This is a genomic window from Dactylosporangium sp. NPDC005572, assembly GCF_040605515.1.
Classification (GTDB): Bacteria; Actinomycetota; Actinomycetes; order Mycobacteriales; family Micromonosporaceae; genus Dactylosporangium.
This window is the reverse complement of sequence record NZ_JBEXCY010000035.1, coordinates 1-57,010: the sequence shown is the minus strand read 5'-3', so window position 1 is coordinate 57,010 and position 57,010 is coordinate 1. Positions and strand designations below refer to the sequence as shown.

General features: G+C 70.5%; 53 protein-coding genes (1 of these 53 cut by a window edge). 16 read left to right on the top strand and 37 right to left on the bottom strand.

Features of this window, described 5'->3' with window-relative positions; all coding sequences use genetic code 11:
- On the top strand, positions 1-320 hold the 3' portion of the coding sequence (locus ABZS66_RS19730; protein ID WP_354759540.1) for an enoyl-CoA hydratase-related protein. Its footprint begins 442 nt before the window's first position; only the last 320 of its 762 coding nucleotides appear in the window; its start codon lies off the left edge, out of view; the stop codon is at positions 318-320.
- A 25-nt stretch (positions 321-345) separates the two neighbouring features.
- Here ABZS66_RS19730 and acnA read toward each other — a convergent pair whose 3' ends face one another.
- The 10 genes from acnA to ABZS66_RS19680 are packed head-to-tail and all read right to left on the bottom strand — an operon-like array spanning position 346 to position 12,020.
- Positions 346-2,952, bottom strand: a complete 2,607-nt coding sequence (gene acnA, locus ABZS66_RS19725; RefSeq protein WP_354759538.1) for an aconitate hydratase AcnA — start codon at positions 2,950-2,952, stop codon at positions 346-348.
- Positions 2,942-3,274, bottom strand: coding sequence for a putative quinol monooxygenase (locus ABZS66_RS19720; protein ID WP_354759536.1), 333 nt, complete (start codon positions 3,272-3,274; stop codon positions 2,942-2,944). The genes acnA and ABZS66_RS19720 overlap by 11 nt, the downstream gene beginning before the upstream one ends.
- The gene (locus tag ABZS66_RS19715; RefSeq protein WP_354759534.1) at positions 3,274-4,296 is read right to left on the bottom strand and encodes an Ldh family oxidoreductase; all 1,023 of its coding nucleotides are present in this window, start codon (positions 4,294-4,296) and stop codon (positions 3,274-3,276) included. Before ABZS66_RS19715 ends, ABZS66_RS19720 begins: the two co-directional genes overlap by 1 nt.
- Complete coding sequence (gene otnC / locus ABZS66_RS19710; RefSeq protein ID WP_354759532.1) at positions 4,293-4,910, bottom strand: 3-oxo-tetronate 4-phosphate decarboxylase; 618 nt, start codon at positions 4,908-4,910, stop codon at positions 4,293-4,295. The genes ABZS66_RS19715 and otnC overlap by 4 nt, the downstream gene beginning before the upstream one ends.
- Positions 4,907-6,166 carry a 3-oxo-tetronate kinase gene (gene otnK / locus ABZS66_RS19705; RefSeq protein ID WP_354759530.1) on the bottom strand — a complete coding sequence of 420 codons (1,260 nt, stop codon included), beginning with the start codon at positions 6,164-6,166 and terminating at the stop codon, positions 4,907-4,909. The genes otnC and otnK overlap by 4 nt, the downstream gene beginning before the upstream one ends.
- Positions 6,163-6,828, bottom strand: a complete 666-nt coding sequence (locus tag ABZS66_RS19700) for a hypothetical protein (RefSeq protein ID WP_354759528.1) — start codon at positions 6,826-6,828, stop codon at positions 6,163-6,165. The genes otnK and ABZS66_RS19700 overlap by 4 nt, the downstream gene beginning before the upstream one ends.
- 4 nt (positions 6,829-6,832) lie before the next feature.
- Entirely contained in the window at positions 6,833-7,909 is a 1,077-nt protein-coding gene (locus tag ABZS66_RS19695; protein WP_354759527.1) for an isocitrate/isopropylmalate family dehydrogenase, read from the bottom strand.
- Between the two features lie 30 nt (positions 7,910-7,939).
- Positions 7,940-9,064: an ABC transporter ATP-binding protein gene (locus ABZS66_RS19690; RefSeq protein ID WP_354759526.1), complete on the bottom strand. Its 1,125-nt coding sequence runs from the start codon at positions 9,062-9,064 to the stop codon at positions 7,940-7,942.
- Positions 9,057-10,826 carry an iron ABC transporter permease gene (locus ABZS66_RS19685; protein ID WP_354759524.1) on the bottom strand — a complete coding sequence of 590 codons (1,770 nt, stop codon included), beginning with the start codon at positions 10,824-10,826 and terminating at the stop codon, positions 9,057-9,059. The genes ABZS66_RS19690 and ABZS66_RS19685 overlap by 8 nt, the downstream gene beginning before the upstream one ends.
- A gap of 30 nt (positions 10,827-10,856) precedes the next feature.
- Entirely contained in the window at positions 10,857-12,020 is a 1,164-nt protein-coding gene (locus ABZS66_RS19680) for an extracellular solute-binding protein (protein WP_354759522.1), read from the bottom strand.
- 165 nt (positions 12,021-12,185) lie between these two features.
- Here ABZS66_RS19680 and ABZS66_RS19675 point away from each other — a divergent pair, with 165 nt between their 5' ends.
- Genes ABZS66_RS19675 through rraA form a run of 3 tightly spaced genes read left to right on the top strand, consistent with a single transcriptional unit; the run spans position 12,186 to position 14,556 of the window.
- The gene (locus tag ABZS66_RS19675) at positions 12,186-12,878 is read left to right on the top strand and encodes a GntR family transcriptional regulator (RefSeq protein WP_354759520.1); all 693 of its coding nucleotides are present in this window, start codon (positions 12,186-12,188) and stop codon (positions 12,876-12,878) included.
- A gap of 50 nt (positions 12,879-12,928) precedes the next feature.
- Positions 12,929-14,050 (top strand): MFS transporter, encoded by a 1,122-nt coding sequence (locus tag ABZS66_RS19670; protein ID WP_354759518.1) that lies wholly within the window; start codon positions 12,929-12,931, stop codon positions 14,048-14,050.
- A gap of 23 nt (positions 14,051-14,073) precedes the next feature.
- Positions 14,074-14,556, top strand: coding sequence for a ribonuclease E activity regulator RraA (gene rraA / locus ABZS66_RS19665; RefSeq protein WP_354759516.1), 483 nt, complete (start codon positions 14,074-14,076; stop codon positions 14,554-14,556).
- A gap of 8 nt (positions 14,557-14,564) precedes the next feature.
- Here the strand turns inward: rraA and ABZS66_RS19660 are convergent, their stop codons facing one another.
- The gene (locus tag ABZS66_RS19660; RefSeq protein ID WP_354759514.1) at positions 14,565-19,994 is read right to left on the bottom strand and encodes an AAA family ATPase; all 5,430 of its coding nucleotides are present in this window, start codon (positions 19,992-19,994) and stop codon (positions 14,565-14,567) included.
- A gap of 375 nt (positions 19,995-20,369) precedes the next feature.
- Here ABZS66_RS19660 and ABZS66_RS19655 point away from each other — a divergent pair, with 375 nt between their 5' ends.
- The 10 genes from ABZS66_RS19655 (at position 20,370) to ABZS66_RS19610 (ending at position 32,009) form a co-directional block, all read left to right on the top strand.
- Positions 20,370-21,560 (top strand): extracellular solute-binding protein, encoded by a 1,191-nt coding sequence (locus ABZS66_RS19655; protein WP_354759512.1) that lies wholly within the window; start codon positions 20,370-20,372, stop codon positions 21,558-21,560.
- A gap of 69 nt (positions 21,561-21,629) precedes the next feature.
- Complete coding sequence (locus ABZS66_RS19650; protein ID WP_354759510.1) at positions 21,630-22,559, top strand: sugar ABC transporter permease; 930 nt, start codon at positions 21,630-21,632, stop codon at positions 22,557-22,559.
- A gap of 5 nt (positions 22,560-22,564) precedes the next feature.
- On the top strand, positions 22,565-23,455 hold the full coding sequence (locus tag ABZS66_RS19645) for a carbohydrate ABC transporter permease (RefSeq protein WP_354759508.1): 891 nt from the start codon (positions 22,565-22,567) through the stop codon (positions 23,453-23,455).
- Positions 23,456-23,491: 36 nt separating this feature from the next.
- Positions 23,492-25,006, top strand: a complete 1,515-nt coding sequence (locus ABZS66_RS19640) for a beta-galactosidase (RefSeq protein ID WP_354759506.1) — start codon at positions 23,492-23,494, stop codon at positions 25,004-25,006.
- Positions 25,003-26,178 carry a galactonate dehydratase gene (dgoD, locus tag ABZS66_RS19635; protein ID WP_354759504.1) on the top strand — a complete coding sequence of 392 codons (1,176 nt, stop codon included), beginning with the start codon at positions 25,003-25,005 and terminating at the stop codon, positions 26,176-26,178. The genes ABZS66_RS19640 and dgoD overlap by 4 nt, the downstream gene beginning before the upstream one ends.
- Positions 26,175-26,933: an SDR family oxidoreductase gene (locus ABZS66_RS19630; protein ID WP_354759502.1), complete on the top strand. Its 759-nt coding sequence runs from the start codon at positions 26,175-26,177 to the stop codon at positions 26,931-26,933. The genes dgoD and ABZS66_RS19630 overlap by 4 nt, the downstream gene beginning before the upstream one ends.
- A gap of 78 nt (positions 26,934-27,011) precedes the next feature.
- A complete protein-coding gene (locus tag ABZS66_RS19625; RefSeq protein ID WP_354759500.1) occupies positions 27,012-28,010 on the top strand; it encodes a LacI family DNA-binding transcriptional regulator in 999 nt (332 codons plus the stop codon).
- 60 nt (positions 28,011-28,070) lie between these two features.
- Positions 28,071-28,817 (top strand): IclR family transcriptional regulator, encoded by a 747-nt coding sequence (locus ABZS66_RS19620; RefSeq protein ID WP_354759498.1) that lies wholly within the window; start codon positions 28,071-28,073, stop codon positions 28,815-28,817.
- A 100-nt stretch (positions 28,818-28,917) separates the two neighbouring features.
- Positions 28,918-30,393 carry a glycerol kinase GlpK gene (gene glpK / locus ABZS66_RS19615; protein WP_354759496.1) on the top strand — a complete coding sequence of 492 codons (1,476 nt, stop codon included), beginning with the start codon at positions 28,918-28,920 and terminating at the stop codon, positions 30,391-30,393.
- 65 nt (positions 30,394-30,458) lie between these two features.
- On the top strand, positions 30,459-32,009 hold the full coding sequence (locus tag ABZS66_RS19610; RefSeq protein WP_354759494.1) for a glycerol-3-phosphate dehydrogenase/oxidase: 1,551 nt from the start codon (positions 30,459-30,461) through the stop codon (positions 32,007-32,009).
- A gap of 75 nt (positions 32,010-32,084) precedes the next feature.
- Here the strand turns inward: ABZS66_RS19610 and ABZS66_RS19605 are convergent, their stop codons facing one another.
- From ABZS66_RS19605 to ABZS66_RS19545, 13 genes are all read right to left on the bottom strand, one after another.
- On the bottom strand, positions 32,085-32,837 hold the full coding sequence (locus tag ABZS66_RS19605) for a glutamine amidotransferase (protein WP_354759492.1): 753 nt from the start codon (positions 32,835-32,837) through the stop codon (positions 32,085-32,087).
- Positions 32,834-33,223 (bottom strand): carboxymuconolactone decarboxylase family protein, encoded by a 390-nt coding sequence (locus tag ABZS66_RS19600; protein WP_354759490.1) that lies wholly within the window; start codon positions 33,221-33,223, stop codon positions 32,834-32,836. Before ABZS66_RS19600 ends, ABZS66_RS19605 begins: the two co-directional genes overlap by 4 nt.
- The gene (locus ABZS66_RS19595; RefSeq protein WP_354759488.1) at positions 33,220-33,810 is read right to left on the bottom strand and encodes an amino acid synthesis family protein; all 591 of its coding nucleotides are present in this window, start codon (positions 33,808-33,810) and stop codon (positions 33,220-33,222) included. The genes ABZS66_RS19600 and ABZS66_RS19595 overlap by 4 nt, the downstream gene beginning before the upstream one ends.
- On the bottom strand, positions 33,807-34,412 hold the full coding sequence (locus ABZS66_RS19590) for an amino acid synthesis family protein (RefSeq protein ID WP_354759486.1): 606 nt from the start codon (positions 34,410-34,412) through the stop codon (positions 33,807-33,809). Before ABZS66_RS19590 ends, ABZS66_RS19595 begins: the two co-directional genes overlap by 4 nt.
- Positions 34,413-34,428: 16 nt before the next feature.
- Positions 34,429-36,039, bottom strand: coding sequence for an amidohydrolase (locus ABZS66_RS19585; RefSeq protein WP_354759484.1), 1,611 nt, complete (start codon positions 36,037-36,039; stop codon positions 34,429-34,431).
- Positions 36,040-36,056: 17 nt separating this feature from the next.
- Entirely contained in the window at positions 36,057-37,034 is a 978-nt protein-coding gene (locus ABZS66_RS19580) for an aldo/keto reductase (RefSeq protein ID WP_354759482.1), read from the bottom strand.
- A 12-nt stretch (positions 37,035-37,046) separates the two neighbouring features.
- Positions 37,047-38,471, bottom strand: a complete 1,425-nt coding sequence (locus tag ABZS66_RS19575; RefSeq protein WP_354759480.1) for an aldehyde dehydrogenase family protein — start codon at positions 38,469-38,471, stop codon at positions 37,047-37,049.
- The gene (locus tag ABZS66_RS19570; protein WP_354759478.1) at positions 38,471-39,082 is read right to left on the bottom strand and encodes an isochorismatase family cysteine hydrolase; all 612 of its coding nucleotides are present in this window, start codon (positions 39,080-39,082) and stop codon (positions 38,471-38,473) included. The genes ABZS66_RS19575 and ABZS66_RS19570 overlap by 1 nt, the downstream gene beginning before the upstream one ends.
- 25 nt (positions 39,083-39,107) lie before the next feature.
- Positions 39,108-40,586, bottom strand: coding sequence for an ABC transporter substrate-binding protein (locus ABZS66_RS19565; RefSeq protein WP_354759476.1), 1,479 nt, complete (start codon positions 40,584-40,586; stop codon positions 39,108-39,110).
- A 112-nt stretch (positions 40,587-40,698) separates the two neighbouring features.
- Positions 40,699-41,451: an ATP-binding cassette domain-containing protein gene (locus ABZS66_RS19560; RefSeq protein WP_354759474.1), complete on the bottom strand. Its 753-nt coding sequence runs from the start codon at positions 41,449-41,451 to the stop codon at positions 40,699-40,701.
- Positions 41,448-42,350, bottom strand: coding sequence for an ABC transporter ATP-binding protein (locus ABZS66_RS19555; protein WP_354759472.1), 903 nt, complete (start codon positions 42,348-42,350; stop codon positions 41,448-41,450). Before ABZS66_RS19555 ends, ABZS66_RS19560 begins: the two co-directional genes overlap by 4 nt.
- The gene (locus ABZS66_RS19550) at positions 42,347-43,234 is read right to left on the bottom strand and encodes an ABC transporter permease (RefSeq protein WP_354759470.1); all 888 of its coding nucleotides are present in this window, start codon (positions 43,232-43,234) and stop codon (positions 42,347-42,349) included. Before ABZS66_RS19550 ends, ABZS66_RS19555 begins: the two co-directional genes overlap by 4 nt.
- Entirely contained in the window at positions 43,231-44,178 is a 948-nt protein-coding gene (locus ABZS66_RS19545; protein WP_354759468.1) for an ABC transporter permease, read from the bottom strand. The genes ABZS66_RS19550 and ABZS66_RS19545 overlap by 4 nt, the downstream gene beginning before the upstream one ends.
- Before the next feature lie 226 nt (positions 44,179-44,404).
- On the opposite strand from ABZS66_RS19545, the gene ABZS66_RS19540 reads away from it, so the two are divergent.
- Positions 44,405-44,947, top strand: a complete 543-nt coding sequence (locus ABZS66_RS19540) for a PadR family transcriptional regulator (protein ID WP_354759466.1) — start codon at positions 44,405-44,407, stop codon at positions 44,945-44,947.
- On the opposite strand, the gene ABZS66_RS19535 is transcribed toward ABZS66_RS19540, so the two are convergent.
- From ABZS66_RS19535 to ABZS66_RS19500, 8 genes are all read right to left on the bottom strand, one after another.
- The gene (locus tag ABZS66_RS19535; protein ID WP_238009353.1) at positions 44,944-45,951 is read right to left on the bottom strand and encodes a LacI family DNA-binding transcriptional regulator; all 1,008 of its coding nucleotides are present in this window, start codon (positions 45,949-45,951) and stop codon (positions 44,944-44,946) included. The two genes, ABZS66_RS19540 and ABZS66_RS19535, sit on opposite strands and share 4 nt — an antisense overlap.
- Before the next feature lie 73 nt (positions 45,952-46,024).
- Positions 46,025-46,369 (bottom strand): hypothetical protein, encoded by a 345-nt coding sequence (locus ABZS66_RS19530; RefSeq protein ID WP_354759464.1) that lies wholly within the window; start codon positions 46,367-46,369, stop codon positions 46,025-46,027.
- Positions 46,370-46,383: 14 nt separating this feature from the next.
- Positions 46,384-47,109 carry an isochorismatase family protein gene (locus tag ABZS66_RS19525; protein WP_354759462.1) on the bottom strand — a complete coding sequence of 242 codons (726 nt, stop codon included), beginning with the start codon at positions 47,107-47,109 and terminating at the stop codon, positions 46,384-46,386.
- Position 47,110: 1 nt separating this feature from the next.
- Positions 47,111-48,094 (bottom strand): ABC transporter substrate-binding protein, encoded by a 984-nt coding sequence (locus tag ABZS66_RS19520; protein WP_354759460.1) that lies wholly within the window; start codon positions 48,092-48,094, stop codon positions 47,111-47,113.
- Positions 48,095-48,131: 37 nt separating this feature from the next.
- A complete protein-coding gene (locus ABZS66_RS19515) occupies positions 48,132-48,896 on the bottom strand; it encodes an ABC transporter permease subunit (RefSeq protein ID WP_354759458.1) in 765 nt (254 codons plus the stop codon).
- Positions 48,893-49,678, bottom strand: a complete 786-nt coding sequence (locus ABZS66_RS19510) for an ABC transporter permease (RefSeq protein ID WP_354759456.1) — start codon at positions 49,676-49,678, stop codon at positions 48,893-48,895. Before ABZS66_RS19510 ends, ABZS66_RS19515 begins: the two co-directional genes overlap by 4 nt.
- On the bottom strand, positions 49,675-50,499 hold the full coding sequence (locus ABZS66_RS19505; RefSeq protein WP_354759454.1) for an ABC transporter ATP-binding protein: 825 nt from the start codon (positions 50,497-50,499) through the stop codon (positions 49,675-49,677). The genes ABZS66_RS19510 and ABZS66_RS19505 overlap by 4 nt, the downstream gene beginning before the upstream one ends.
- Before the next feature lie 13 nt (positions 50,500-50,512).
- Complete coding sequence (locus ABZS66_RS19500; RefSeq protein WP_354759452.1) at positions 50,513-51,640, bottom strand: NAD(P)/FAD-dependent oxidoreductase; 1,128 nt, start codon at positions 51,638-51,640, stop codon at positions 50,513-50,515.
- 210 nt (positions 51,641-51,850) lie between these two features.
- Between ABZS66_RS19500 and ABZS66_RS19495 the strand changes: the two genes are divergently transcribed.
- On the top strand, positions 51,851-52,750 hold the full coding sequence (locus ABZS66_RS19495) for a ribokinase (protein WP_354759450.1): 900 nt from the start codon (positions 51,851-51,853) through the stop codon (positions 52,748-52,750).
- 195 nt (positions 52,751-52,945) lie between these two features.
- On the opposite strand, the gene ABZS66_RS19490 is transcribed toward ABZS66_RS19495, so the two are convergent.
- The 5 genes from ABZS66_RS19490 to ABZS66_RS19470 form a co-directional block, all read right to left on the bottom strand.
- A complete protein-coding gene (locus ABZS66_RS19490) occupies positions 52,946-53,665 on the bottom strand; it encodes a helical backbone metal receptor (protein ID WP_354759570.1) in 720 nt (239 codons plus the stop codon).
- Positions 53,666-53,721: 56 nt separating this feature from the next.
- Positions 53,722-54,231 carry a MarR family transcriptional regulator gene (locus ABZS66_RS19485; RefSeq protein ID WP_354759448.1) on the bottom strand — a complete coding sequence of 170 codons (510 nt, stop codon included), beginning with the start codon at positions 54,229-54,231 and terminating at the stop codon, positions 53,722-53,724.
- Positions 54,232-54,382: 151 nt separating this feature from the next.
- A complete protein-coding gene (locus tag ABZS66_RS19480) occupies positions 54,383-55,597 on the bottom strand; it encodes an RNA-guided endonuclease TnpB family protein (protein WP_354759446.1) in 1,215 nt (404 codons plus the stop codon).
- Positions 55,594-56,163, bottom strand: coding sequence for an IS607 family transposase (locus tag ABZS66_RS19475; RefSeq protein WP_354759444.1), 570 nt, complete (start codon positions 56,161-56,163; stop codon positions 55,594-55,596). Before ABZS66_RS19475 ends, ABZS66_RS19480 begins: the two co-directional genes overlap by 4 nt.
- Before the next feature lie 137 nt (positions 56,164-56,300).
- Positions 56,301-57,010 (bottom strand): methylmalonyl-CoA mutase family protein (locus ABZS66_RS19470; RefSeq protein ID WP_354759442.1); only part of this gene is annotated, 710 nt, incomplete at its 5' end.

The following is a 57,010-nucleotide window of genomic DNA, read 5'->3' as shown; positions in this document are numbered from 1 at the left end:
GCGCGGTTGGCGTGCAACAGGCGATACTGGGCGTGCTGCTCGGGGAGGCCTGGGATGCTCCCGCTGCCCTCCGAGCCGGATTGGTGCTCGACGTCGTGTCGCCCGACCGGCTCGTTCCGACCACACTCCAGCGCCTGCAGGGCCTGGTCGACCTCGACCCGGAGTACGTCCGACGGCTCGTCAGCATCGTCCGCGACGCCTCCGATCTGTCCCGGCATGCCGACGCCCTGGAGCTCGAGGCCGCCAACCAGGAGTGGTCCGTGGGCCAACCAGCCTTCCTCGATGGGCTCGCTCGGGTGAAAGCCTCCATCCGCCGATGAGCCCCGGCCCGGCAGGGCTGCGTTGCTACCGGTTGCGCAGGGTCCGGCGCAGGACGTAGGGCAGGATCCCGCCGTGGCGGTAGTACTCGACCTCGCGTGGGGTGTCGAGGCGTACCCGGGCGGGGAACGTCGTATGCCCGGCGTGCACGGTGACGGTGTCGGGGACCGCGTCGACCAGTCCGGCGATGGTGAAGGTTTCGTGGCCGGTCAGGTCGAGGATGTCGGCGTTGTCGCCGTCGAGGAACTGCAGCGGCAGGATGCCCATGCCGATCAGGTTGGAGCGGTGGATGCGTTCGAAGGACTCGGCGAGGACGGCGCGGACGCCGAGCAGGGCCGGGCCTTTGGCGGCCCAGTCGCGGGACGAGCCGGTGCCGTACTCCTTGCCGGCCAGCACGAGCAGCGGTACGCCGGCGGCCCGGTGGGCCGCGGCTGCGTCGTAGATCGTGGCGAGGGATCCGTCGTGGACGGTGTAGCCGCCCTCGGTGTCCGGCACGAGCTGGTTGCGGAGGCGGACGTTGGCGAAGGTCCCGCGCGTCATCACCTCGTGGCTGCCGCGGCGGGACGCATACGTATTGAGGTCGAAGGGCTCGACACCGAGTCCGCGCAGGTACTGCCCGGCCGGGGTGTGCGGCGGGATGGCGCCGGCGGGTGAGATGTGGTCGGTGGTGACCGAGTCGCCGAGCTTGACGAGGACGCGGGCGCCGACGATGTCCACCACGGGACGCGGTTCGGGCGTCATGGCGTCCAGGTAGGGCGGTCGACGCAGGTAGGTCGATGCGTCGTCCCAGGCGAACGTCGCGCCCTGCGGGGCGGGGAGTTGCTGCCACCGGTCGTCGCCGGTGAAGACGTCCGCGTAAGCGCGAGCGAACATCGTCGGGTCCAGCACCGCGTCGATGATGTCCTGGACTTCGCGGGGGCTTGGCCAGACGTCGCGCAGGTGCACCGGTTCTCCGGTGTGGTCGATGCCGAGTGGTTCGGTGGTCAGGTCGATGTCCATGGTGCCGGCCAGCGCGTAGGCGACGACGAGTGGCGGTGAGGCGAGGTAGTTCATCCGTACGTCGGGGTTGATGCGGCTGTCGAAGTTGCGGTTGCCCGACAGCACCGCGGCGACGGCCAGGTCGTGATCGTGGACGGCCCGCGTGAGCGCGGGGATGAGTGGTCCGGAGGCGCCGATGCAGGTCATGCAGCCGTATCCGGCGAGGTGGAAGCCGAGCGCCTCCAGGTGCGGGGTGAGGCCGGCCTTGTCGAAGTAGTCGGTGACCACGCGGGAGCCCGGCGACAGGCTGGTCTTGACCCAGGGCTTCGTGCGCAGCCCGCGGGTGGCGGCGTTGCGGGCGAGCAGCGCCGCGGCGACCATCACCGAGGGGTTGGAGGTGTTGGTGCAGGAGGTGATGGCCGCGATGGCCACACTGCCGTGGTCGATCCGATGGGTGCCGCCGTCGAGCTCGACCGTTGTGGGGGTGCTGGGCCGGCCGACGGTGTCGCGGAATGCGGCCTTGGCGCGGTCGAGGGGCACGCGGTCCTGCGGCCGGCGGGGGCCGGCCAACGACGCGACGACGGTGCCCAGGTCGAGGTCGAGCGTCTCGGTGTACCGCGGGACGGCGCCGGGCTCGTGCCACAACCCCTGCTCCTTCGCGTACGCCTCGACCAGCGCCACGTTCGTGTCCGGGCGGCCGGTGAAGCGCAGGTAGCGCAGGGTCTCGGCGTCGATCGGGAAGTACGCGCAGGTGGAGCCGAACTCGGGGCTCATGTTGGCGATGGTGGCCCGGTCGGGCAGCGTGATCTCGGCGATCCCGGGGCCGGAGAACTCGACGAACTTGCCGACGACGCCGTGCCTGCGCATGAGCTCGGTGATGGTCAGCACCAGGTCGGTGGCGGTCACCCCGTGCGGCAGCGTGCCGTGCAACCGGACGCCGACGACCCGGGGAATGCGCATGGACAGGGGCTGGCCGAGCATGGCGGCCTCGGCCTCGATGCCGCCGATGCCCCAGCCGAGCACGCCGAGGCCGTTGACCATGGTGGTGTGCGAGTCGGTCCCCAGGCACACGTCCGGGTAGGCCCGGCCGCCGTCGGCCACGACGACGCGAGCGAGGTGTTCGACGTTGACCTGGTGCATGATGCCGGTGCCGGGGGGAACGACGGCGAAGCCGCGCAGCGCGGCCCGGCCCCACTTGAGGAACCGGTAGCGTTCGGCGTTGCGCGCGTACTCGAGTTCCGTGTTGCGGGCGAGGGCGTCCGGGCGCCCGAACACGTCGGCGATGATGGAGTGGTCGACAACGAGCTCGGCGGGGATGGTCGGGTTGACGCCGGCGGGGTCACCGCCGAGCGCGGCGACCGCGTCGCGCATCGCGGCCAGGTCGGCCACGGCGGGCACACCGTTGGTGTCGTGCAGGAAGATCCGGGCCGGGTGCAGGTCGATGGCGTGCTCGAACGATGCCGGCTCGCCCCAGTCGAGCAGCGCCCGGATCTGGCCTGCGGTGACGAACGCACCGTCCTCGTGGCGCAGCAGGTTCTCCAGCACGATCCGCAGGCTGTAGGGCAGGTCGGGCGGGGCGACGCCGGCCAGCCGGTGGATGGCGTACCGGCTGTCGCCCACGGTCAGCGTGCCGGCCGTGCCGAAGCTATCTCCCATGACCGTCGCCTTCCGGGATGTCCCGAGGAAACACGGGGACGCAGAACGTGTTGACGTGGCCGCCCGAGCGCACCAGCCGGGCCGCGGCCTCCCGCCAGACGGCGTAGTGCGGCGCAGCGCGATGCTGCTGGTAGAAGGCGTCCTGGTCGGTGTAGATCTCGTACAGCACGAAGCGGTACGGGTCGTCGACCGAGCGGTGCACGTCGAAGCGCAGGCAACCGGGCTCGTCGCGGACGGACGCGCGGGCGTTCACACCGATCGCGTCCACGAATTCGTCGACGTGCTCCGGGTGGACGTCGAGCGTGACGATCACGGTGAACATCAGGCGGCCTCGAACGGGATGCCGCAGGACGCGCCGAGCTCCCGCAGGTCGTGGAGGGTCTTGTCGGGCAATGACAGGCTGCCGGCGGCGGCGCGGTCCTCGATCTCTCCGGGGTAGAAGATCTCGTCGGTGCCCGGCGCGAGCGGTACGGCCTTGGTCGTGGCGATCAGGTCGTCGACGCGCAGGGCGTAGTCCCCGGCCTCCATGAGGGCGTCGATCCGGATGGCCAGGGCGAGGTGGCCGCAGCCGCTGCGCTGGTCGGGGATGTACGGGCCGGCGACGCCGGCGGCGTAGGAGCTGCCGGTGAGGACGCCGGAGAGCAGGTCCATCATGAACGCTATGCCGTACCCCTTGTGGCCGGCCATCGGCAGCAGGATGCCGTCGATCGCCGCGCGCGGGTCGGTCGTCGGCACACCCTTGGCGTTGGTCGCCCAGTCGCCGGGGATGGCCTCGTCGCGCTGCAGCGCGGCGTAGATCTTGCCGCGGGCCACATGCGTGTTGGCGATGTCGAGGACGACCGGGCCGTGGCTGCCGCCCGGCGCGGCGATGGACCAGGGGTTGGCGCCGACGGTCTTGACGCGCCCGCCCCAGGGCGCCATGGCCGGGCTGCCGTTCGTCGTCAGGATGCCGATGCAGCCGGCGGCGGCCATGCGTCGGGTCCAGTATGCGGCGGTACCGAAGTGGTTGCTGTTGCGGACCGCGACGACACCGACGCCGTGCCGTTCCGCGCGCCGTACGGCGTCCCGGCATGCCGCGTCGGCGATCACCTGCCCGATCCCGTCGCGTCCGTCCAGGACGGCCATCGCGTCGCCGTCGACGACGGTGACGGGCGCGGTGACGGGCGTCATGGCGCCGGACCGGATTCTGGCGACGTACCAGCCCAGGCGGAGCATGCCGTGCGACGGGTGGCCCCACCGGTCGGCGGTGACCAGGCTGTCGGCGACGAGCCGGGCGTCAGGCTCAGGCACGTCGACGGACTGCAGCACGCGGGCACCGAAGGTGGTGAGGTGTTCGGGGTTCATCGGATGGCCCTTTCGGTCAGGTCGGTGACCTGTTGCGGGGTGAGCGGCCTGGTGTGGTGTCCGCGCAGGAGCAGGTACAGGCGGGCGGTCTCCTCCAGTTCCTCGATGGCGTCGGCGGCGGCGGCGAGGTCGGCGCCGGCCACGATCGGGCCGTGGTTGGCCAGCAGGAACGCGTGGTGGGTGGCGGCGACCTTCTCGGCCGCCGGACCGAGGGTGGCGTCGCCGGGCGCGTGGTACGGCAGCAGCGGGAGACCGCCGACGCGCATCACGTAGTAGGCGGTCAGCGGCGGCAGCACATCGTCGGGGTCCAGGCCGGCCAGGCAGGACACCGCGACCGCGTGGGTGCTGTGGAGGTGCACGACGGCACCGGCCGACGGCCGGGCGCGGTAGACGGCGGCGTGCAGGAACGCCTCCTTCGAGGGTGCCGGTCCTCGCACGTGCCGGCCGGTGACGTCGACGGTGGACAGCGCGCCGGGGGTCAGCGTGCCCAGGCTCGCGCCGGTCGGGGTGACGAGGATGTCGTCGCCGTCGCGGACGCTGATGTTTCCGGTGCGGCCGAACGTCAGCCGCCGGGTGAACAGCGAGCGGCCGAGGTCGACGATCTGCTGCCTCACGCGGTGGTTCCTTTCATGGCGCGTACGAGCAGGTCCGGTGCGCCGAAGTTCCCGGACTTCAGCAGGAGGGCGAGGGCCGGCCTGCCGGTCGTGCGGCACCACGGCACGCCCCGGTCCTCCTCCGAGGCGACCAGGACCGAGGTGACGCCGAGCGCCGATACGACGGCGCCGGAGGTCTCGCCGCCGGCCACCGCGATGCGCCGGACGCCGGCGGTGACCGCCGCTCGGGCGACGGCGCCGAGCGTCGCTTCGAGGATGCCGGCCGTGTCCGGGCCCATCGCCGCGATGCCGGCCTGCCGCTGCGCGGCGGGGGCGGACGAGTAGACGAGGACCGGGCCGTGGTGCAGGTTGTCCCCGAGCCAGCTGGTCGCGCTGGCGAGCAGCCGCTCCGGGTCCGGTGTCGCGGCCGGGTCGAGCCGGTGGGAGGCGAACACGGCGCGGGCGGCGTCGACCTGAGCGAGGGTGGCCGCGGAGCAGCTGCCGGCGAGCACGATGCCGGGCCCCTCGGGCAGCTCGACCCGCTCCGCCCCCTCGGCCACGGCCGTCCCGGGGGCGGTGACCGCGCCCAGGGCGCGCCCGAGTCCCGCCCCGCCGGTCAGCATCGCGCGGCCCTGACCGGCGGCGGCGACGGTGTCCAGGTCGCTGTCGCAGGTGGCGTCGACGACCACATGCCGTACGCCCCGGCCGGCCAGTGCGCTCAACCGGTCCCGGACCGGTTCCACGCCGGCGCGCACCACGTCGAGCGGTAGCAGCCCGACGGGGTGCGGGGTCTGACGGCTCATCAGGGTGACCAGGTTGGACTCGGTCATCGGGTTGAGGGGGTGGTGACGCATGGGCGAGTCGGACAGCAGTGTGTCGCCGACGAACAGGTGTCCTTGGTACGTGGTGCGTCCGTGTTCGGGAGACGCGGGACCGATCACTGCGAGGCGTCCGCCGTCCGCGTCGAGCAGCGCATCGGTGACCGGACCGATGTTGCCCTCGTCGGTGGAGTCGAACGTCGAGCAGTACTTGAAGTACAGGTGCCGGACGCCGCGGACGGCGAGCCAGTCACGGACGGCCAGTGACTCGCGCACCGCATCCGCGGCCGGGACCGTGCGGGTCTTGAGCGCCACCACGACGGCGTCGCACGGCGGCAGCGTCTCCTGTGGGCCGGGCGGGCCGAACCGCAGGACCGTGCGGAGCCCGACGCGGCGCAGGGCCGCCGCCACGTCGGTGGCCCCGGTGTAGTCGTCGGCGATGCACCCCAGCGCGGTCATCGCGACCGCCCGCCGGCGAGTGCGTCGCGGAGCACGTCGGCGGCCAGGTGGGGTGGGCTCAGCACAGGTACCGGCACCGCGGCGCTGACCGCGGCACAGGCCGGGCTGACCGAGTACTGGCCGAGCACGATCAGGTCGGCCCCGGGCGCCACGCGACGGGCCGCGGCGACGAGAAGGTCCCGCAGCCGGGCGGTATCGTCGGCACGGCCGGCCGCGGCGGCCCCGTCCACGACGACGCCGTCGACGTGGACGGCCGGGTTCTCGAGGAAGTCACGCAGCCGGGTCACGGTGTCGGCCACCCCGGTTGCCAGCGGTCCCAGGACGGCGACGCGGGGTGGCCGGTCGGCGCGGATCCGGGCGAACATCGCCTCGTCGGAGGCGTACACCGGCACCGCCCAGTCGGCGTCCCGGGTCACGGGCCCGTACATGGAGCAGGTCAGCTGCACGGCGTCGGCCCCGCCGCCGACGGCGTACCGGATCAGCTCGGCCATCCGCTGCCGCAGTCCCGGGGTGAGCCCGCCGGCGGCGTCGGCCTCGGTGATGAGCCGGTCGTCGAGCAGGTTCCACAGCTTCGCGTCCGGGAACCGTTCGGAGAACGCGGCGTGCGCCGGCGACATGGACGCGGGTGTGGCGTGGATGAGGGCGACAGTGGGAGCGCTCATCGGGTCAGCCCGCCCGGAGCGCGTCGGCGACCGCCGCGGTGAGCTCGGTGGTGGTCGCCGTCCCGCCCATGTCCCGGGTGCGGACGCCGCCGCGCACGGCCGCCTCGATGCCCCGCTCGAGCCGGGCGGCGGCGTCGCCGGCCGCCGGGTCGTCGTGCTTCGCCGCCAGCCAGCTCAGCAGCATGCCGCTGGAGAGCATCATCGCGATCGGGTTGGCCAGGTTGCGGCCGGCGATGTCGGGGGCGGACCCGTGGGCGGCCTGCGCCATCGCGCGGGTGTCGGAGGCGTTGATGGACGGTGCGATGCCGAGCGATCCCGCGACCTCGCCGGCGAGGTCGGACAGGATGTCGCCGAACATGTTCTCGGTGACGATGACGTCGAACCGGTCGGCGCGGCGTACCAGGTGGACGGTCATGGCGTCGATGTGGAAGTCGTCGACGGTCACGTCCGGGTACGCCGTGCCGACCTCGCGGCACACGTCGCGGAACAGTCCGGTGGTCATCTTGAGCACGTTGGCCTTGTGCACGATGGTGAGTCGCTTGCCGCGGCGGCGGGCCAGTTCGAACGCCTCACGGGCGATGCGCTCGACCGCCGGGCGAGTGATGATGCCCAGTGCGACGGCGACGTCCGGGGACGGCATGAACTCGCCGGTGCCGGCGTAGGTGCTGCGGTCGGCGTAGAAGCCTTGCGTGTTCTCCCGGACGATGACCAGGTCGGTGCCCGGGACGATGGCGTTGCCGGCCTCGAACGCCTTCGCCGGGCGGATGTTGGCGAACAGGTCGAAATGCTTGCGGATGGTGCCGCTCGGGTTGAGCTTCGAGCGGTGCGGCTGCGGGTATGCGGCGCTGTCGTGCGGACCCAGCAGCCACCCGTCGAGTTCGGCGAGCGCGGCGAGCGTCTGTGGTGGTACGGCGTCGCCGTGTTCCTCGATCGCCGCGGCGCCGAGTGGCAGCTCGACCCACGAGATCGGGTCTGCGCCGGCGGCCGCGCACGCGGCGTCGACGACCTCGACGGCGGCGGGCACGATCTCCGGTCCGATCCCGTCGCCGTGCAGGACGCCGAGGGTGTAGCTGGTGGCCATGAGGGTCCTTCCGAGGCTGGTGTCGCGGTTTCAGGCGGTGAGGGTGAGCAGTTCGTCGGCCTCCGGGGAGGGCACCGCCGCCGTGGGGTAGAGCAGGGCGGCCTCGGGACGGAAGGTGAGCCTCGCGGTGCCGGTCAGGCCGCCGTGTGGGCTTTCGACCTGGACGACCTGGGCGCCGAGCTTGACCTGGTAGTCGTACCGGGAGCCGACGTACGAGCTGGTCAGCACCTCGGTCGAGAGCACGTTGCGGGCGCCGGCCTCGGCGGCGGGCAGCACTTCCAGCCGTTCGGGCCGGATCGCCACGGTGACCTGCTGACCGGCGGTGACGTGCTGGTCGGTGGTCACCTCGATGACGTCGCCGCTGCACTCCAGCCGGACCCGGCTGCGGCCGTCACGGTGCTGCTCGACGTGGCCGGCCAGGAAGTTGCAGCGGCCCACGAACGCCGCCACCTTCGCGGTCGCGGGGGTTTCGTAGATGTCCCGCGGCGTGCCGACCTGCAGCATCGCGCCTGCTGACATCACCGCGATCCGGTCGCTGAGGGCCAGGGCTTCGTCCTGGTCGTGGGTGACGTAGACGGTGGTGATGCCGAGGTCTTCCTGCAGCCGCTTGAGCCACGCCCGCGCCTGCTCCCGCAGTTTGGCGTCCAGGTTGGACAGTGGCTCGTCGAGCAGGAGCACCGAGGGCGAGTAGACCAGCGCCCGGGCCAGCGCGACCCGCTGCTGCTGGCCGCCGGAGAGCTGGTGCGGGTAGCGGCCGCGCAGGTGGGCGAGCCCGACCTTCTCCAGGGCCTCGCTGATCCGGACCGCCCGGTCCTGCTTGCCGGCTCTGCGCAGCTTGAGCGGGAGCGCCAGGTTGGCCTCGACGGACATGTGCGGCCACAGCGCGTACGACTGGAAGACCATGCCGAGGTTGCGTTCCTCGGTGGGGAGGAACACCTTCCCGTCGATGTCGACGAACGTGGTGGGGCCCACGGTGATCCGGCCGCCGGTCGGTCGTTCCAGGCCGGCGATGCAGTTCAGCGTGGTGGACTTGCCGCACCCGCTCGGGCCGAGCAGCGTGAAGAACTCGCCGTCCTTGACGGTGAAGCTGACCTGCTCCAGCACGGTCGTGGGTCCGAACCGTTTGACCAGGTTGGTGACGGTGACCTCAGGCATCGTTGTGCCCCTTCGTGAGTAGCCCGGCGATGCCGACGAACGCGGCCGTGATGGCGATCTGGAGGGTGGCCAGCGCGGCCACGGAGCCGGTGTTGCCCTGCACCCAGAGCTCGAGCATGGTGGTGCCGATGACGTTGGAGTCGGCCGACTTCAGGAAGATCGCCGGCGAGTACTCCTTGAGCATGGTCACGAACGTGAGCACCATCGCGCCGACGAACGCCGGGGTGAGCAGCCTGCCGAGGATCCGGGTGAAGGTCAGCAGCCAGTCGGCGCCGGAGACCCGAGCGGCCTGGTCGAGCTCCTGGCCGATCTGCATGATCGATGGTGCGATCGAGCCGAATCCGCTCGGCAGCGCCCGTAGCCCGAAGCCGATGATGATCGCGATCAGCGTCCCCTGGATGACCCCGCCGAGCCCGAACGGGGCGTAGGCGAACGCCCAGAACAGCCCGACGCCGACGATGATGCCCGGCATCGCCTGCGGGGCGAGCGACAGGTACTCCACCGTGCGGGCGAACCGGAAGCTGGAGCGCCGGGCCACCACCACGGCCAGCACCGCGACCGCGCTGACCACGACGGCTCCGACACCGGCCACGATGAGGCTGTTGTAGATGGACTGGATGTAGGCGTCGTACTGGAAGATGCGTTCGTAGTTGGTGGTGGTCAACGTCTTGAACGGGGACTGCAGTGGGGTGAACACGAGCGTGAACGAGCGGAACACCAGCCCGCCGATCGGCAGCAGCGCGCCGAGCACCACGTAGCAGCCGATGGCGGCGACGCTGACCCACTTGAGCCAGCCGATGTCCAACGGGCGGGGTCGGGTGGCCTTGCCGCGCACCGACACGAACCGGCGGGCGTGCCTGAGCAGTTTGGCCTGGACGGCGACCAGGCTCACCGTCACCACCAGGATGATCGTCGAGGCGGCGCCGAGGATGCCGTAGCTGGGATTGATGGACTGCAGGCCGTTGCGGTAGAGGAAGGTGGAGAACACGTCGATACCGACCGGCTGGCCGTACAGCAGCGGCACGCTCAGCGTCTCCACCGACATGCTGAACACCAGGATCGAGCTGTACACGATCGGCGGCCGCAGCAGCGGGACGACCACCGAGAGCAGGATACGCAGCGGGCCGGCCCCGCACACCTGCGCGGCGCTCTCCAGCGACGCGTCACTCTGGCGCAGCGCATTGGCGCAGAACACGTACGCGATCGGCGCCAATGCGACCGCCTCGGTGACCGCCATGCCGGGAATCGAGTAGAGGTTCCACGGCACGGAACCGACCAGCTGGCGAACCTGGACGCTGACGAACCCGGCCGGCCCGTACATCGTGATCCAGCCGAAGCCCAGGATCAGCGACGAGATGAAGAACGGCCACTGCATCGCCGCGGCGAACACCCGCCGGCCGGGCAGCTTCGTGCGCACCACGACCACGGCCATCGGCACGGCGATCAGCAGCGTCAGCACCGTGGTGCCGACCGCGAACAGCGCGGTGTTGAGCACCACCCGGCCGAAACCGGCCTCGGTGAACAGGTGCACGTAGTTGTCCGCGGTGAAGATACCGCCGGCCTCGTACAGGGGCCGATCCAGCACGGACTGATACAGGGTGGGTACGACGGGCGCCAGCACGAGGATCGCGAGGAAACCGAGCGTGGCGTACTGTATCCAGACCTCCCGGCCGACGCCGAGGGGGCGCCGGTACCGGGGCCGGCGCGCCGACGGATCCGGCGCGGGGGTGGGCGGCGGGGTCGCGGTGGCGAGCGATGTCATGTCGTTCCGTTCTTTGTCTGCGTCACCGGGTCAGCGGGCCAGCAGGCCGTTCCAGCGGTCGACGAACGCCTTCTCGTCGCCATCGGACACCAGCGCGTACTTGACCAGGACCACGTTCTTCTCGCCGACCTTCTCGACGATCTCCTGGTAGGTGTGCAGGCCCTTGGCGCGCTGGACGCTGTCGCGGTAGGAGGTCAGGCCGCCCTCGGCGACCGCCCGCTGACCCTCCGCGGACAGCACGAAGTCCACGAACAGCTTGGCGGTGTTCGAGTGCGGCGCCTTCGGCGCGATGCCGATGCCGCGCGGCAGTACCACCGTGCCATCGTCGAGGAACGTCACCTGGAACAGTCCGCCGCTCTTGTCGACCACCGGGTACGCCGGAGCGCCGCTGATGAAGAAGCCGGCCAGGTACTCCCCGGCGAGGATCTTCTCGGTCTGCGTACCGGACGAGGTCTCCGGCCGGGCCAGGGGCAGCAGCGTCTCCAAGCTGTTCCACGCGGCCGGGTTCGCCTGGGTGTAGGTGTAGGAGACGGTGAACCCGAAGGCGCCCTTCACGTCACGGGTCGTGATCTTGTTGTTGAACTTGCCCGGGTCCGCGGCGACGATGTCGGCCAGGCTCTTGAGCCCGGTCGGCGCCTTCGGCATGAGCGAGGTGTTGTAGGCGATCGTCATCGGGTCGGTCGACATCGCGTAGACGTTGGGCATCAGCGTCGCGAACGGCGGCAGCTTCGGCAGCTCCGGCGACTGGTATGCCAGCAGCCGGTCCGCGCCTGCGACGTACTCCGCCCACGCCTGCGCGGCGTTGGACACCAGCAGGTCCGCGGGCGAACTGCCGGTGGCCTGCTCGGCGAGCACCCGCTGGAAGACCTCGTCGCTGTCCAGGTTGTTGGCGTTGATCTTCTTGACCCATGGGTACTTCTTCTGGAAGTCGCGGAAGATCGGCGCCCAGTTCTCCTGGTCGGTGTTCGAGTAGATGGTCAGCTCGCCGCCCTCGTTCTTGGCGGCGGCGATGATGTCGGCGTATGCCGGCGGGTAGTAGTCGGGGGCCGTGCCCTCGGCGATCTGGTTCGGCGGAGGGGCATCGTCGGTGCCGCCGCACGCGCCGAGCCCTCCGGCGGCGACGGCGGCGAACGCGGCGAGCATCTGCCGCCGACTCGGTGTCCAGGTGCGGAGCGCGGGGGTGTCGTTGCTCATCAATTTACCGCTCCTTGACGTGGGGGAAACGTCTGCGATGGAGACCCAAGACTGTAGGTTATAAGCTATGTCCGTCAAGAGGGGCGGCGGCCTCGGCTCGTAAAAACCGCGGGAGAGCCCAGGCGCAAGGGTCATGTAGGCTATAGCCGGACCAGGGGAGGTTAGATGGTTGGGCCGGCCGAGCCATTCACCACGAAGAGCGACTTCGCGTACCTGACGCTGCGGAACATGATCCTGTCCGGCGAGCTGGAGCCGGGTGCGACGCTGAACCAGGCGACGCTCGCCCCGGCCATCGGCGTGAGCACCACGCCGCTGCGTGAGGCGCTGCGGCGGCTCAAGTCGGAGGGCCTCGTCGAGCTGGACGCCCACCGCGACGCCCGGGTCGCGCCGTTGACCGCCGAAGAGGCCCGCGACATGCTGGAGATCCGCCGCTCGCTGGACCCGCTCGCCGCTGCCCTGGCGGCGGAGCGTCGCACCCGCGACGACCTCCGGGAGATGCGTGCCGCCGCCGAGGGGGTGCAGCCGTTGCGCAGCGACCCGGAAGTGTTCGACCTGGTCGCCCACCGGCGCTTCCACACCGCGATCTACCTCGCCTCGCACAACGAACTGCTGATCAGCACGCTGGACGGGCTGTGGGACAAGGCCGACCGGTATCGCAGGCTCGGTCTGGTCGTCGAACGGAGCCAGGCCGAACGCGACCAGAAGGCAGCCGAGCATGCCGCGCTGCTCGAGTGCGTCGTCGCCGGCGACTCGGACGGCGCGGCAGAGATCATGCGGGTGCACATCGACACCAGCCTCGGCGCCAAGGCCGCGTCGCAGCTCGGCGCGCGCCCGGCAGCGGCGACGTCGCGGCCCTGACCTCGGGCATGCCAGCGCACCCTGGGCGGGGCCGGACCCAGATCGCAGCGTTGCTGACACATACGGTGCTGGTGCAGGCGGTCACGTTCGTGCTGCGACCCACCACCACCTACCGCGCCATCGAGCTGCACGTGCCCGCGCTATGGCTCGGGCTGCTCTCGGCGAGCTTCGCCGCCGCTCCCCTGCTGCTCGCCGTCCCCACCGGTCGAGCGGTCGACCGGCTCGGTGAGCGCCGGGTGCTCGTGGCAGGCTCGGCGCTGCTCTGCGCCAGCGCGGCCACGTTCCTGCTGCTCGGGCAGACCGTCACCGGCCTGGTCGCCGCCAGCGTCATCCTCGGCACCGGCCACCTCTGCGCCATCGTCGGCCAGCAGGCGCTGGTCGCCAACAGCAGCGCCGCACACCGCTACGACACGGCCTTCGGCCACTACACCTTCGCGGCATCGCTGGGGCAGGCGATCGGGCCGGCGCTGATCCTGGCCTTCGGCGGCGACCGGGCGGTCCCGCACACCGGTGCCATCTTCACCGGCACCGCCCTGCTCGCCACCGTCCCGCTCGCCGTCGCGTTCATGCTGCGACCGCCGGAGCGGTCCGCAGCGTCCCCGGGCGCCGAGCGAACCGGTGTCCGGGACCTGCTGCGCCGTCCCGGCCTGCTCCGCGTCCTGACGATCAGCTGCGTGGTCCTCGCGGCGGTCGACATCACCCTCACCTACCTGCCCGCACTCGGCGTCGAACGGGGCATCCCGTCCGGCGCCATCGGCATCCTGCTCACCTTGCGCGCGGCGGCCTCCATGATCTCGCGGCTCTTCCTGGGCCGCCTCGCGGGCGCGCTGGGCCGGCGCCGGCTGCTCCTCGGCAGCATCGGGCTGGCCGCTGTGAGCCTGGCCGTCGCGGCGGCACCCATGCCGCTGTGGACACTGGCGATCCTGGTCGCCGCCGCCGGACTCGGACTGGGGGTCGGCCAACCGCTCACCATGTCGTGGCTCGCCGAGTCGAGCCCACCCGGCCTGCGCGGACGCGCGATGTCACTCCGCCTGATCGGCAACCGCTTCGGTCAGGTCCTGCTTCCCGGCGCCGCCGGGTTGCTCGCCGCCGGCACCGGCGCCGGCGGCGTCCTCGCCCTCACCGCCGCCGGCCTCGCCGCGGTGGGTGTGGCCGCCCGACGCCTGCACTGACCCGACGACCAGCGGAGAACACCATGCCCGACAGCGTTCCCCAGTTCACCACCGCCGACCTGTACGACGAGTACGGCGAGCAGCTCGGCTCCTGCGACCTCCAGCTCCAGCAGTACGGCGGCGTCGCGCGGTTCCACGGCCGCGCCGTCACGGTCCGATGCTTCGAGGACAACGCCCTGCTGAAGTCCGTGGTGTCCGAGCCGGGCGCCGGTCGGGTACTCGTCGTCGACGGCGGTGGTTCCGTCCACCGCGCCCTCATGGGGGACATGATCGCCGCCATCGCCCGTGACAACGGTTGGAGCGGCGTCATCATCAACGGAGCGGTCCGCGACGTGGCCGTACTCCGCACCCTCGACATCGGCATCAAGGCGCTCGGCTCGAATCCCCGCAAGAGCACCAAGACCGGAAGCGGTGAACGCGACGTGGCCGTCACCTTCGGGGGTTGCGCATTCGCCCCCGACAGCCAGGTCTACAGCGACGACGACGGCATCGTCGTGCTGCAGTAGCGGCGCCGCTACTGCAGTTCCGGCCCGCTGTCCGCGGCGGTGAGCGGAAGCTCCACCCGCAGGCTGGTCCCGGCGCCGCGCGGGCTGTCGAGAACGATCCGGCCGTCGAGGGCCTCGACGCGATCCTTGAGGCCGACGAGGCCGGTGCCGCGGGTGAAGTCGGCGCCGCCGACGCCGTCGTCGCGGACCGCGACGTGCAGGACGGCATCGCTCGGGTCCGTTTCGACGACGACGATGACGGATGAGGCGTGTGCGTGTTTGGCCGCGTTGGTCAGTGCTTCGGCGACGACGTAGTAGGCGCTGACCTCGATGTGTTCGGGCAGCTGTGCCCCGGCGCGCATATCGAGGTCGACCGGGACGGGCGAGCGGCGGGCGAGGGCGCGCAGCGCTGGGCCGAGGCCGCCCTCGGTCAGGATGGAGGGGTGGATGCCGCGTGCGATCTCGCGGAGCTCGTCCAGCGCGCCGGTGACGCTGGCGACCGCGAGGTCCAGCTCTGCGCCGAACTCGGGTGGCATGGTCTCCTGCGCCGAGCGCAGTTGGAGTGCCAGGGCGACCAGCCGCTGCTGGGCGCCGTCGTGCAGGTCCCGTTCGAAACGGCGTCGCGTCTGGTCGGCGGCCGCGACGATCCGTGCGCGCGACGCGGTGAGCTCGGCGCGGTTCTCGGTGTTGGCGACGGCGGTGGCGACGAGTTCGGTGAAGTCGGCCAGCCGCTGTTCGGCGTCCTGTGGCAGCCGTTCGTGCCGCGAGCCGACGCCGATGGCGCCCCAGACCCGGCCCTCGACCACGATCGGGCTGGCGACCGCTGAGCGGAGTCCGGTGCGGGTGTCGCTGCGCAGGTCGCGGCGCGCCGCGCGGCCGGTGGCCTGGACCGAGGCCATGGCCGAATGGGGGTCGGGTCTGCTGCGCGATCCCGGCTGGGAGCGCGCGAGCCCGTGGCCGCCCAGGACCGTCGTGTCCCCGTTCGGCTCGAAGCGTGCGATCGTGGTGCCGTCGGCGCCGAACAGCGCGCCGACCTCGTCGGCCACCGCGGCGAACACGGAGTCGGGCCGCATCCCGCGGGCGACCAGGGTCGCCACCCGCCGCAGGGCTGCCTGCTCGCCGGCGATTCGCCGGAACTCGGCGTACAGCTGGGCGTTGTCGAGGGAGACGGCGAGCTGGCCGGCGATGAGCTTGACCCCGTCGAGCCGCTCGGCGGTGAATGCGCCGCGGATGAGGCGGTTCTCCAGCAGGAGCACCGCCTGCAGCGTTCCGCGGCTGAGGATGGGCACGGCCAGCAGCGAGCAGCAGGTCACGGCGGAGAAGTACGGGTCGCGGGCGAAGCGGTCGTCGCGGGCGGCGTCGTCGACGACGAGCGGCGCGTGCATCCGCCGGGCGTATCGCAGCACGGACATCGGGACCGCGGATTCGTGGCCGGTGCCGAGGTCGGTGCTGACCGGGATGACGCGGCCGTCGCCGCCTGCTGCGGGGAGCAGCCAGGCTTGCCGGTCGTCGCTCCACAGCAGCAGATGTACGTCGGTGGCGCCGGTCATCGCGCCGAGCACGTGGGCGACCCGCGCGTGGAGCCCTTCGATGCTGGTCTCCGAGCTCAGTGCCTGTGACGCGGACAGGATGCCGAGCAGGTCGATCGTCCCGGTCGTGACAGTGGACCGGCTGTGGGAGCGGTCGCGGCTCTGGTCGGCGGGCGGTCGCAGGGTCGGGTAGGCCCAGTCGAGCTGGTCGACCTTCGCGGTCGCGCCCCATGCGAGGTACTCGCGGCGGGCCTCGGCCAGCAGCTCGTAGCCGATCTGGTCGACGCCGTGGGCGAGGCAGAAGCGGGCCGCGCGTTCGGTGATCAGGGCCCGGTGCCAGGGACGTTGGCGCTGGGCCACCGCGCGCCGCGCGGTGTCGAAGCCGAGGACGGCGGCGCGGAAGTCGCCGACCGCCCACGCGCGCTCCGCCTCCAGGAGCCGCAGCAGGTGCTGGAAGTTCTCCGGCGCGTCCGCGGCGCGTGCGGCCAGCCACTGGATCACCTCGTCCAACTCGGACAGCGCGGCGTCGCGCTCCCCGCCGTGGCCGGCCCGGGCCTGCCCGGCGAGGGCCAACCCATGCAGCAGTCGGGCCATTCCGATCGCGTAGAGGCCCTGGGCGCCGGCCGGTAGCAGCCGCATCGCCGCCGCGGCGTGCCGGGTCAGGCCGGTCGCATCGTCGAAGACGGCGGCGGCGATCGCGCTGTTGACCTCTGCCTGCAGCAGCGTCTGCGGGCTGCCGGCGTACCGGTTGAAGGATGCCGCCGCACCGGCCGTGGTGGAGCTCTCGCCGCGCAGCACCGCGGCCAGCCACCGGTACGTCTCGAGCCACTGGACGGTCTGTTCGCTGCCGGTACCGTGCACGAAGGCCAGCCCGGCCTCCAACTGGGTGACGTAGTCGTCCAGCGACGGTGCACATTCCAGCAGGCCCGCCACGGTCGGGTAGTAGGTGTAGCCGGCGTTGGCCAGGTCGCCTCCCGCGATCAACCCTTCGCGGGCTCGCTGAGCGGCCTGCACACCGCTTTCGACCGGTTCGAACCAGCAGCTCAGCATCGCGAACAGAAAGTACGTCTGCGAGGTGCCGGGCTCGTAGCCACGGGCTTCGCCCAGCGCCAGGAACCGCCGCAGCGTCCGGTAACCGGCGGCGTAGTCGCCGCGCACGGCGATGACGGCGCTGCCGGTGTGGCTCGCCGGGCCGAGGAGGGTACGGGCGGGGCCGTGCTCGATCCAGATCCGCAGCGCCTCCAGGCTCAGCCAGCTACCCATGGCCTGGTCGGCGGCAATGTAGGCCGCCGGCAGCACGGCGTTGATCAGACGGCTCGCGGCCAACAGGGTCGGTTCGGTGATGTCCGGCCGAGCAGCCTCGTCGGCGTCGTCGGCGTGCTCCAGCCACCGGGACAGCGCATCGAGCCGCTGGTCCAGCTCCAACTGGAGCCGGTCCGTGGCCGGTACGGCGATGCCGAGCTCACGCAGCGACTCGACGCCCAGTCCGATCGCCTCGGCAAGGCGGTTGCGGTGGGTGAGGCTGCGGGTCTGTACCGCCGTCGCGTCCGCGCACTCAAAGGCATTGCTGCACAGCGCCTCGATCGTGCGGTACTCCTCGTCCGCCTCCTCCAGGCGTCCCATGCTGTACAGCGCGGCATGGCGGCCGGTGCGCACCTCGACCAGCTCGGCCGTCGCAGCCGGGTCGACCAGTCGCAGCGCACCGTCCAGCAGCGCGTTCACCAGCGCGTAGTTCCCGATCAGTGTCGCCTGGTCGGCGGCGTGCCGCAGCAGGCCCACGACCACCCGCCGCTCGGCCGGGTCGTCGACCGCGTCGACCACGGGCAGGTACTGCTCCGCCGCGACCGCGTAGAGATCCGGCACGGTCGCGAGCCGTCGCGCCGTCGCCAATCGCGCGGCGCGCAGCCGATGCGGGCCCAGCCCGCGCAGGATCGCCTCGCGGATCCGGTCGTGGTGGAACCGCACCGCAGGACGCACCCCGGGCTCCACCACCAGGAGGCCGTCGTCGAGGGCGGGCGCCAGCCGCTGTTCCATCAGGTCCGCCGGTTCGGCGGTCGCGGTCTGCAACACTCCCAGTTCGACCCGGCCGCCGAGGCACGCCATCGCCTCCACCGTCTGCCGGGACGCCGGCGGTATGGCGTCGGCCCGCGCCGCCAGTAACCCGCTGACCTCGGACCGGCCCAGGTGCGCACGCACGGCCGCCCCGTCCCACCGCCACCCGGCAGCAGTCGCGATCAACAGGCCGTCGCGTCGCAGGGCGTTGAGCAACTCCACGATCTCGTACGGATTGCCGGCGGTGTAGGGGTCGATCACCTCGACCAGGCCCTCCGCCCTGACCCGGTCCACGCGGAGCGTCTCGGCAACCATGGCGACAGAGCCGGATGCCGGCAGGTTGACCAGCCGGACGTACCGGACGCCGGGCTGTTGGCGCCACCGGGACAGCGGCGCCGCCAGCGACTGCGCCGCGTCCACGTCGTCCTCGCGGTACGCGCCCACCAGCAGGAGACCCTGGACCGGCTCCTCGCCGAGCACGAGGTCGACGAAGCCGAGCGGGGTGCGCCCGGCCCACTGCAGGTCGTCGACGAACATCACCACCGGCCGCTTCCACGAGACGATCGCGCGCAACGTGTCGACCGCCAGGCGCTGTACCCGAACCTGTGCGGTCAGCGGATCCCCCGGATCGGGCGGCACGGCCAGCAGCGCCGCGAACTCCGGCGTTATCGCGGTCGCCAGACCCGCGTTCGAGCCGACCGCCTCCAGGATCCGCTCGCGAACCTTGCTGAGCTCTTCCTCCGGCTCCGCCAGCAACAGCCGACCCAATGCGCGGAACGCCTGACAGACCGCGTCGAACTCCAGATCCCTGCGGTACTGGTCGAACTTGCCCGCCACGAACCAGCCGTCCCGGCTCGTCACCGACGGTCGAAGCTCGTCAACCAGCGCCGACTTGCCCACCCCGGGCGACCCGCCGACCAGCACCCCGCGGCACCGGCCCGTCAACGTATCCGCCAACGCCTCCGACAGTGCTGCCACCTCGACGTCGCGGCCCACCAGCCGTGACGGGGGCAGCAGCCGCAGCGGAACATCGCGCACGCCGATCCGCACCGCGGCCGCTTCCGAGCGCTCGCCGGCATCGCGCAGGCGCTCCAGGTCGTAGACCACGCCCTCCGCGGTCTGGTACCGGTTGTCCGGCTCCTTCTCCAGCAGGTGCATGACGATCTCGGACAACGGCGTCGGCACCGCCCGGTTGACCTCCGCCGGCGGCACCGGTACCCGCGCCAGGTGATCATGCGTGAGCCGGAGCGGATCCCCGCAGCCGAACGGCGGCGCGCCTGTCGCCAGCTCGTACAGCGTGGCGCCCAACGCGTACAGGTCGGCTCGCTGGTCCACCGACCGGCCGGTCCGCCCGGTCTGCTCCGGCGCCAGGTACGCCAGCGTCCCCACGATCTCCGTGTGATGCGTGAACTCGGGACGGATCTCGGCGAACGGCGTCGCCAACGCAAAATCCACCAGGCACGGCGCACCGTCGCGGGAGAGCACGATGTTCGCCGGCGTGATGTCCCGGTGCAGCACACCCCGCCGGTGCATGCCCGCCACCGCCCGGGCCAACCCCACCGCCAGCCCGATCAGCTGCCCGGACGCCAGCGGCTTCGCCACCGCAGCCAGGCTCACCCCACCGGTGTCCTCCACCACGACCGACCCCGGGAACCGCGGCGCCTCCACCAGCTGCGCGACCCCCTCCACGCCGCGCAGCCGCTCCAGCATCGTCGACTCATGCCGCACCCGCCGCGGCGCGTCCGATCCCAGCGGCTCCTTGCGGATGACCGTATGCCCAGCGACTACCTGCCGAGTGACACGTGTGTATTCGCTCTCGTGCAGAACTTCACCCCGAATGGGCGGATCCCGGCCCGACAGTCCTCCGCTGGTCCCCATTCGACACCTCCACGCGCAGCTATGCCGGTCTTGCCCCTATTTGTGCGCGCGGGCGACCATTTACCCATATTAGGCCGGTCCAGTAGTCGCCCGATGGTGGCGCTGCATCCGGCCCGCGCGGTGGCGCCGTTTCGTACGCGTTACGGGTTGACCAAGTTTTGCGGACCCATTAGCGTGTGCACATCCCTTTAGAAAATCGGTTTTCTAAGGATTCCTTCGGAGGTCATCACCCGACAGGGGGTTAACGTGACGGCACAGCGATCCACGCTGGGGGCAACCCGGCGTAGCAGGGTCATCGCAGCGTTAGCACTTGCGATGAGTTTGACGGTGTTCATGAGTGCCTGCGGCGGCGGGAACGGAACATCGAGCAGTACCGTGCGCCTCACGGTGTGGACGTGGAGCAACGAGGCCGCGACCGCCTTCAAGAAGGGCGGCATCATCGACGCGTTCGAGAAGGCCCACCCAGGTGTCGACGTCGAGGTGGTCGCCCAGCTCGACAAGAACTACGAAACGCTGCTCACCACCGGGCTCGCCGGCTCCGGAAGCCCGGACATCGTGGCATTGCGCTCATACGGCGTGCTGTCCAGCTTCGCCGACAGCGGCAACATCGTGCCGCTCGACGATGTCGTGAAGGACTGGGGCGGGTTCAGCAAGGCGGCGCTCACCGGCGCCAAACGGAAGTCCGACGGCAAGCTCTACGCGGTGCCGCAGGGCATCCAGACCGCCCAGGTGTACTACAACAAGAAGGTCTTCGCCGACCTGGGCCTCGCGGTCCCGAAGACCTGGGACGAGTTCGTCTCGGCCGCCCAGAAGATCAAGGGCTCCGGCGTCGCGCCCGTCGTCATCCCGGGTGCCGTCGCCGCGCAGATCTCGCTGGCGGCGGAGGTCATCGGCAACGCCCGCCGTGGCGCCGGCGACTTCCAGCAGGCCTTCCTCGGGGGCCAGAAGAACCTCACCGACCCGGACAACGTGGCCGCCATCGGCCTGATGGAGCAGCTGAAGCCGTATCTCGTCGACAACGTCACATCGGTCACCCTCGACGAGGCGGTCACGCTCTTCGCGACCGGCAAGGCCGCCATGTTCCCCTCGGGGACCTGGCAGGTCACGACGTTCGCCAACCTTGGCGCGAAGGTGGACTACGGGACGTTCGACGTGCCGGCCAACGCCGACTGGCCGTCGAAGAGCGTCACCGTCAGCTACGCCGACGGCGGCTGGGCGCTCGCCAAGCGCAGCGCACACCCGACCGAGGCCGCCGAGCTGCTGAACTGGCTCGCCGGCACCGAGTTCGCCAACCTGTACGCCAACGCCATGGGCACCATCCCGGCCCGCGACGGGGTCACGCTCAAGAACCCGGTGCTGGCCGAGATGTACCAGCGGTACCTGAGCACGCCGTCCGCGTATCTCGGCGCCGCCTACCTCCGCTACGGCACCCCGTCGGGCACCGACCTGATGGGCGAGCAGGTCCAGAAGATCTGGCTCGGCAAGGCCACACCCCCCGCCGCCGCACAGAGCATCCAGACCGGCATCGACGCCTGGTTCAAACCGGGCGACTTCAAGAGCGAGTAGAACGTCGTATCCCGGTCCGGCGGGTACATTCGCCGGGCCGGGCTCCGCCCATCACAGGAGAAGCCCTCCATGGCAAAGACAAGCAGAAGCGTGCGGCGGCCACCACCGATCGTCGTGCTGCTCTTCGTCCTTCCCGCGCTGGCCTTGTTCGGGGTCGTCCTGCTCTATCCGATGGCGAGCGCGCTGGGCTACTCGCTGTTCGAATGGCAGGGCGGCACCAACCTGGTGCGCTTCAACTGGTTCCACAACTTCGTGGTGCTCTTCACCGAGCAGCCGTTCGTCGAGCAGATGCCCCGCGCCTTCCTGCACAACCTCGCCATCTTCGCCGGCACGCTCGTGCTGCAGAACTCGATCGGGCTGTTCCTGGCGGTGCAGTTGCACAAGCTCGGACCCTTCCGGCGGGTGTTCCAGGTGCTCTACACCACTCCGTACCTCGTGAGCCCGCTCGTCGTCGGCTATCTCTGGACCCTGCTGCTCTCCCCCAACTTCGGCCCGATCAACGCCACGCTCAAGTCGGCCGGGCTCGACTCGCTCGCGTTGTCGTGGCTCGGGGAGCCGTCCACGGCCCTGCCGGTGCTCATCCTCGTCAGCGTGTGGCAGTGGATCGGGTTTCCCGTCCTGCTCTACGGCGCGGCGCTCGGGGCCATCCCGCCCGAGCTCGGCGACGCCGCGAGCGTCGACGGGGCCGGCGGCTGGCGCCGCTTCCGCCACGTCACGCTGCCGCTGCTCACCCCGGTGATCGGCACCGTGTCGATCCTGACGTTCATCGGTGCGATGGAGACGTTCACGCTGCCCTACGCCTTCGGCGGCGCGACGGGCTCGCCGGCCGGGGGCACCGACGTGCTGAGCCTGCTGTTCTTCCGCGTCTCGTTCGAGTCGGGCGCGAGCAACGCGCTCGGCGTCTCCTCGGCGCTCGCGACGCTGCTGTTCCTGTTCATCCTGGGCGGCGCCGTCCTCGGCCGGCGTCTGATCCGCGCACAGGAGGACCGGCTGTCGTGACCGACATGGCACTCGCATCCGATGCCGTCGAACCCGCGCCCCCGGGCGCCCCGTCGCCGGCACGCACCCGGCGGAAGCGGTGGACCCCGCAGGCGGTCGCCGTCGGCATCGTGCTCTGGCTGTACGCCGCCGTCTGCGTCCTGCCCCTGCTCACGATGGTGCTCAACTCCTTCCGCACCCACCTGGAGATCGCCACCGACCCGTGGCCGATCCCGAGCGATCCGACCGTGGCCAACTACGTGAGCGCGTGGACGGAGGCCTCCTTCGGGCGGTACGCCCTGAACTCGGTGCTGATCACGATCTGCTCCGTCGCGATCTCCACGGCCGTGTCACTGCCCGCGGCGTACGCGATCGCCAGATGGCGGTTCTTCGGTCGCAACGCGCTGGAGGGGCTGTTCATGTCCGGGCTGCTCATCCCCTTCATGCTGGCGATCCTGCCGATGTTCTACCTGATGGACGGGCTGCGGCTGATCGACTCGCCGCTGAGCCTCATCCTGATCTACTCGGCCAACGGCATCCCGTTCACCACCTTCGTCCTCGTCTCGTTCTTCCGGCAGCTGCCCGGCGAACTGGAGGAGGCGGCCCTCCTCGACGGCGGCAGCCACTTCACCGTCTTCCTGCGCGTCATGGTGCCGCTCGTGCGGCCCGCGATCGCGACGGTGGTGGTCTTCCGGTTCGTGCCGATCTGGAACGACTTCCTGATGCCGCTGGTCATGCTCCGCTCCCGCGACAACTACACCCTCGGCGTCGGCCTCACGACCTTCTTCGGGGAGTACCAGAACGACTGGGCATCGCTGTTCGCGGGCCTGGTCATCACGACGATTCCCCTGCTGGTCCTGTTCATCCTCGCGACCCGGCAGATCATCCAGGGCCTCACCGCCGGCATCGGCAAGTAACCGCCGCACCGCACAACGAAGGACATCGAAGACTCCATGACGACACCAGCCGCCCAGATCGAGGCCCAGGACGTGGCCGCGCTCGTGCGCGAACAGCTCCCCCCGCTCGACGGGGTCCGGCCTCTGGGCCGGGTCGAGATCTCGCGACCCACGACGGCGATCGCCTCCTCCAGACTGGGCATCGGCTTCGAAACCCTCGACCGGAAGATGTTCACCGCCGAGTCGGTGTATCCGCACCTGTCGCGGCTCGGGGCGAAGTGGGCCCGCGTGCAGACCGGATGGAGCCGCTGCGAGACCGAGCGGGGCCGGTACGACTTCGCCTGGCTCGACGAGATCGTCGACAGCCTCGCAGCGGCCGGGGTCGCGACGATGTTCAGCGTCACGTTCGGCAACGAGCTGTACATGCCGGACGTGCCGCACGAGTCCGCGGTCGGCTACGTGCCCGTCTACTACGCGGAGGCGGTCCCGGCCTGGACGGCGTTCGTGCAAGCCCTGGCCTCACACTACCGCGGCCGGGTGAGCCACTGGGAGGTGTGGAACGAACCCAACATCCCCCAGTTCTGGCAGGCCGGACCGGTCAGCGGCCGCGACTACGCCGAGCTCACGCGCATCACCGCCCGCGCCGTGCGGGCCGAGATCCCCGACGCCACGATCATCGGCGGCGCGACCTCGCTCGCCGACCCCGCCTTTCTCGTCGACGCGCTGCGTGCGGGGCTCGCCGATGCGATCGACGCGTTCTCGTTCCATCCGTACCAGATGGTCCCGGAGCACAATCTGCAGAACATGCACGACGTGCTGCGCCGCGTCCTCGACGAGCACTCGCCGGATCGCCGCATCGCGCTGTACCAGGGTGAGAACGGCTGCCCCTCGCAGCTGTCCGGCCATCACGACGACTGGCTCGGGATGTACTCGATGGACCAGGTCGTGCAGGCCAAGTGGATCGCCCGCAGGTTCCTGGTCGACCTCAAGGTGGGCTTCGACAAGGTCTTCTACTTCCACGCGGCGGACCTCATGGAGCGCCCGTACCGTCAGGCCGGTGACAAGGTCAACGCGCCGGTGATGATGGGCCTGATCCACGGCGGGAGCTACGAGCCGAAGTACTCGTTCGAGGTCGCCCGCCGCGTGTGTCATCTCTTCGACGAGCGCACCCGCCGCACCGAGCTCATGTGCCTGTTCACCGAGCGCGATCCCGCCGAGCCCCAGCGCTCGACGCTGATGGCGGCGCCGTATGTCGCCACCTTCGAGCGGGACGGCGCGCCGCTGTTCGCCTACTGGCTGGCCGAGGATCCGCAGCAGCGGGCGCGGCCGGCCACGATCGACGTGGAGCTGTGGTGGGACGACCGGCTCACCCTGGACCGGCCGGTGCTGCTGGACCTGCTCACCGGCGAGGTCTATGCGGTCGACCAGCCGACCGACCCCACCGGTGTGCCGGACCGCACCGACTGGCGCACCCGCGGCATCAGGTACCGGCTGCCGCTGACGGACTACCCGGTCGTCCTCACCGACGCGTCGGTCGTCGCCGAACTCGACGGGTCGTGGCGGTACCGGTGAAGCTCCGATCCCTGACGACGTATATCTGCGACGCGTACCGCACGAACTGGGTCCTGGTGAAGCTCGACACCGACGACGGGATCGAGGGCTGGGGCGAGGCGACGCTCGAGTACCGTGAGCACACCGTCGAGGCGGCGGTCCTGGCACTGCGCCACGGGCTGGCCGGGCGCGACCTCGGCAACATCCAGGGCTGGTGGCAGGACGCCTACCGCGACGCGTACTGGCGTGGCGGCCCCGTGCTGACCAGCGCCCTGTCCGCCGTCGAGATGGCGCTGTGGGACATCAAGGGCAAGGCGCTCGGCGTGCCCGTCCACCAACTGCTCGGCGGCAAGCTCCGCGGCTCCGTCCAGTGCTACGCCAACGGCTGGTTCGCCGGGGCCAGGCACCCGGAGGAGTTCGCCGCGAAGGCGTACGAGGCGGTCGAGTGGGGCTACCGGGCGCTCAAGTGGGACCCCTTCGGGTCGGCCTTCCGCACCCTGACGCCCGCCGAGCTGCGCACCGCGATGGCGACGGTCGAGGCGGTGGGCGAGGCCGTCGCCGGCAAGGCCGACATCATCATCGAAGCGCACGGCCGCTTCGAACTGCCGGCGGCCCGACAGGTCGCCCGGGCCCTGGAACCGCTCGGCGTCCTGTGGCTCGAGGAGCCGCTCATCCCCGGAAACCTGGCGAACTACGCCTGGCTGCGGGAGCAGACCTCGACGCCGATCTCGCTCGGCGAGCGGCTGTACACCCGATGGGAGTTCCGCGAGGTGTTCGAACGCGGCTGCGCCGACGTCGTGCAGCCCGACGTGTCCCACGCCGGTGGCATCTGGGAGACCCGCACCATCGGGGCGTTGGCCGAGCTGTGGCAGGTGGGTTTCGCACCGCACAACCCTTCGGGCCCGGTGGCGAACGCGGCGACGCTGCAGCTCGCCGCCTGCACCCCGAACTTCACCTACCTGGAGACGATGGCGACCGACGTGCCGTGGCGGTCCGAGATCGCCGTCGAAGGCTCGGTCGTGGCGGGCGGCATGGCCGAGATTCCGGACTCGCCCGGGCTCGGCGTGCGGATCGACCTCGAGGCCATCGCCCGGTACCCCTACGTCCGCCACGACCTGCGGCACTACAGCGGCGCCCTCACCGACATCCGTCCGGACGACCAGGTGACGCTGCACGCGAAGGAGGAACGTTGACCCGGCTCGCCCTCGTCACGGGTGCCACCCGCAACCTCGGCCACACGATCGCCAGGCAGCTCGCGTCCGACGGAGCGGCCGTGATCGTCCACGGGATCGACGAAGCGGTCGCGGCGGAGGCCGCCGCGCGGATCGCCGCCGACGTCCCGGGTGCCGAGGTCCACTCGGTCGGGTTCGACCTCGCCGATCCCGAGGCGATCGAGGCCGGCTTCGCCGGGCTGGTCGCCCGCGGGCTCGCGCCGGGGATCCTGGTCAACAACGCCGCCCACCTGGGCGTGGGCGGCGACGACGTGCTCCTGGAGCAGCCACGGTTCCTCCGCGACGTGTTCGAGGTCAACTTCTTCGCCACGCACCTGTGCTCGGTGCTCGCCGCGCGGGAGATGGCCCGCGCCGGCTGCGGTGTCATCGTGAACATCTCCTCACTCGCCGGCGAACGGGCCATTCTCGGCCGGACGGCGTACAACGCCAGCAAGGCCGCGGTCGACGGCCTGACCCGCAGCCTGGCGGTCGACCTGGCCCCGCGGGGAATCCGGGTCAACGCCATCGCCCCCGGTTACATCTGGAGCAACCGGTGGCATCAGATCAGCGACGAGGAGGCGGCCGGACGCCGGGCGCGCATCCCGGCCGGCGAGCCGACGGCCCAGGAGGAGATCGCGCAGCTGGTCAGCTTCCTGGCGGCCGGCCGCGCTCCGACCCTCACGGGCGCGCGCATCGTCATCGACGGCGGCCTGAACGCTCTGCAGGTGCCGCCATAGCTACGCTAACGTCTCGGACTGATCAGTGACGCCAGCGTGTGGAGGAGACGGCAGGTGAAGGGGGCCCAGCCTGAGCGAGTGCGCCTCATCGACGTGGCGACGGCGGCGGACGTCACCAAGAGCATCGTCTCGAGGGTGCTCAACGGCGACCCGACCGTGGCGGTACGTCCGGAGACCCGCCAGCGCATCATCGAGGTGGCACGGGAGCTCGGCTACGAGCCGCACGCCGGTGCCCGGGCACTGGCGAGGTCGCGGACCATGGCTCTGGCGTTGATCGCGCCCTCCATCGACAACCCGCCGTACATCACGATCGCCCGGGGCGCCTACCGCCGCGCCGCCGAGCACGGATACCTGGCGCTGCTCGCCGAGGACTTCGACGAGCAGCCGGCCGGGCGCTCGCTCCTCGACGGTGGCCGGGTCGACGGGCTGCTCATGGGCTCCGCCGTCCCGGGCCATCCGCTCGTGGACGGCCTGCGGGAGTCGTCGTTTCCACACGTGTTCGTCAACCGCGCGGTCGCCGGCTCGGGTCGCAACGTCACCATGAACGTCGGCCGGGCCGGCGAACTGGCGGTGGAGCACCTGGTCGGCCTCGGACACCGGCGCATCGCCCATCTCGCCGGACCGGCCGAGGTGGAGGGCGGCGCCGACCGGGTCGCCGCGTTCGAGCGCGCGATCGCCGCACGGGACCTCCCGCTGCTGCCGACGCAGTTCGGCGGCTTCACCGAGGCGACGGGTTTCGCCGCCGCAAGGACCCTGCTCGACATGGCACCGACCGCGGTCTTCACCAGTTCTCCGGTCCAGGCGATCGGTGTCATCCGATTCCTCACCAACGCGGGGATCCGCGTCCCCGAGGAGATGTCGGTGATCGCGTACGGCGACTTCCCGTCGGCCGGCTTCACCGTGCCCACGATCACCACGATCGCCCTGCCCCTGCTGGAGCTGGGCGCCGCGGCCGTTGACGCGCTCGTCGCCCAGCTCGACGGAGCGCCCCCTCGTGACGTGACCATCCCCGACGAGCCGCGCCTGCTCGTCCGCGAGTCGACCGGACCGGCGCCGGTTCGTGGTCCGACCCGGTGACCACCGTGACGACACCGATGCCGAGGTTCGGCAATGTCGAACGCGCGGTACGCTACCGGTGTGGGCGAGACGATTCAGTCGGTGGAGCGTGCCGCGGCGATCCTGCGGCTGCTCGCCTCGGGCGGGCGCCAGCTGGGCGTCGTGGAGCTGGCTCGCGCGATGGACCTGCCGAAGGGCACCCTGCACGGCATCCTGCGGACGCTCGTGCACGTCGGCTTCGTCGAGCAGGACGTCACCACCGGCAAGTACCGGCTCGGCGGCACGCTGCTGCACCTGGGCAGCAGCTACCTGGACGTCAACGAGCTGCGTTCGCGCTCGACGAACTGGGCCGACGCCCTAGCGGGCCGCAGCGGTGAGAGCGTCTGGATCGGCACGCTGCACGAGGGACGGGTGCTGGTCATCCATCACGTCTTCAGGCCGGACGACTCCCTGCAGACGCTGCAGATCGGCACGCTGCTGCCCGTCCACGCCACCGCGGTCGGCAAGGTGCTGCTCGCCTTCGACCCGTACCGGGAGCTCACCACACCGCTGTCCGCCTACACCAAGGCCACCATCGTCGACGTCGACGTCCTCGACACCGAGCTCGAGCAGATCCGCAGCCGTGGCTGGGCCGCGGAGCTCGAGGAGTTCGAGGAGGGCGAGGTCGGCATCGCGGCCCCGATCAAGGACCAGCGGGGCGTGATCGTCGGTGCCATCGGCATCCGCGGCGCGGTCGAGCGGCTGACCAGCGGCGGCGACCTCCAGCTGACCGCGTTGTCCTACGTCCGCGACGCCGCGCGGGCGATCTCGCGCGACTTCGCCCGCTGACGAGATCACACTCCCGCGTCCTTGTGACACCTGGGGACAACCGCATACCATCCAACCTGCGTTCGGCATTGCCGAACGATGATGGCGGAAGGGGTCGCTCTTGCCAGCCGAGAAGTTCATTGCGGCGATCGATCAGGGAACGACGTCGAGCCGGTGCATCGTGTTCGATCACCGCGGGAACATCGTCTCCGTCGCGCAGCGCGAACACCGCCAGATCTATCCCCGACCGGGCTGGGTCGAGCACGACGCGGACGAGATCTGGCAGGCGGTGTCCGCCGTGCTGGCCGACGCGGTCAGCGGCGCCGGTCTGCGTCCGGGCGAGCTCGTCGCGCTCGGCGTCGCCAACCAGCGGGAGACGACGGTGCTGTGGGATCGCCGGACGGGGCGCCCGGTGGCGCCCGCGATCGTCTGGCAGGACACCCGCACCGACACGCTGCTGCACGAACTGGCCGGCCATGCCGAACTGTTCCGCGAACGCGCCGGCCTTCCACCGGCGACGTACTTCTCCGGCCCGAAGATCCGCTGGCTGCTGGACGAGACGCCCGCCCTGCGTGAGCGGGCCGAGCAGGGCGACGTGCTGTTCGGCACCATCGACAGCTGGCTGATCTGGAACCTCACGGGACGGCACGTCACCGACGTCACCAACGCCAGCCGCACCATGCTGATGAACCTGCACACCCTGCAGTGGGACGACGAGATGCTCGATGTGATCGGCGTTCCGCGCGCGATGCTTCCGGAGATCCGCCCGTCGGCCGAGGTGTACGGGTACACCACCGACGGCGTGCCGGTGGCCTCCGCGCTCGGAGATCAGCAGGCCGCGTTGTTCGGCCAGACGTGCTTCGAACCGGGCGCGACCAAGAGCACGTACGGCTCGGGCAGCTTCCTGCTGATGAACACCGGCCCGGAACCGGTGTGGTCGAAGCACGGCCTCCTCACGACCGTCGGCTACCAGATCGGCGATGAGCCCGCGACGTACGCGCTCGAGGGCGCGATCGCGGTGACCGGGTCGTTGGTGCAGTGGCTCCGGGACAACTTCGGCCTGATCTCCACAGCGTCTGAGGTCGAAACCCTGGCCCGCACCGTTGCGGACAACGGTGGGTGCTACTTCGTTCCGGCATTCTCCGGACTGTTCGCCCCGCACTGGCGCAGCGACGCCCGCGGCGTCATCGCCGGCCTGACGGCCTTCGTCACGAAGGGACACCTCGCCCGGGCGGCACTGGAGGCAACGGCGTTCCAGACGTACGACGTCGTCGAGGCGATGAACGCCGACTCCGGCGTGCCGATCACGACCCTGCGGGCCGACGGCGGGATGACCATCAACAACCTGCTCATGCAGAACCTCGCCGACATCCTCGCGGTGCCGGTCGTACGCCCGGTGGTCGCCGAAACGACCTGCCTCGGCGCGGCGTACGCCGCCGGCCTGGCGGTCGGCTACTGGCCGGACCTCGACAGCCTGCGCGCCAACTGGCACAGGGCCGGTCAATGGCTGCCGGTGATCACCGAGGAGACGCGCCGCCGGGAACTGCACAACTGGCGCAAGGCGGTGCGGCGAACCCTCGACTGGATCGATGCCTAGCCACGCTTGAGCCCGAAACGTCGACCCGCCGCATTGCCGGCCAGAACCGCCCACAGGAGACCACCATGCCCATCGCCGCGCTCTCCGGACGAGCACAGACCCGCGCCGAACTCGCCCAGAGCACCTACGACCTGCTCGTCATCGGTGGGGGCATCCTCGGCACCGCCGTCACCTGGATGGCGGCGCAATCCGGGCTGCGGGTGGCGATGGTCGACGGCAGCGACTTCGCCGGAGCCACGTCGAGCGCCTCGAGCAAACTCGTCCACGGTGGCCTGCGCTACCTGCAGACCGGCAACGTCAGACTCGTCACCGAGAACCACCGCGAACGTCGCACCCTCGCCTCGGACGTCGCGCCCCACCTTGTCAAACCGCTGACCTTCCTGGTGCCGATCTACCGTGGCGGTCCGCACGGCGCGGCGAAACTCGGCGCCGGTGTGTTCCTGTACTCGGCACTGTCGGCGTTCGGCGACGGCCTGGGTCGTGTCATCACCCCCCGGCAGGCAGCCGACCGGGTTCCGGCGCTGCGGACCACCGGCCTCAGGGCGGCCGCCGTCTACGGCGACCACCAGATGAACGACAGCCGGGTGGCCGTCATGACCGTGCAGGCGGCGGTCGCCGCCGGCGCCGATGTCCTCAACCACGCCCGGGTCGTCGGTCTGCGAACCACCCAGGGCCGGGTCACCGGCGCTGATGTACGCGACCAGATCGACGGCGTCGAGTTCGGCGTCAACGCCCGGCTCGTGCTGAACGCGACCGGTCCGTGGGTCGACCACCTGCGCCGGCTGGAAGACCCGGCCGCAGCCCCGAGCGTCCGGCTGTCCAAGGGCGCGCACCTGGTGCTCCGCCGGGCCGAGGCCTGGCAGGCCGCGCTGACGATCCCGATCGACAAGTACCGCGTCTCGTTCGCGATCCCGTGGGAGGACCACCTTCTGCTGGGCACGACCGACGAGCCGTACGACGACGACCCGGCCGCCGTCGCGGTCACCGACGCCGACATCCGGCAGATCCTCGACGAGGCCGGCCACGCGGTCGCCGACCACCAGCTCCGGCGCGAGGACATCACCTATGCGTTCGCCGGTCTGCGGGTGCTGCCCGGCGGTGCGGGCGACGTCAGCGAGGCCAAGCGGGAAACCGTGCTCACCCGGGGACGCGGCGGCATGCTGTCGGTCGCCGGCGGCAAGTGGACCACGTACCGGCACATCGGCAGGGTCGTCTTCGATGCGCTCACCAGGCTGCCCGGCCGTCCGCTCGGGGCCACGATCGCCCGCGGGCCACGGACGGTCCCCCTGCCCGGACTCGCCAACGCCGACGCGGTCGCCCGCCGCCTCCGATCGGAGCCCGAACGGAGCGTCGCCCTCGCGCCCGACATCGCCGGGCACCTCGCCTCACACTACGGATCCGTCGCGTTCGACCTCGCGAAGCTGATCCGTGACGACCCGGCACTCGCCGAACGGGTCCACCCCGACGGTCCCGACATCTGGGCGCAGGTGGCCTACGCCCGCGACCGGGAGTGGGCCGCCACCGTCGAGGACGTCGTGCGGCGGCGTACCACACTCACCGTCCGCGGCCTGGACACTGCGCTGGTCCGTGAGCAGATCCGAAGCGCCCTGGCATAGCTCCGGCACCCCGAGATGCAGCTCTTGGAGGGATGCCGGAACTGCCGGCGAGCGGTGTCCGGCATCCCAGGAGCGTCAGGCCCCGATACTCCAGGCAGCCATCTGCTGCCAGAGCCGGTTGTAGCCGGTCCACGAGAGGAACTCGTGCGGCGCCCAGTGCGGGCCGCAGTCCGAGGTGAAGGCCACCGAGCGCCCGGCCCCGTGATGCCCGACCACGAGCAGCGGGTCGGTGCCGACGGTCGCCAGCACCTCGGCCTCCGGCTTGGGCGTGACAGCGTTGTAGCCCAGCAGCGCCGGCCAGGTCGCGTCGAGCCCGGCAACGACCTCGTGGTCCTTGAGGGTCACCTCGGGCAGGACACCGGCGGGCCGCTCGACGCGGTCGTCGTACGGCGACATCGTGACCGGCAGGGCCTCTTCGACCGGCGAGCCGTGGTAGCGGGCCTTGGCGTCGACGCCCTGGAACGTCAGGTAGCCACCCACCATGATCAGCCCACCCCCGCCGGCGACCCACTCGCGCAGCGCGGCAAGACGGTCGGGTTGCGCCTCGGCGTACTTGAAGGTCCGCGGGTGCAGCAGCAGCGTGTTGGCGCCGATGTCGCTGAGGATCACGCAGTCGTACGCCCCGAGTTCCTCCGGCGTGGCGGGGAAGTCAGTGGCCGCGACATGCGACGGCTGGTAGGCGACGTCCCAGCCACCCTCGAGGAGCGCGTCACGCAGGGCGCCCACGCCCTCCTCGTACTCGGTCGTCGTGAAGCTGTCGAATCCCTTCTGGTGAATGCTGTGGACGGTCCAGGACTCACCGGCGATGAGGACGCGTTTGCGGGTCATGGGGCTTTGCTCTCTTTCGTGTGCTCGGTGATGGCCGCCGAGGCGACTCGGAAGGCGTCCACGCCCGCCGGGACTCCGCAGTAGACGGTGGCTTGCAGCAGCACCTCGCGGATCTGCTCCTCGGTGCAGCCGTTGCGGAGCGCGCCGATGACGTGGGCGCGCAGCTCGTGCGGCCGGTTCAGCGCGGTGATCATCGCCAGGTTGAGCAGGCTGCGGGTGGCGCGCGGGAGGCCGTCGCGGGTCCAGACGCCACCCCAGCAGTACTCGGTGACGAACGTCTGGAGCTCGGCGGAGAACTCGGTCGCGTTGGTCAGAGCCCGGTCGACGTACGCGTCGCCGAGCACCTCCCGCCGCACGGCCATGCCCGCTTCGTACTTTTCGCTCATGCGCGGACCAGTGATCCCTCGTCGGCGTCCATACCTGGCGGGCGGGCGAACGGGCGTCCCGCGTCGGAGCCGGCGACAGCGACGACGATTTCGTCGGAGCGCGGGGCGTCGGGGATGGTGACGACCGTCGTGGCGTTGAACGAGCGCCAGCGCGGCTGGTTCTTGTGCCCGAGCGGCACGGTCACCGGCGCACCGCAGCTCCCCCGCTTGCACGTCGAGGTCATGTACGTCTCACCGCCGGCCAGGTCGCGCAGGACGTTGCCGAACCGCAGCGTCTGGATCAGCGCGGCGGACTGCTCGATCGAGGCGCCGTCACCGCCGAGGGCGGCCTTGCCGTACGACTCGATGTTCTCGTGGCCGCCGAACGCGTCGATGAGGCGGGGCACGATGAGCCGGCCGACCGCGGGCGCCCACTCGCGCACCTCGGGGTCGAGGTCGGCCACGTAGCCACGTCCGTACCAGGGGTTCTTGACGACGGCAGCGACGACGACGGTGCGCCACGGGTCGCCCTTGATCGGGCGTCCGGCCTCGTAGCGGGCGGTGTTGTCGAGGACGACGACCTTGCGGACGGAGAACGGGGCAGTCATTGGGTCGCTCCTTCGAGCATGCGAGCTTCGGCGTCCATGGCGACCTTGTCCTGGGCGCGGCTGCCGAGGCGGGCGAACGGCCGCGGCCCGGTGGCCCCGGCGAGGGCGATGACGATCTCGTCGGGGGCCGGCGACTCGGCCGGGACGATGTCGAACGACATGTAGTAGTCGCGGAGCGCGTCGTCGTCGCGGTGGGTGATCGGAACGGTGATGATCGCGCCGGCTGGGCCCCGGCTGTTGGTGGAGTAGATCAGGCCGGTCGAGCCGATCACCGAGCGTGCGCCCTTGCCGAACCGCGGCGTGTGGATGATGGCGGAGGTGTGCTCGACCTCGCCGCCGAGGCCGACGACGGCGGCCTTGCCGTAGGCCTGCACCTGGTCGGGGCCGCCGAGCGCGGCACACAGGGCCTCGGCCAGGTGCACGCCGAGCTCCTCGCCGATCTCGAGCCCCGCGGACAGATCGCCGTCGGTGCCGGTGCCGTACCAGGGGTTCTCGATCACGGCGGCGACGACCGCGGTGCGCCACGGCGTGTCCAGGACGCGGTCTTCCTCCTCGAAGAGGTCCTCGGTGTGGACGATGGTGTTGCGGATCCTGACGGGCATGCGGGTTCCTCTCTGATCAGGAGTCGAGGGTGGAGCGGAGGCCGGCGAACGCCTGGCCCTCGTGGCTGGGGAGGCCGTCGAGCAGGGTCAGCTCGGAGGTGATGGCGGTGATCTGCTCGTCGGGGACCTTGAAGTAGTCGTCGCTGAGCACGGCGAGATCGGCTTTCATGCCGCGGCGCAGTACGCCGGTTCTCGTCTCGTCGAGCCCGATCCAGGCGCTTCCGACGGTGTAGGCCCGCAGCGCCTCCTCCCGGGTGAGCAGCTGCTCGTGCGTGCGGGAGGGGCCGCGGCCGCCGTTGATGCCGGTGACCAGCCAGTGCAGCGCGTGCCAGGGGTTGGCCGGAGCGGCGACCATCGCGTCGGTGCCGGCGCCCAACGGCAGCCCGAGGTCGAGCATGGTCCGAAGCTTGGGCTGTTGGCGCACCCGCTCGGCGCCGAGGCGGGCGGCGAGATCGGCGGCGCCGGTGGACATCCAGTGCTGCACGGTGATGCCGAACCCGAAGCTCTGGATTCGCTTGAGGGTGTCCTCACTGGCGAAGTCGGCGTGCGAGAAGGACATCCGCCGGGCCGCCGCGAACTGCGAGCGCGGGATGGTGTCCCAGACGTCGAGGATCTGGCGGATCGCGCTGTCGCCGACCGCGTGGATGTTGATGGCCCAGCCACGGTCGATCGCGCGCAGCGTCATCTCGCGGAGCTCGGCGCGGTGTTCGGCGCAGAGCACGAGGTCCTCGAGGCCGTCGGCGTCGTACCAGGAGTGGCTCATGATCTCGCCGACGCCGACCACTCGGAGCAGATCGTCGCCGAACCCCGGGCGGACGTATGCCATCGTGTTGTCGAACTCGCTGGTCTCGTCGTCGCCGAAGACGTGGGTGTAGAGCCGGACGCGTATGTCGAGGCCGCCGCGGCGGTGCAGCTCGTGGAGGCCGCGGTAGGCGTCGACACCCATCCGGGATCGGCCGCCCATGTCGACCACGCCGGTCAGGCCGAGCGCTGCCAGCTCGGCGACCAGGGTGTGGGTGGAGCGGACCTCCCGCTCGACGTCATCGATCATGGTGTACCGCAGGCAGTGGTTGAACTCCGGGATGCCGCTGATGACGCCGTCCTCGGCGGTGACGCCGCAGATCTGCATGGCCGGCGTGTTGAGCGTGGCCCTGGTGTAGATCTCCTGTGCGTAGACGGGGTTGTCCGGCGCGGCGGCGTCGAGCTCGGCTCGCGACGGTGCCCGGCCCTCGGCGAACTGGAACGGGTGCCAGCCGCCAAGTACGGTGATCCACTCTCCCGGCTTGCGATTGCGGGCCGCTGTGCGGATGATCTCCAGGGCCTGCTCGACGGACTTGGCGTCGTCCCAGCGGGCCTCGTCGATCCAGGCGCGCCCAGCCCTCACGAAGTGGATGTGCGAGTCGTACAGGCCCGGGATGACGCGCCGCCCGCCGAGATCGACCACCGTGGTGTGCGGCTGGACCAGTTCGCCGATCTCGTCGGCGGTTCCGGTCGCCGCGATACGGTCGCCGCGGACCGCGAGCGCCTCGACCGCCGCCGGGCCGTGACCGCCGGCGGTGATCCGGCCGTTGAGCAGGACCAGGTCAGCGGGTCCGCGCAGGCTCGCGCCCGCATGGTTGCGTGTCATGCGTGACTCCTCAGTAGTCAGAAACCGACGGGCAGCCGCGGCGTGTAGGGCGCCTCGAGCTGCTTGCGCTCCTCGTCGCAGAGGACGAGGTCGAGGGCGCCGAGCGCGTCGGTGAGGTGCTCGGGCCGGGTCGGGCCCACGATCGAGGTGCTGACGGCCGGCTGGTGCAGGGTCCAGGCGAGGGCCACCTGTGCACGGCTGGCGCCGTGGTGGCCGGCGATCCGGCCGACGGCGTCGACGATCTCCCGGTTGGACTCCTCGTCGAAGGTGTAGAGGGTCTTGCCGTACTCGTCGGTTTCCATGCGTTCGCTGACCGCGCCCCACTCCAGGGCGAGCCGACCGCGGGCGAGCGGGCTCCAGCCCATCACTCCGATGCCCTCGGCGAGGCAGAACGGGTGCATCTCCCGCTCCTCCTCACGCATGAGCAGGTTGTACTGGTCCTGCATGGCGATGAACCGGGTCCAGCCGTGCATTGCGGCCCGGTACTGGGCGCGGGCGAACTGCCAGGTGAACATTGAGGACGCGCCGAGATAGCGGACCCGGCCGGATCGAACGAGGTCGTTGAGCGCCTCCATCGTCTCCTCGATCGGCACGTCAGGGTCGTACCGGTGAATCTGGTAGAGGTCGATGTGGTCGGTGCCCAGGCGGCGAAGGCTGGCGTCCACCTGGGCGAAGATTGCCGCCCGGGACAGGCCGCGGCCCTTCGGTCCCGGCCCCATCGGGACGTACACCTTGGTCGCGAGCACCACGTCGTTGCGTACGCCGAACTCGTTGAGCAGTGTGCCGATGATCTGCTCGCTGGTGCCGTGCGAGTACATGTTCGCCGTGTCGAAGACGGTGATGCCGGCGTCCAGGGCGGCCCGCACGATCGGGCGAGCTTCGTCGAGTCCGATCGTCCACGGATGGGTGCCCTTGTCCGCGTGGCCGAAGCCCATGCATCCCAGGCTGAGCCGGGACACCTCGAGGCCGGAGTGGCCCATGCGTGTGTACTTCATGTCTCTCCCCGCTCAGCCGGTGATGACGGCCTTCGTCTCGAGGTACTCCTCGAGGCCGAACTCGCCTTCCTCACGGCCGTTGCCGGACTGCTTGTAGCCACCGAACGGCGCCGTCTCGGTGGCGTCCATGGTGTTGATGTAGACCCGCCCGGAGCGCAGGCGCGGTGCCAGCGCGAGGGCGTGCTCGCGGTCCGCGCTCTGGACGTAGTTGGCCAGCCCGTACGGGGTGTCGTTGGCGATCGCGACGGCCTCGTCCTCGGTGTCGTAGGCGATGATCGGCAGCACCGGCCCGAAGATCTCCTCGCGGGCGATCGTCATGCTGTTGTCGACGTCGCCGAAGATCGTCGGCCGGACGAACCAGCCTGTGCCGACGTCGGATGGCCGGCCCAGCCCGCCGGTGACGACCCTGGCGCCCTGCTCGATGCCGCTTCGGATCATCGACTGCACCCGCTCGAACTGGGCGCCGGAGACGACCGGGCCCATCTCGGTGACGGGGTCGGCCGGGTCGCCGTAGCGGATCGATTCCGCGGTCTGGCGGGCGTACCGGAGGGCCTCGTCGTACCGGCTGCGGTGCACCAGCATGCGGGTGGGCGCCTGACAGGACTGCCCGGAGTTCTTGAACGCCCGGCGTACCCCTGCCGCGACCGCCTGCTCGTGGTCGGCGTCGGGCAGGATGATGTTGGCGGACTTGCCGCCGAGCTCCTGGTGGACGCGTTTGACCGAGTCGGCTGCGGCCTTGGCGATCAGGATCCCGGCCCGGGTCGAGCCGGTGAACGAGACCATGTCGACGTCGGGATGCGCCGAGATGCTCTGTCCCACCGTCGCGCCGTCGCCGTTGACCAGATTGAACACACCGGGCGGCAGCCCGGCCTCGTCGATCACCTCGGCCAGCAGCATCGCCGACAGCGGCGCCATCTCACTGGGCTTGAGCACAACAGTGCAGCCGGCGGCAAGCGCGTACGCGAGCTTTCCGGCGATGAGGTTGAGCGGCCAGTTCCAGGCGGTGATGAGCCCGGCGACGCCGATCGGCTCGCGCCGTATCGTGACCGTGCCGGACAGCGGCGTCGCCAGCTCGTACTGCTGGAGGGTCTCGATCGCCCGCTCGAACTGTCCGATGAGGCTGGCGGCCTGGGCCTGCCGGGCGAACGTGATGGGCGCGCCCATCTCGGCGCTGATGGTGGCCGCGACCTCGTCGAGGCGCGCCGTGTAGCCGTCGATCACCGCACAAAGGAAGGTGATCCGCTCGTCCGGGGTCGTTCGGCCCCAGGTCTCGAAGGCGCGGCGGGCGGCGGCGACGGCAAGGTCGACATCGGCGGCGGTGCCCTGGGCGACCACCCCCGCGACCTGCTCGGTCGCGGGGTTGACCACCTCGATGCGGTCAGGGCCGAGTGGGGTGACCCAGGCGCCGTCGATGTAGAAATCGGTGCTGTGCGACATCAGGCCGTCGCCTCATCGAGGGCCTGCTTGCCGTCCGCGATCACCGCGCCGAGGCTGCTCATGCTCAGCAGGGCGTTCTCGTGCAGCTGCTCGGTCTCGCTGGTGACGCAGTCCTTCGCGACCCAGACCCGGAAGTTGCGCTGCAGGGCGGCGCGGGCCGTCGTCTCGACGCAGGCATTGGTCAGCACGCCCGACATGACGAGGTTGACCACACCGAGGCCGGCCAGCAGCGGTTCAAGGTTGGTATAGAGAAAGGCGTCCCAGCGGGTCTTGCTGACCACGTAGTCGCCGGGCTGCGGAGCGATCTCGGCGACGATCTCGCCCTCGCTGCCTTCCATTGCGAACGACGTGCCGGCGGGCAGGCCGACCGCGGCCGCCGCCTCGCGGTGGATCCGCATGGCGTTGAGCATGTCCGGTAGGGTCTCGTAGCGTACGTAGACGACCGGGACGCCACGCTCGCGGGCGGCCGCGATCAGGGCCGCGTTGTGCTCGACGACGGCCGGGACGTTGATCAGGGCCGGCCAGCCCATCTTCTCCTGCAGGCCGCCCTCCGGGCGCCAGCAGAAGCCGTTCTGCATGTCGATGACGACCAGAGCGGTCTTGTCCGCCATGGGTGTCTCCCTTCCTCCGGTCGGATCAGGACATCGAGATCGTGGTGAAGTTGATCCACCAGGACATGGGCTGCTCGAAGCCGGTCACGGCCTTGGTCATGGCGCGTGGGGCGGTGTCGTTGACGACGTAGAGCCAGGGGGCATCAGCCGTCACGATGCGGGCTGCCTGGGTGAGCAGGCCCAGGCGCGCGGTGTCGTCGGCCGTGGTCTGGGCCTGGTCCATCAGCTTCTGGGCGCTGGGGTTGCAGTAGTGCGACACCGACTGGCCGTCGCAACCGAAGTTGAAGCTGCCCCACTCCGAGAAGTTGCCCATGCTGAACGGCGCGTTGTAGCCGCCCCAGTCGGCCGGGATCTTCTTGTTCACCCAGATCGACGTGATCATGACGGAGAAGTCGGTAGGCACGAGGTTGACCTTGACGCCGACCTTGGCGAGCTGGGCTTGGAGTGCCTCGTTCATGGCCTTGGGCTTCATCGTGCCGGAGCCGGAGGAGATGTAGCCGAGACTGAACGAGAAGCCGTTCGGGTAGCCGGCCTCGGTCAGCAACTGCCTGGCCTTGTCCGAGTCGTACGTGTAGATGTTGTCGTTCGCGTCGTACGCCGGGTTGGCCTCCGGCACGGTCTGGGTCTCCGGCACCGCCGTTCCGAGCAGCAGGTCGTCGGCGATGGTCTTGCGATCGATGGCGTAGTTGAGCGCCTGGCGGACCTTCGCGTTGTCGAACGGCTTCTTGGACACGTCGAGCACCCAGCCCCAGATCCAGTCGAACTCCTTCTGGGTTGTGACGAAGCCGGCCGACTTCAGGCTTGCGAGGTCGTCGGGGTCGGCGCCCTCGATCCAGTCGACCCGCTTGGCGCGCAGTGCGGCGGAGCGGGCTGAGTTGTCCGGCAGCAGCGTGATGGTGATCTTGTTGAGCTTGGGTGCGCCGCCCCACCACTTGTCGTTCTTGTCGAGCACGAGCTCCTGGGAGCTGATCGAGCTGAACTTGAACGGGCCGCTGCCGACCGGGTGCTGCGACTGGCCCTGGGCGCCGCTGTTCTTCAGCGAGGTCGGGCTCGCCATGTAGACGTTGTAGAGATCGTCGACCAGGTAGGCGTACGGCTGTTTCATAGTGATTCGCAGGCCGTAGTCGCCGGTCTTCTCCACCGACTTGATCCGGCTCAGCACCGGGTAGTTGCCGATCACCGCGGCGGAGTAGGCCGGGTTCGTCGTGTTCATGTACCGGTCGAAGTTGTAGACCGCCGCGTCGGCGTTCCACGCGGTGTCGTCGGTGAACGTGACGCCTTGGCGCAGGGTGAAGTCGTAGACCGTGCTGTCGGCGCTGACCTTCCACTCGGTGGCCAGGCCGGGGCCGATCTTGCGGGGCCGGGAGGTGTCGGACACGTCCCAGCGGGTGAGGCCGTCGTAGATGTTGTTGCCGATCAGTCGCTGGCCCTCATACCCGCCATTGGTGATGCCACCGGTGTCGAGGTTGGGGAAGGACGGCATGCTCGAGCCGATTCGGAGCACCTGACTGTCCGTCGGGGAGCCGCCGTCGCCGCCCGCGCAGGCGCCAAGGGCGAAGACGGTTGCGAGCGCGGTGCAAGCGAGACCCGCTGTTCTGAGGCGCATGATTCTCCGTTCAGGCCGGGGAGGTGGCGTGACGAGCTGCGAGAAGTTCTGCTGTGTAGGGGTCCGCGGGGTCGCGGAGGATGTCGAGGGTCGGTCCGGACTCGACCACCCGTCCCGAGCGCAGGACGGTGATCTCGTCGGACATGTGCTCGACGACGGCGAGGTCGTGGCTCACGAAGACGATCGAGAGCCGCCGTTCGCGTTGCAGGTCGGAGAGCACGTTGAGCACTTGCGCCTGAACGCCTTTGTCCAGGGCGGAAACCGCCTCGTCGCAGACGAGGATCTTCGGATCGCCCAGCAGTGCCCGCGCGATCGCGATCCGCTGGGCGAGACCGCCGGAGAGCTCGTTGGGATAGGCGTGGAGGTACTCGGGGGTCAGGGCCACCATCGCGAGGACGTCGGCCGCACGGGATTGCCGCTCCGAGCGCGGGATCCCCTGCGCCGCCATGTGGAACCAGAGCGAGCTGCGGACGGTCCGTGCGGGGTTGAGCGTGTGCTTCGGGTCCTGCGGGACGAGTTGTACGGCCCGGCGTAGGTCCCGGGGCATGCGGCGGCCCATGTCGACGGGCCGGCCGAGGACGTGCAGCGTGCCCGAGTCGGGGCGCTGGAGGCCGAGGACGGCGCGCACGAGCGTGGACTTGCCGCTGCCGGATTCACCGACGATGCCGACCGTCCTGCCTTCGTGGACCGTCAGCGACACATCGTCGAGCGCCAGGGTGGCGCCGAACCGCTGGGTGAGGTGCGCGACCTCGATGATCGTCATGCAGCCTCCTCGCAGACCCAGTGGTGGTCGGCGACCTGCCGCAGCGGGCCCCAGTCGGCGTCGCGCAGCTCGCGCGGGACGGTCGCCAGCTTGCCGCGTGGGATCGCCGCGGAGGGCTCGCCGGCGAGGAGGCTTGCCGTGTAGGCGTGGCGGGGGCGGGTGAGCACCTCGGCCGCCGGACCCTGCTCGACGAACCGGCCGTGCAGCATCACCGCGACCCGGTCCTGCGGCTCGTGTGCGATCCGAGCGGCGACCGCGATGTCGTGGGTGACGAAGACGATCGAGGTGCCGGTGGTACGGCGGAGCTCGTCGAGCAGGTCGACGACCCGGGCGCCGACGATCGCGTCCAGGGCGCTGGACGGCTCGTCGGCGACCAGCAGGCGGGGGCGGCCGCAGAGCGCGAGGGCGATCGAGACCCGCTGGCGCATGCCGCCGGACAGCTCGGACGGGTACTTGCGAACGACCTGCTCGGGGTGGCGGATGTGCACCTGTTCCAGGCGCCGCACGGCCTCGTCGCGCCGGGCGCGGCGGTCGAGGCGTTCATGCCGGCGCAGCACCTCGGCGAGCTGGGCGCCGACCGTGCGCATCGCGTCCAGCGAGGCTGCGGGGTCCTGCGACACCAGGCCGATCTCGCGGCCCAGCAGCCGGCGACGTGCCGCCGGCCTGGCCGGGCGGGTCGGCCTGCCGGCGAACTCGACGCTCCCGCGCACCTCGGCGCCGGCCGGTTCGAGGCCGATCAGCGTGCGGGCGAGCATGGTCTTGCCGCTGCCGCTCTCGCCGAGCACGGCGAGGACGGACCGCTCCGCGATGTCGAGGGAGACGTCGCGGACGACCTGTGACGTACGCGTGCCGTAGCGGAACGAGACGCCGAGGTCCCGGGCCTGGAGCAGGGCGGTCATGCAGGCCTCCGTCCCGCGAGCGCACGTCCGAGCGCGTCGCCGAAGAGGGGGAAGAGCAGCGCCAGCAGCAGCGTGACGAGGGCGGGCAGCAGGGCCAACACCGCATCGGTGTAGACCGCCGACTGCATGTCCTTGATCATCGAGCCCAGCTCGGCCTGCGGTGATGGCGCGCCGAGCCCGACGAAGCCGAGGCCGCCGACGATGGCGATCGACCCGCCCACCAGCGAGGTGGACCAGGCGAGCACGCCGGGCAGGATCGCCGGCGTGATCTGGCGCAGCGCCACGCTGACCGGACCGGCGCCGCTGACCCGGGCAACGGTCACGAAGTCGAGCTCGCGGATGCGGGCGATCTCGCCGGCCGCGATGCGCGCGGTGGGCGGGATCCAGACCGCGGTCAGCGCGATGATCGTGGTGCGCAGGCCCTGGCCGAGCGCGGTGGCCAGGAACAGCGCGAGCAGCACGGCGGGGAAGGCGAAGGTGACGTCGAGCAGGCGCATCACGATCGCGTTGACGATGCGGCCGCCGAGCCCGGCCAGCAGGCCGACCGCGACGCCGATCGCCAGCGACAGCAGCACTGGGGTGACGGCAGCGATCAGCGAGGTACGCATGCCATACATCAGCCGGGTGAGCATGTCGCGGCCCTCGGCGTCGGTGCCGAGCGGGTGCCCGTCGGAGCCGATCGGCAGCAGGCGACGGCCGGCCTCGGCCGCATAGGGGTCGGCGTGCGAGACGAGCGGGCCGACGATCGCGACGGCGGCGAGCGCGAGAATGAGGATCAGCGCCAGCCGGCCGCCCGGGGTGAGCCGTGCGAAGAGTGTGCGCCGGCGGAACCGGTCGGGCCGAGCGGGTGTGGATGTGACCTGCGCGGGTCGGGTGACCGTCATCGGGCCGCCGCCTTCCGGATCCGGGGGTCGACGGCAGCCGCGATCACGTCGGCCACGAACATGACCCCGATGAACATGGCTGCCACGAGCAGCACCACGCCCTGCAGCAGGGGGTAGTCACGCGGGCCGATGGCCTGCAGCGCGAGGCTGCCCAGCCCTGGCAACGAGAAGATCGTCTCGATGAAGACGGCGCCGCCGAGCATGGTGCCGATCTGCAGGCCGGTCACCGGGAGCACCGCCGGCAGGGCGTTGCGGTGCAGGTGGGCGGCGACAGCGGCCGGGGCTACGCCGCGGGCCTGCAGCGCCGCCGCAAGCTCGGCGACGCCCGGGTCCGCCAGCGCGGTCTTGAGCGACCGGGCGATCATCGCGCCGGGCGGCAGGGCCAGGGCGATCGCGGGAAGCGTGAGGTGGCTGAGCAGGACGGACGGCCCGGCGTCGGTGATCAGGCCGCCGGCTGGGAAGACCGGGATCGTGACGCACAGGACGATGAGCAGGATCAGCGCCACGGTGTACTGCGGCGCCGAGAGCAGCACGGCCTCGGTTACGTCCGCCGCGCCCCGCAGTGCCCTGGGCCTGCGGCGGCTGAGGTTGCCGAGCACCAGGCCGATCAGCAGGGCGAAGACGGTGGCGAGACCGGCCAGCATCAGCGTGGTGCCGAGCGCCTCGCCGAGCACCGGCAGCACTGGCCGGTTCTGCGAGATCGAGGTGCCGAAGTCGCCGTGCAGCACGTTGCGGATCCAGATGCCGAACTGGGTGAGCAGCGGCTTGTCGAGCCCGAGGTCCGCGCGCAGGACGGCCCTCTGCTCGTCGGTCGCCAGCGGCCCCAGCAGGTTGCCGGTTGGGTCGCCGGGTGCGGCGCGCACCACGACGAACACGAGAAGGGCAGCTCCGGCCAGGCTGACCAGGGACTCCGCTGTCCTCCGGGCGATGTGGCGCGCCAGCATGGGCCACCTCCGATCCCATCTCGATACTCAATTTCCGGAGTATCATTTAGCAGTATTGTTTCGGACTAATCAAGAGTGTGCGTCGTTATCGGTTGCGGCCCTCGCGCCTCTAGCGCGTAGCCGTCCGTCTACGGTTTGATCTCGCCGTCGGTGCGGTGACGCACCGGGCACATCGCCGGCTCAGCGAGGAAAGCAGGTACGCCGCGTGGCGCTGAAGCACGCAATCATGACCCACCTGATGCGCGGGTTACCCCGCAACGCGTACGTGATCGTCCAGTTCTTCGCTTCGGACTACGAACGTCTTTGGAAGGCCTCGCCGACCCAGATCTACGCCGAGCTCACCCGGATGGCCGAGGCCGGCCTGGTCGAGGTGGTGGAGAGCGTGGCCCCGACCCGGCGCTCGCAGGGCGACTATGTGCTCACCGACACCGGCCGGGAGGAGCTCGAACGTTGGCTGCTGCACACCGAGCCGGACCACGGTGTCCGCGACGACAGCCTGCTCAAGCTGATCGCCATCGGCGCGCTCGACGACGAGCAGGCCCAGATCCTGATCGGGCACGAGCGCACCTGGTACCGCCGCCGCATCCTCGCCATCGAGAAGCGACTCGAGGATTGGCCGGCCGACCACGACGGCCGCGTCTGGCGCGGCCGCCGGGCCGTCTTCGAGCTGTGGCTCGCCCAGGCACACCACATGCTCACCTGGCTCGACCAGTTCGAGTCCTACCTGGCCGACCCGTCGATCCCGCTGGCTGAGGGCTTCGGCGGTTAGCGCCGGCGCGAGCTGTCCCGCACCACCAGCTCAGGTGGCAACGAAATTCGTTGCGCCACGTGCTCAGCGCCGCGCTTGACGATGTCGCCGATCATCGCCGCCGCGGCTTGCGCGATCTCGTCGATCGGTTGCCGAATCGTGGTGATCGACAGTCGCGGGTGCGACGAGAGCGGGATGTCGTCGAAGCCGGTCACCAGCACGTCCTCCGGGACCCGGATGCCCAGCGCGTCGAAGCCTTCCAGGACGCCGAGCGCCACCACATCCGCGCCGCAGGCCACGGCCTGCGGAAGGCCGCCACTGGCGATCAGGCTCGCGGCCCGCCGACCCCACTCCGCGCTGAAGGTACCCAGCAGCGCGGCGTCGTCCGGCAGCTCCATCCCCAGCTCCTGGGCAGCCCTGAGGGCCACCTGGTGACGCGCCCGGGACGACGAGTCCGACGGCCTGGCGCCGACGTACGCGACCCTCTTCACCCCCTGCGCGGCCAGATGCTCCATGACGAGCCGCATCCCGAGATCCTCGGCGATCCCGACCCAGTCGGTCTGGATACCGTCCGCGAACTGGTCGAGCTGGATCACCGGGACGAGGCCGCGCGCCTCGTCCACGATCGGGGTGCTGAGTTCCACATGGCAGGGTGTGATGACCAGCACCTCGACGCGTGCCGCCAGGAACGAGCGGACCCGTTCCGCCTCCAGCACCGGGTCGTTGCGCGAGCTGCTCAAGTGCAGCGACAGACCGAGTCCCTGAACCCGCTGCTCGAGATGCTCGACCAGTGCGGTGAAGAACGGGTTGGCCAGCTCGGGGACGACGATGCCCACCGTCGAGGTGCGGTCGCGCCGCAGCGCCCGCGCCGCGGCGTTGACCCGGTAGCCGAGCTCCGCGGCCGCCGCGTTGACTCGGCTGCGTGTCTCCGGGCTGACCGACGGGCTGCCGCTGAGCACCCGGGACACGGTTGCCGTGGACACGCCGGCCAGGCGTGCGACGTCCTCGATCGTGCTGCGCGTCATCTTCCCTCGTCCTGCGGCAACTGAGGTACTCATCTAAGCGCGTTTCCTTCCCCCGTACAGCATCGGCTCGCACTCAGTGCCCCGCGAGTATCTGCCCGGCGCCCAGATGTTCCAGATCTTCGAGGCGGTCAACGCTCCAGGCCGCCACCCGCTCACGCCAGGCCGCCGACAGTTTCGCCCCCTCGCCGGTGCTGTCGTCGTGGGCGAACCGCTCGAAGTCGGTGACCTCGATGAGCTCACAGCCGTGCCAGACCTCGCCGCCCTCCGGCTCCCGCCCGGCCCATGAGAGGTCGATGAAGGAGACAACTGACGGGTACGAGCGCAGGACGGGCCGCAGGTAGGACAGGGACCAGTCGCGGTAGGCAACCAGGCTGTCGTGCTCATGCAGGCGGAACCGGGTGACGATGAACCGGGTCACGAGACGACCCTCCTTCACGAAGCCGGGGCGAGCGTGCCCGCGAACTGGTCGGCGGGAAGTGTCGCGATGTGCTCGACGATGCTCTGTGTGGGCAGCACGTCGGCGTACTTGGAGTTCAGGTCGAACAGCGCCATGGCGTGCGAGGCCTCGAACCGGTCGAAGCAGGCCTCCTCGGCGACCACGGTGTTGATGCCGTGCGAGAAGGCGTCGACGACCGTGGCTCGCACGCACCCGCAGGTCGTCGTGCCGCAGACGATGAGCGTGTCCGCGCCGGCGTCGCGCAGGTAGGTCTTGAGCGGCGTGTCGAACAGGACGCTCGGTGAGCGCTTGTGGAGCACGATGTCCCGTTCCTGGGGCGCGATCTCGCGCACGATCTCCTGTGGTCCGTAACCGGGCACGGACGGCGGCTCGCCCTGGCGGGCGGTGCGCCACAGTCCCTCGCCGAAGCCGTCGGGCCGCGGGTCGAAGCCGGTCGAGTAGAAGATCGGCAGGTTGCGCGAGCGGGCCGCGGCCAGCAACTGCTGGATGTAGGGGATCGCGGCCCAGCCGTAGCTGCCGCACGAGTTGTACCAGGTCTTGACGGACTCGGTGATCGGCTCGTCGATGTGGCCGGTAAACGCGTAGCTGACGTCGATCACCAGAAGCGCCGGCCGCGTGCCCATCTCCAGGTTGATGCCGTGGCCGCTCTGCGCGAGCACGGCCTTGTCGGTGTCGGTGAGGAATCGGTCCCAGATCGGCATGTCACTGTCCCAGCATCTTGGTGATGAGTTGGTTCGCGTCGGTGCTCTTGTTGAGCGTGCCGTAGGTCTTCATGAGCTCGACCCACGGCACGAAGTCCTGGGCGGTGTAGTCCTGGTACGTATACCGCGGCAGCTGCAGCGACAGCTTGTCGACCGTGGCGATGTCCAGGCCGGTGCGCTTGCTGAGCAGGGTCTTGGCGTCGGCCGGGTGGTCGCTGATCCACTTGCCGCCCTCGTCGAGCGCGGCCCGCATGCCCGCCAGCGCCTCGGCGTGTTCCTTGGCCCAGCCGGTGTTGGCCATCAGGAAGGTGGTCAGGGCGGTTTCGCTGATGATGTTGTACGGCGACACGCCGAGGTTCTGGGCGCCCGCGTCCAGCGCGATCTGCGAGTTGGGCGGGGACACCGCGATGACGTCCACCGCACCGGCGGCGAGCTGGTCGGGCATGTCGGAGAACCCCACCTGGACGAACTGGACCGACTTGAGGTCGACGCCGGCCTTGTCGAGCGTGGCCTTGACCAGCATGGTGTTCGCGCCGGCCAGCGTGGCCGAACCAATCTTGGCGCCGGCCAGGTCGGCGACCGTCTTGTACTTCGAGCCCTTCGCGGACAGCAGGAACAACTGCTGGTTGTCGGGCTGGTTACGCTCGCCGCCGCCGACGATGGTCAGCGGGACACCCGAGGCCGCCGCGTTGATGCCGATCGGCTGCACGGTCCAGCCGACGTCGAACTGCTTGCCGATGGCCGCAGGGATCGTCGTCGCGTCGTTGACCGAGGTCACCTCGACGTCGAGCCCGTGATTCTTGAAGAAGCCCTGCTGGTCGGCGGCGTAGATGGCCAGCAGCGTCACCGTAGGACTGGTCGTCACGAGGCGGATCTTCGTCGCGCCGTCCGCGCCGGATTCGTCCGGGTCCGAGCCGCAGCCGGCGGCGAGTCCGGTGAGGAGCGCGACGGCAGTCAGGGCGGTCACCAGTTTGTGAGCACGCATCATCGATTCCTCTGTTCAGAAGGGAATTCGGGGGTTCTCAGGCCGCGCGACGGCGCGGCCGGGTGCCGCCGAAGGCGGTGGCAAGTCGTTCGAGCCCGCCGGCCCCGGCGTCGACCAGCAGCGCCATGACCGCGACGACACAGATCAGGCCGTAGACGGTGGCGGACTGGTAGCTCTGCTGGGCGAGGAACATGGCCGATCCGGTGCCGGAGATGCCGGTGAGCATCTCGACCAGGATCGTGACCACGAAGGTGATCGGGCCGGCCACGCGCAGGGCGAGGAACACGGCGGGGAACAGGGACGGCAGGAGGATCTTGCGGATCACCTGCGAACGCGTGAGCTGGAGCGTGGCCCCGACGTCGCGCAGCAGCTCGGGGATGTCGGCGGCGGCCCGGCGGGTCGCCAGGATCATCGGCCACATCGAGGCGAAGACGATCGCCGTGACGGCCATCTGGTTGGTGTAGCCGAGCATCAGCACGAAGATCGGGACGGTCACCGCGGCCGGGAGCACCCGCAGGAACTCGAAGGTCGGGTTGAGCGACCGGTCGACCCCGCGGTGCTCGGCCATCGCGAAGCCGATCAGCGCGCCGACCACGGTGGCGATGATGAGGGCCAGCAGGAACCGGCCGGTCGTCGCCGCGGTGTCGCGCAGCAGCGAGCCGTCCGCCCACTGCCGCGTGATGGCCGTCCACCAGGCGGAGGGCCGGGGGAAGTAGAGCGAGTCGTCGCGGCCGAACACCTGCCACAGCAGCAGGCTGACGGCGAGCGGGACGAGCCCGCGGGCCCATTTGCGTACGGTCACCGCTGACCTCCCCCGGGCGCGAGCACGCGACTGAGGGCGTTGAAGATGCCGTTGAGCGCGACCGCGGTCACTCCGACGACGGCGATGTAGCAGAACGTGAGCTCGGGCTTCAGGGCGTTGCGGGCCATGTTGATCGCGTTGCCGAGCCCGGCCGGGTTGCCGATCATCTCGCTGACGATCGCGAGGACCAGCGCCGAGCTGAGCGACAGCCGCAGGCCGACCAGGATCGGCCCGATCGCCGAGGGAACCACGACCTGGGTCAGCTCACGAAGCCGGCTGATCCGCAGTGTACGGGCCACGTCGCGCAGCAGCGGGTCGACCTTCTCGATGCCGCCGGCCGTGCTGACCAACACGGGCCACGTGGCGACGTACGTGACCAGGGCGAGCTCAAGGTCGGCGGAGAGCCCGAAGATCAGCGCGGCGATGGGTAGCAGCGCGATGGCCGGGATCAGGCGCAGCACCGTCAGGCTGGTGGTGGTCCACTCGCGCAGCGCCTTGCTGATGCCGAGGGCGCTGCCCACCACGATGCCGATGGCGGCGCCCAGCCCCCAGCCGGCCAGGCTGTAGGTCAGCGTGTGGCCGTAGTCCTGCCAGAACGTCGCGGCCCCGAGCAGCGTCGGCAACTTGCCGGCGATGGCCAGCGGCCCGGGCAGGAACACGAAGGTGATCACGCCGGTGCTGACCAGCACCTGCCACGCCGCCAGCAGCCCGACCGCGGCGACCAGGCCCGGCAGGTTCACCCTGGGCACCAGCAGCGCGGCGCGGGTGATCGGCGCGGTCACGACCCGGCCGCCTTACCGCTGGAGCTGTGCATGACGTTGTAGATCTCCTGCCGCAGCTCCAGGTAGCGCGGCTCGGCCTTGGTGCTCACCTGGTCACGGTCGCGCGGCAGGTCGACCCGCAGGTTGCGGGCCACGCCGGCGGGCGAGCCGGACAGCACGATGATGCGGTCGCTCAGATAGATGGCCTCGTCGAGGTCGTGCGTGACGAAGACGACGGTCATGCTGGTCTGCCGCTGGATCTCGAGCAGGGCGTCCTGCAGCGTGGCCTTGGTGATCGCGTCGAGCGCGCCGAACGGCTCGTCCATCAGCAGCGCATCCGGATTCATCACCAGCGCGCGGGCGATCTGCACGCGTTGCTGCATACCCCCCGACAGCTGCCTCGGGTAGTAGTGCGCGTTCTTCGCCAGGCCGACCATCTCCAGCGCCCGCCCGGCCCGGCGGTGCTGCTCCGCCTTGTCGACCTTGCGCTCCAACCCGAGCCGTACGTTGCTCTCGACGGTCCGCCACGGCAGCAGCGAGGCGGCGTAGTTCTGAAAGACCATGACGACCCGGTCGGGTGGCCCGGTCACCGGCCGCCCGGCGAACCGGACCTGCGAGCCCTTGCCGGCCGGGTGCAGTCCCCCGAGCACGCGCAGGAGCGTGGTCTTGCCCACGCCGGAGCCGCCGAGCAGGGAGACGAACTCCCCTGGGTGGACGTCGAAGTCGACGCCCTCGAAGATCGGCGCGCCACTGGCGCCGCCGTAGCTCGCGCTGGCGCCCCGGCATTGGAAACCCGTCGCCTCAACCTCGTTCGCCAATTGCGGCGCAGCGTTACCAGCCATGACGAATGTCCCTTCAGGCGGCGATCGGGAAGCGGTCAGCGATGTGCATCTCCCGCTCCCACCACGGCAGGGTCTGGATCGCGTGCAGCACCGGCTCGCGGGCGACGAGCAGCGGGGTCGGCCACTTCCAGGTCAGGGTGTCGAGCCGCACCGACCACTTCTGGGTCAGATCGGCGTAGTTCCGGTAGGTCCGCTCCCAGCGGGCCAGGGCGTCGGGCACGGCCGGCACCTGGTCGAGCGTGTGCGCGAGCGCCCAGGCGTTGGAGAGCGCGAGCCCGGCGCCCTGCCCGAGCAGCGGGGGCAGCCCGTGCGCAGCGTCACCGAGAATGGCGGCGGAGCCGGACGACCACCTCGTGGCCTCCACGACCATGTAGTTGTGCTGGAGCGGCTCGCTCGGCGTTTCGGCGATCCTCTGGAAGAGTCCGGTCAGCGCCGGGAAGCTCGAGCTCCAGCTCACCACGTCGATCGGGTACGACACGCCCTCGGCGTCGTCCTCGGGTGAGATCAGGAAGATGTACGTCGCGTCGCTGCTGGTCGGCGTGACGCCGACGCGCCGCCGGCCCGACCAGTGCATGGTCGTGCGCGCGATCGGCTCGAACTCGCGGCCCGGAATGATGTACCGGGTCGCCACGCTCGGCAGCTGCCGGTACGTCTTGGTCAGGTTCAGGCTCGTGCGGACGGAGGAGTGGTAACCGTCCGCCCCGACCACGAGGTCGCCCGAGAAGGTGCTGCCGTCCTCGGCCACGACCGTGCCGTCGCCGGATGCCTTGACGATCTTCGAGTTCGTACGGATGACGACGCCGGCGTCGCGGGCGCCCTTCTCGAGGGCGCGGATGAGGTCTTCCCGCCGCAGCGCCCACATCCGCTGGTCGCCGACGCTGCGCTGCTGGTGCCGAGTGCGACCGTGGCGGTCGCAGCGGCGCTCGATGTCGAGAGGCAGGCCGGTCTTGGCGACCGCGCTGAACAGTCCGAGTTTCTCCAGCACCGACAACGGATTATTCCGCAGGTAGAGCCCCGCGCCGACCTCGCGGATCTCGGCGCCCCGCTCGTGGAGCTGCACCGTCCATCCGCGCTGGGCCAGGCAGTTCGCCAGGCCCAGGCCGCCGATGCCGCCGCCGACGATCTCTGCATGTCGTGTCATGGCTCTTCTCTCGCCTCGTCACATCCGTGGGCTACGGCCCTGTCATCCGGACCGCTCCTCTGGGGATGCCGGTGACTCTGGCACACCGCCATCCGAACCCGCAAGACCTTGATGTAATCCTTTACATCGCGAAACGTGCTCCCTACCATTTGCTTCACAGACGACCTATGGTCTTCGTGCAATCGTTTACATGACCGAAACGAGGATCGTGTGGCTCAGGGACAGGTTGCTGTTGTCGGCAGCGTCAACCTCGACACGATCCTGCGGGTGGCCGAGCTGCCCCGACCCGGCGAGACGGTGCTGGCGTCGGCCGCCACCGTCTGCTGCGGCGGCAAGGGCGCCAACCAGGCGCTGGCGGCGGCCCGGGCCGGCGGCGCGGCGACCACGTTCATCGGCTCGATCGGCGCCGACCCTGCCGGTGGGCAGGTCGCCACCCTGCTCACCGACCCTCTGCTCGACCTACGTCTGACAGCCTCCACCGGCGCTCCCACCGGAAGCGCCGTGGTGATGGTCGACAGCCACGGCGAGAACTCGATCGTGGTGGCGTCCGGGGTGAACATCACGGACGCACCCCTCAGCAAGGCCGACCGCACGGCGATTCGCTCAGCCGACGTGCTGCTCTGCCAGCTCGAAACACCGCCGGCCCGCGTGCTCGACGCCGCCGCCGCCCGGCGCGAAGGCGCGCTGCTCGTGCTCAACGCCGCCCCCGCGATCGACCTGCCAGACGAGCTGTGGGCGTGCGTCGACGTTCTGGTGGTCAACCAGCACGAGGCCGAGATCTACGGGACCCTGCTCGACCGCGTCCCCACGGTCGTGATCACGCTGGGCCCGCGCGGCAGCCTGCTCCAGCGGCGCGACGGCACCCGGCTGCACGTGCCCTCGTTCGACGTCACCGCCGTGGACACGACCGGTGCCGGCGACACCTACTGTGGGGTGCTCGCAGCAGAGCTGAGCCGAGGCACAGACCTGCCCACCGCCATGACCACAGCAAGCGCCGCCGCGGCCCTCACCACGACCCGCCCCGGCTCACAACCCTCGATCCCGTCGTTCCCCCAGGTCGAGGAGCTGGTCGCGGCTGCTCAGACCGCCCGCCTGTCCGGTCCACGATGAGCAACCAAACGCGTGGCGGGCGACTGGCGACGACCCGAGCTCAGCGCTGATCGACCGGGTTCGGCGCGCCGGGCGTGGAGATACCGAAGAGGCCCATCAGGTCGGCCAGCGTCCGCTGAGCACCCCACCTTCGGGCGTATCCACCGGCCACCAGTCTTGTTTCATTGCTTCGAGCCCAGTCGGGTCGCGACACAATCAGCGCACCCGGTCGAGCAGCTCCGCACGGGCCGTGGCCAGCGACGGGCCGTACCAGGTGAGCTGACGCCCCGACACGAGCACCGTCCTGACGCCGGGGAATGCCTCCGGCCCGTCGTCATCGGTGAAGGCGTAGGGCTCGTCCGGCAGCAGCACGAGCTCCGCGCCGGCCGACCGCAGTTCGGCGAGATCCACGCGGGGATAACGCTCGGAGGAGGTACCGAACACGTTGACCAGGCCGAGCCGGGCCAGGACATCACCGGCGAACGTGCGGGAGCCCACCACCATCCACGGATCGCGCCAGATGGGGACGACGACCCGCGACGCCGGCTGCGGCGCCGGGCGGCTCCACTCGTCGGCCGCGGTGCGCAGCCAGCCCGGTTCACCGACGGCGAGCACGTCGACGAACAGCCGCCGCAGCGATCGCACCGCGTCGTCGAGGGACTCGATCACGGTGACCCACACCGGCACACCGGCCGCCCGCAGCCGGTCCACGTCGATCCGGCGGTTCTCCTCCTGGTTGGCCACCACGAGGTCCGGCCGCAGCGCCGCAACCGCGGACCGGTCCGGGTTCTTCGTGCCACGCACCCGTGGCAGATCCAGCCCCGGCGGGTGCGTGCACCAGTCGGTGACCCCGACCAGCCGGTCCGGGACCGTCACGGCCAACGCCTCGCTGAGTGAGGGAACGAGGGAGACGATGCGTCCCGGCGGGCCGTCCAGGGTCACCTGATGGCCGAGATCGTCGGCCAGGTGCCGGCGCCCGGCTCCGGGGCGGGTCACGTCTCGAAGTCTCCTGCCGCCTGCCGGAGCTCGCCCAGGGTGTCGACGAGATCGCGCATTCCCGGCGAGGTCAGCTCGGGCCGGCTGAAGACCTGCTCGTTGAGCAGCTCCGTGGCCCGCGCCGCCAGGGATCGGCCGGCTTCGGTGATGGTCACCAGCACGCCACGGCCGTCGTTCGGGTCCGGACGACGGACCACCAGTCCCGCGGCCTCCAGGCGCGAGGCCGCATTGGTGACGCTGGTCGGGTGCACCTGCAGCCGGGCGCCCGCCTTGGCCATCGGTAGACAGCCCTCCCTGGTGAACGACAGCAGCATCAGCAGTTCGTAGCGGGCGAAGCTCAGCTGCAACGGGCGCAGGACGTCGTCCACCCACGCCTGGACGATCGCCTGCGCCCGCATGAGCGAGGTGACGGCGGCCATGCCTTCGGCGGCGCCCTCCCAGCCGTGCTCACGCCACAGCCGGGCGGCTTCCCCGATCGGGTCGAACGGGAGCCGTGCGCTCGTCACCGGGTTCCTCCTGGGCTGCTCGGATACCGTTCGGAGAATCTTAGTGATTCTCTTCCTGTTTCACTGGTCCGCGCCCCGGCAGGCCGGGGTCTGACAGGTCCTCCGCAGGCGTTTTGCGTCTCCGGGGAACTGCCCGGCGACGATGCCACCGTTAGGCGGCAGCGTGCATAGCGGCCAGGAGGTTCCGGGCCGCGTTGTGGTCACGGTCGTGTATGGCGCCGCACAGGCACGTCCACACCCGATCCGAGAGGGTGAGCCGGGCGTTGAGCGCTGCGCAGCGTCCGCACGTCTTCGAGCTGGGGTACCAGCGATCGGCAGTCCACAGCTTCGACCCGTACCAGTCGGTCTTGTAACCGAGTTGGCGGGTGAACTCGGCGAACCCGGCATCGGAGACGGCGCGGGCCAGCCGCCGGTTGCGGATCATCCCTGCGACGTTCAAGCTCTCCACGGCGATGGCGCGCTTGGTTCTCGCGAGCCTGGTCGTGAGCTTGTGCAGGAAGTCCGCACGCCGGTTGGCGACCGCGAGGTGCACGGCGGCGACCTTGTGGACGGCCTTGGCCCGGTTGTTCGACCCGCGTTCGCAGCGGGCGAGGGCTTTGTTGGCCCGGCGTAACTTACGCTGGGCGGCCTTCAGCGCACGGGGGGCGTGTACTTCTTCTACCTGGCCGGTGTCGTCGGCGACGACCGCGAACGTCTTGATACCGAGATCAACGCCGCACGTCGGCGCGCCCGGGTCGACCGCACGGCGCTCGTTGACGTCGGTACGGTCGATGTCGAGCTGGAACGAAACCCACCAGCGGTCAGCCTGCTCCCGGACGGTGGCACCGATGATGCGGGCACCGCCGCCGCTGAGTCGTTCGGTGAGCCACGACATGTCCTCGCGGGTGCCGACCGCTCCAACGCCGGGCAGCGCGACCGCGCGTGGCCCAGTCGGTCGAGCGCGGTCGGCGTCATACCGGAAGCGGGAGCCGTGCTTGCGCTTGCGCCACGCCGGGAACCCGACCCGCCGGCCGCGCCGGGCGCCTTTGCGGGAGTCAGCCCAGTTCTTCAGCCCGGCCGCCCGGACCCGGCACGCCTCCTTCGGCACCCGCGACGAAAGACCGGCCTCGCTGAACCAGGGGAACAGGGTGGGGTGGGCGGCCCGCCACGCCTTCTCCAGCGCCGGTGCCGACCATGGTAATGGCGTCAGCTGCTCGTCCGGCACCCCGTAGGAGCGCTCCGCGTCACGCTGGGACAGGGTCGCCTTGACCAACGCGAGGCAGAAGTTCTCCACCACCCGTGACAGCCCGGCGTGCTGGCCGAGCCGGACACGCTGTTCAGCCGTGGGATCCAGTTCAACCCGGAAACCCTGCTTGCCGTGGCTCATACGGTCGCCTCAACGGCCGCCATCGCCGCCTTCGCCTTGCGGCTGGCCGAGCGGCGACCATACAGGCGGGCGCAGAACGAGGTGAGCACCTCTACCATGTCCCGGACCAGGTCGTCGGCCACCTCAGTGTCGTCGATGACGACGATGCCGCGGCCGGTCGCGGCCAGCGCACAGGTGAGGTGCTCCACACCGAAGCGGGCCAGCCGGTCACGGTGCTCCACCACGATCGTGGTCACCTGCGGGTCGCGGAGCAGCTTCGCCAGTTTCGGCCGAGCGCCGTTGAGCCCGGACCCAACCTCGGTGGCGACCTCGGCCACGGTCAGCCCGCGGGCGGTCGCGGCAGTGACAACCCGACCGGCCTGCCGCTCCAGGTCGTCACGCTGGTCCGACGACGACACTCGGCAGTACGCCACCGTTCGGCCCGCCGATGCGGCGGCAGGTTCGAGCACGAGGTACCGGCCGGTGCCGGTCTTGACCACCGGCACGGGCATCTGCCCGTTCTTCGCCCATGACCAAGCGGTCTGGTAGTGCACGCCGTTCCGGCGTGCCCAATCAGACAACTCCACACACTGACTATCGCTGAAAAGAGCAGAGAATCATCGATGACACTCCGAACGGTTCAGTTCCCCGGAGGTTACAACGTGCGCGGGGACGAGACGGTCCTGCATCGCCGCAGGAGGCGTCCCAGCGCTCGACGTCGCGGTCATACGTTGCGCCGGTACTGGCCACCCACCTCGAAGAAGGCGTCGGAGATCTGGCCGAGTGAGCAGTGCCGCACCGCGTCCATCAGCTCGGCGAAGACGTTGCCGCCGTTCATCGCGACCTGCTGGAGCCGGGCGCGCGCGGCGGGCGCCTCCTCGGCGTGCCGGGTGTGGAAGTCGGCGAGGCGGGTCAGCTGGGACTGCTTCTCGGACTCGGTCGCCCGGGCCAGCTCGACGGTCTGCGGCGGGGTCTCGTCGCGGTGCGGGTCGAGGAACGTGTTGACGCCGACGAGCGGCAGGCTGCCGTCGTGCTTGCGGTGCTCGTACAGCATCGACTCGTCCTGGATGCGGCCGCGCTGGTAGCCGGTCTCCATGGCGCCGAGGACCCCGCCGCGCTCGGCGATGCGGTCGAACTCGGCCAGCACCGCCTCCTCGACCAGGTCGGTCAGCTCGTCGATGATGTACGAGCCCTGCAGCGGGTTCTCGTTGCCGGCCAGGCCCCATTCCCGGTCGATGATCATCTGGATGGCCAGGGCCCGGCGGACCGAGTGCTCGCTGGGGGTGGTGACGGCCTCGTCGTAGGCGTTGGTGTGCAGGCTGTTGGCGTTGTCGTAGATGGCGCACAGCGCCTGCAGGGTGGTGCGGATGTCGTTGAAGTCCATCTCCTGCGCGTGCAGCGACCGGCCGGAGGTCTGCATGTGGTACTTCAGCT

Coding starts and splice junctions, on each gene's coding strand:
- acnA (WP_354759538.1), bottom strand. CDS start 2,952: ATGGGAGATAGCTTCGGCACGGCCGGCACGCTGACCGTGGGCGACAGC.
- ABZS66_RS19645 (WP_354759508.1), top strand. CDS start 22,565: ATGGCACTCGCATCCGATGCCGTCGAACCCGCGCCCCCGGGCGCCCCG.
- ABZS66_RS19690 (WP_354759526.1), bottom strand. CDS start 9,064: ATGCCTGAGGTCACCGTCACCAACCTGGTCAAACGGTTCGGACCCACG.
- ABZS66_RS19575 (WP_354759480.1), bottom strand. CDS start 38,471: ATGTCGCACAGCACCGATTTCTACATCGACGGCGCCTGGGTCACCCCA.
- ABZS66_RS19715 (WP_354759534.1), bottom strand. CDS start 4,296: ATGAACCCCGAACACCTCACCACCTTCGGTGCCCGCGTGCTGCAGTCC.
- ABZS66_RS19700 (WP_354759528.1), bottom strand. CDS start 6,828: ATGAGCGCTCCCACTGTCGCCCTCATCCACGCCACACCCGCGTCCATG.
- ABZS66_RS19550 (WP_354759470.1), bottom strand. CDS start 43,234: ATGACGGTCACCCGACCCGCGCAGGTCACATCCACACCCGCTCGGCCC.
- ABZS66_RS19500 (WP_354759452.1), bottom strand. CDS start 51,640: ATGACACGACATGCAGAGATCGTCGGCGGCGGCATCGGCGGCCTGGGC.
- ABZS66_RS19570 (WP_354759478.1), bottom strand. CDS start 39,082: ATGGCGGACAAGACCGCTCTGGTCGTCATCGACATGCAGAACGGCTTC.
- ABZS66_RS19545 (WP_354759468.1), bottom strand. CDS start 44,178: ATGCTGGCGCGCCACATCGCCCGGAGGACAGCGGAGTCCCTGGTCAGC.
- otnK (WP_354759530.1), bottom strand. CDS start 6,166: ATGACCGCGCTGGGGTGCATCGCCGACGACTACACCGGGGCCACCGAC.
- ABZS66_RS19525 (WP_354759462.1), bottom strand. CDS start 47,109: ATGCCGATCTGGGACCGATTCCTCACCGACACCGACAAGGCCGTGCTC.
- rraA (WP_354759516.1), top strand. CDS start 14,074: ATGCCCGACAGCGTTCCCCAGTTCACCACCGCCGACCTGTACGACGAG.
- ABZS66_RS19585 (WP_354759484.1), bottom strand. CDS start 36,039: ATGACACGCAACCATGCGGGCGCGAGCCTGCGCGGACCCGCTGACCTG.
- ABZS66_RS19605 (WP_354759492.1), bottom strand. CDS start 32,837: ATGACCCGCAAACGCGTCCTCATCGCCGGTGAGTCCTGGACCGTCCAC.
- ABZS66_RS19595 (WP_354759488.1), bottom strand. CDS start 33,810: ATGACTGCCCCGTTCTCCGTCCGCAAGGTCGTCGTCCTCGACAACACC.
- ABZS66_RS19695 (WP_354759527.1), bottom strand. CDS start 7,909: ATGGCCACCAGCTACACCCTCGGCGTCCTGCACGGCGACGGGATCGGA.
- ABZS66_RS19610 (WP_354759494.1), top strand. CDS start 30,459: ATGCCCATCGCCGCGCTCTCCGGACGAGCACAGACCCGCGCCGAACTC.
- ABZS66_RS19590 (WP_354759486.1), bottom strand. CDS start 34,412: ATGCCCGTCAGGATCCGCAACACCATCGTCCACACCGAGGACCTCTTC.
- ABZS66_RS19535 (WP_238009353.1), bottom strand. CDS start 45,951: ATGACGCGCAGCACGATCGAGGACGTCGCACGCCTGGCCGGCGTGTCC.
- ABZS66_RS19520 (WP_354759460.1), bottom strand. CDS start 48,094: ATGCGTGCTCACAAACTGGTGACCGCCCTGACTGCCGTCGCGCTCCTC.
- ABZS66_RS19720 (WP_354759536.1), bottom strand. CDS start 3,274: ATGTTCACCGTGATCGTCACGCTCGACGTCCACCCGGAGCACGTCGAC.
- ABZS66_RS19685 (WP_354759524.1), bottom strand. CDS start 10,826: ATGACATCGCTCGCCACCGCGACCCCGCCGCCCACCCCCGCGCCGGAT.
- ABZS66_RS19600 (WP_354759490.1), bottom strand. CDS start 33,223: ATGAGCGAAAAGTACGAAGCGGGCATGGCCGTGCGGCGGGAGGTGCTC.
- ABZS66_RS19555 (WP_354759472.1), bottom strand. CDS start 42,350: ATGACCGCCCTGCTCCAGGCCCGGGACCTCGGCGTCTCGTTCCGCTAC.
- ABZS66_RS19505 (WP_354759454.1), bottom strand. CDS start 50,499: ATGGCTGGTAACGCTGCGCCGCAATTGGCGAACGAGGTTGAGGCGACG.
- ABZS66_RS19580 (WP_354759482.1), bottom strand. CDS start 37,034: ATGAAGTACACACGCATGGGCCACTCCGGCCTCGAGGTGTCCCGGCTC.
- ABZS66_RS19480 (WP_354759446.1), bottom strand. CDS start 55,597: ATGAGCCACGGCAAGCAGGGTTTCCGGGTTGAACTGGATCCCACGGCT.
- ABZS66_RS19675 (WP_354759520.1), top strand. CDS start 12,186: ATGGTTGGGCCGGCCGAGCCATTCACCACGAAGAGCGACTTCGCGTAC.
- ABZS66_RS19640 (WP_354759506.1), top strand. CDS start 23,492: ATGACGACACCAGCCGCCCAGATCGAGGCCCAGGACGTGGCCGCGCTC.
- ABZS66_RS19560 (WP_354759474.1), bottom strand. CDS start 41,451: ATGACGATCATCGAGGTCGCGCACCTCACCCAGCGGTTCGGCGCCACC.
- ABZS66_RS19650 (WP_354759510.1), top strand. CDS start 21,630: ATGGCAAAGACAAGCAGAAGCGTGCGGCGGCCACCACCGATCGTCGTG.
- ABZS66_RS19680 (WP_354759522.1), bottom strand. CDS start 12,020: ATGAGCAACGACACCCCCGCGCTCCGCACCTGGACACCGAGTCGGCGG.
- ABZS66_RS19540 (WP_354759466.1), top strand. CDS start 44,405: ATGACCCACCTGATGCGCGGGTTACCCCGCAACGCGTACGTGATCGTC.
- ABZS66_RS19660 (WP_354759514.1), bottom strand. CDS start 19,994: ATGGGGACCAGCGGAGGACTGTCGGGCCGGGATCCGCCCATTCGGGGT.